Raw genomic sequence first — 57,671 nt, 5'->3', positions numbered from 1 at the left:
ATTAGCCAGTCGCTCAAATGTAGGAGTGATATAATGTACTTTCGCTAAATTATTCACTGCATTACGGGCACGCCAATACAACGATGCATAAAGGATTTCCGAACCATTCTTGATAGCCACTACTCCATCCTCTTCATCCGAAAACACATAATCAGGAGCTGACACGGACATGGGAAGTTTTTCCTCTGATGGTGTCTGTTTCATAATCAGTTCATATTCATCAGGAATGTGCAGATAACTTTGCAAAACACGTATATTGCCAGCATCTTTCAATTTCTTCGCTACCGCATAGAAGAACTGGTTATCTTCCAACATTTGTTGAGCAACACCCACTGTCCGTTGGTCCAAGGTAGCAGCGGCAGCCATTAACGGAGTGGCATCCCAGGCCGTTCCCCGATCCCCGTAAATCACATCTCCCGGATAATGATTTCCATCTCGCCACCCTACTACGGCTTCCGCACGGAAACACTTATACCCTTCCTCATCTATGGCAGGATAACGGAAATTATAACGGGCATTGGCTACACGAAGAAGTTGGTCTTTAATCTTCAAATCCCCCGAAAAAGGAACACCGGGTATCGCTGTTGCCCGATAAATATGTATCAACCAATCTACCACTTCTCCATAATAACCGACAAAACCAAGCTCTTTAGTCAGTGCCTTATCCGTCAATTGCCAATAATGATCCCCTAATGGTCTCTCCGGTCCGTCCGGTGTCTCTTTACCTAGCCACGGAGCCAATGCCAAAGATTCATACAGATAGCGTAATGTTTGGTATTCCGGCAATGCTTTTCGGGGATTCATCAACATTAATGCCCGATTACATTCATAAATTGCCATGTCAATAATCATACTCTGGTTCGTGTAGTGACGCCGATGAGTGGTTCCATAATCTAAAGAAGCTATCATCAGTTGTGACCAAATATCACGACGGGTAGCCCCATTGACAGAGACCTCCAAACTATCCTGCAATTCACTCCACAAACTCCGAATACTACGAGCCAACAGACAAGTAGTCATCCAGTCGCCATTGTACACACTAGGGTCCGAACTTATAATAGCCGGTTTCTCAAGATACTTTGTATAATAATGATCAATATTTCGGATCACAGCATCCACTACTTTCGGATTCTGAAAAGCAGGAGTCCATTTCACGGAATAAGCGTCCGCCAATAACCATACTTCCTGTTGTCCCAAAGGGGTATCTTTAGCAAGAATCTGATTAATACGGGCTGAAACCGTTTCCTTCAACTGATTCAGCACCTCTATCCCCGGAGCCGGACGAACAGGAGCTAGTGAGACCTCATCTTTTCCCTGTTTTTCATTCTTGTCCGGCAGGAAACAAGGTTGCACGTCCATATATACCTTATAAAATCCGATAGTAGGACCTTCCATTTTTTTTTGGTATTTCTCGAAAGTATTTCCGTAATCCCATGTATTTCCGTACGAACGCATTTCCAGATTTACTTCCTTTTTTCCGCGAGTATAGTTTAAAGGTAAGGGCACTGTATAATAATAGAAACGTCCCTGACAGGGTGCTCCTCCATTTCCACGATGCAGTAAATCATAATCTCCCAAATGGCGATAGCCCAATTGTTTTCCTTCAATAAATAACATCACCATGGCATTGTCACTTTCCGATCCCCAACAACGAACCGTAAAATAGTTCTGTTTTTCCGAATCGACTTTCATCTTGAAACGAAGGATCCCTCCTTGCCAATCCGGATTCGTTCCGGGCAGCATCCGACGGGCTGTTTCTCCCATTCCTCCTACATACTTCTCTGTCAGCGAATCTCTCAAATCATGTTTTTGCTCACTTGACTTATTGCCCAATATCAGTATGTCTTTGCCCATTGCCATCAACTGGCAAGCACACAAGAAACATAAATAGATATACTTTAATTTCATTATTTTTCTAGTATTAATTAATAGATAGTCATTGTCACTGTAATATACGAAGGTATTAAATATATTACTCAATTTTTTCTATATTTTTTATACCTTTGCCTCAAAATGCCTATGTCTATGAAACCAGTCAAATATATAATAGAGAACAAACATGATTTATTATGGGGACTTTCTATTAATACTGTCGGATATGAAACGATCAACAAAGGAGAGAAATATCCTACAGCAAATCATCAGACTGGATATTATTTCTCTCCTCGGAAAGGACGGATATTACAAGAATACCAGTTGGTTTATATATCTGAAGGCGAAGGAACCTTTAAAACACAAAGTATAGAAGCCACTACCATTAAGGCAGGAACAATGTTCCTTCTCTTTCCCGGAGAATGGCATACTTATTATCCAGATATAAATATCGGCTGGAAACAATATTGGATCGGATTTAAAGGGACCAACATAGACAATAGAGTACAGGTCTGAATCGTAACAATCAACTTAGTAAAAGTAAGTACCTGTCAGAAGAAATAAACAAAGCACGTGTACTGATGCGTGAAGGAATAGAAACCTCTCTTTCCATACAAGAGATAGCTGAACGCTTGGGAATCAGTTATTCAACTTTCCGTAAACAATTCAAAAATTACACAGGTTTATCTCCTGCACGCTATTTTCAAGATTTAAAACTACAACGAGCCAAAGAACTACTCCGTACCACTTCCCTATCTATTAAAGAAATAGCCTACTCGCTGAATTTTGAGTCACCCGATTACTTTTCTACCCAGTTCAAAAAGAAAATGGGTAAAAAACCAAGTGATTTCCGTGAATAGTGATGATCGCAAGTAATGATTACAAAAAACAGTAATCTCAAAAAACAAGGTTATCTAATCAAATAATAAAGTACTGTCCTGATTTCTACCCGTATCTTTGTCTGTATAACAAATTTAAAAATGTAAATACACATGGAAACAACAAAATCAACAGTTAAAGTTGGATTAATCGGAGTGGGGCTCAACACTTATTGGGAACAATTTGAAGGACTTCTCCCCCGTCTACTGGGATATCAAAAAGAGATCAAAGAAAAGATGCACAGACTTCATGCCGATGTAGTGGACGCTGGTATGGTAGATACACCTCAAAAAGCAATAGATGCCACTACTCTTATGCAAAATAATGGAATAGAAATTGCTTTTATTTTTATCTCGACTTATGCACTTTCATCTACAATCCTCCCGATAGCACAACGTATAAAAGTTCCGATTGTCCTATTAAATATACAACCGGTCTCTGCTATTGATTATCAACTCATTAATAGTATGGACGATCGTGGTAAAATGACTGGAGAATGGCTTGCCCACTGTCAGGCATGTTCTGCACCGGAGTTTGCTTGCGTGTTCAACCGTGCAGGCATTCATTATGATATTGTCACCGGATACTTACAAGAAGATATTGTATGGAAAGAAATCGAAGCTTGGATTGACGCCGCACGTGTTATTAAAGGGATGCGGGAGAACCGTATGGGAATTCTCGGACATTATTATTGTGGTATGTTGGATGTATATACAGATACCACCATGCAATCTACTATATTCGGCACTCATATTGAGCAAGTGGAGATGTGTGAATTGAAAGCCTATCGCGATGCGGTAACTGAAACGGAATTAAAAGATAAGTTACAGGAGTTCAATGATAAGTTCGATGTTGTAGCAGAGTGTGATACTTATGAATTAGAACGTGCCGCCCGTACCTCCATCGCTCTCGACAAGCTAATAGCAGCACACAACCTCGGTTCCATGGCATACTATTACGAAGGATATTCAGGAAATGAATATGAAAATATAGTGACTTCCATCATTGCAGGAAACACTTTACTTACCGGGAAGAATATTCCAATAGCCGGAGAATGTGAAGTTAAGAACGTGCAGGCCATGAAAATCATGTCTCTACTGGGAACTGGTGGCTCCTTCTCCGAACCGTATGCTATGGATTTCAATGATGATATAGTCATGTGGGGACATGACGGACCAGCACATTTTGCTATTGCCGAAGGCAAGGTGAAACTAGTTCCTCTCCCTATTTATCATGGAAAACCGGGAAAAGGACTTTCTATACAGATGACCGTTAAACATGGAGATGTCACCTTCTTGTCTGTTTGTGAGGGAAAAGATGGAGTTTTCTTACTCGTAGCAGAAGGGAAATCGGTAGAAGGTCCTACATTACAAATCGGAAATACAAACAGTCGTTATCGCTTTAATTGTGGAGCACGTGTTTTTATGAATAAATGGAGCAAAGCAGGACCTTCTCATCATTGCGCTATCGGAGTGGGGCATGTCGCAGATAAACTGGGAAAAGTTGCTTTTTTATTGAATATTCCTATGGTAAGAATATGCTAATATAAATAGTGACGCTATTTTATAGTGATAGCGTCACTATAAATAAAATACGAACTAACACTATCTATAAAGACCATATCCATTCTATACCAACTTTATAGATATCAACTACCGCACTAGTTATAATTTTACCTTTATCTGTGATCTCTGATAAACAACAGGTATTCTATGATTATTCACCTCCAACAAAGTTGGTTTCTTCTCACTTCTGAACGTTGCATGGATCTTCGGTTGCCCGTCTATCCAAAGGTTCAACTTTTTACCTTCTTCTTTCTGAATTACAAATAATTTGGAAAGAGAAGAAAAATAAGTCTCCTTATCGCGTCTCAATGCACTGCCATGACAGATAAAGAAATCTTTTGCGTCAGCAGATTTAGTACCTTCGGGATAAGAGACAGCAAACATATAAGCATCTGTCATCCAGCCGTCCGGCATAATCCATGAGTTGCTGTGCATTAGCCTGCCGTCTGCTAATTGATTAATATAAAGATCGGTCACTTTCCCTTTATGACGGATACGAAGCCCAATCCAATCTTGTCCTTCCCGCCGTTCCATTTGTGGCAAGTCTTTCTCATTGGGGGTCTCCTTTAATATAATAGCTGTCAGCCCTTTTATACGATTGACTTCTGCCGGCAAATGAAATGAATAATAGGTTTCAGTGCCTTTCAAGTCTTCAGTTGGTGCCTGTATTTCTTCCCAATATAAATCTTCCGGGTAGTCATGCACAAAATCGGATTTAGCCAGCAAACGAGGATATAACGGACGAATCACAACCGACGAGTTACCGTTCGTCACATTCACGTCAACTCCCGACTTTTTATATGTCCCGTTTGTATGCCATAACCATTCAAATTGCCCTATTTTATGTGTTTTCAAATCATCAATCATATAAATAACATTATCCATCCAAATGAAATGGCGGAAATTACGACTGAAATTATTAGATACAGGACCTGTTCCATTAGCCAGGACATACTTCACATTTCCCGCATCCAGAAGATGATGCAAATATCCTCTCAAAGTAGAACCGCTGTACTGCTGCTCACGAGGTTGTCCCTCTCCATTAAACAATACTACATTATGCGCTTGGCTTTGAAAGAAATAATTCCGATAAGCAGGATTAGGATACCAGCAGTTTCCCCCGTCTTTAATAATATCTACCCCTTTATGAAAGACAATAAATGAATTGGCATCTGCGTGAGAATGATTCCATGTATGACCGCTTTTTACAGCCAGCATCGTAGCATCCTTTTCCCACGAATCACGCATCGTAGCCCAACCAAAATCGGCAAATAATTGAGAAGTCGGCAGTTGAGGGACAGCGGGCGCCTTACTCAAATCAGGAGTGTAAAGGAAGCCCATGGGACGATTCAGGAAAAAGCCATCACGATGTTGTCCTTGTTCCACCTGGGCTATATACCACAATATTGTTGGATCTTTCACCCCCAATGCATACAATAACATCATGCTGGATTCTGCCGATACATTTTTATGGCTATCTCCAAAATTCAAACTATGCAGCATACCTGTACGCGGATAGCAGACTTGTGAGAAGTAACTCGGCAATTTTGCCAATTGAGGAATATCACCCGGATTCTGTCCGGGATGAGTATTTATCCAAGCGATCCTGAACAACAAAGCTTCCTGAATACCAAAGTTGGCGTAATTCAGACTTTCATACATTCCACCGGCCTCATCAAAACTCTTTGCTTTCTGTTGCAATACATCACCGGCAAAATCAAACCATTCAGGAAGTGATTCGTGAAGTTGCTCCACCCATTCTTTAACTTCAGGAAGTTCATTTTGAAGACTCAAAGCCAATATTCCACCCTGACAAACACAGGAGGTCCACCAATTATGTCCCATCGAATTCAATGAGTGAATACGGGTCGGTTCCAACAACCAGTCTCCCAATGCCGGTTCCACGGCTAACCGTTTCAATCCTTCGGCTATCTTTTTTCTTTCTGAAGAAGACATGACATTGTATGCAGCATCATACCCCACTGCGGAAAGAAAACTCTTATGAGCCATACCTAGTTGTGAACGCCATGCAGGAATACGTGCCATCATTTCCACATCTCCCCATGATTCGGCTTCCACAGCTTTCAGGAGGATTTCTTTGATTGCGTCTGCATACTCCTTATTATCAGTCATCAAATAAGCTAACGACAAATAGTCTAATCGATTAAAATCTTTCTTTTGCAAAGCTTCATCTGCTGTTTTCTTAATATCTCCCCATGCTTCCTGCAATTTAGGTTCATGCTGCATACGCTGTTTCACTTGCTGTATGCGTTGTGGAGTATACAGTAATGAAGGATGATTTATTTTTTGTGCTTGTATATATAATGAAGAAACACACAAAAAACAGATAACAGCAATAATAGTTTGTTTCATGGTACTTAGTCTATTCTATATATAATCAGTTACAATATTATTCTTTATTGAACGTTTTTCAAAAATTCTTCCAATGCTGCATTAAATTCTTCCGGGCGTTCCATATTCAGCATGTGTCCGCAATCGTCAATTACTTTCAGTTTTCCATTGGGAAGATATTGTAAAATGGGAGGTTCTTTTGAGAATCGGTTGCCGGAAGAATGACCTTCAACAATTAAAGCAGGTACATCGGGATGATTCTTTTTCAATTTCTCGATGGCATCCAAACCAGCTACCACCCGTACTTCTTTGTGTAAAGGTTGCCACGCATCCCACTCATCGATCATTTGCCATAGAGACTCACGCATTCGTTCCCGCTGACTTCCTCCTGACTTCATCAATCCTTCAAACCACTCTTTCTTCATCACATCTACCCCTTTCTCTTTCAAAGCAGCAATCTCCTTATCACGTACTCTTGCTTCTTCCGGAGTCATCGGTTCACTCGGACCTTTCGACTTTCTTATGTTCCCACTGGCTAAAAAAGCAGATAACATCCGATCCGGGAAATACGCCAACATATCGGCAGTAATAAAACCACCTAAAGAAAGTCCGACGATATGCGCTTTCTTGATGTGCAAAGAATCCATCAAAGTAACTAAATCTTCAGCATGTGTAAATTGATAGTCTTCCGTTTGTGAAGACGAAATACCATATCCTCTCAAATCATAGCGGATCACACGATATTTTTTTGCCAATACAGAAAATTGTTCATCCCACATACGATGATCCAAAGAATGACCATGTACAAAGATGACGGGGGCACCTGTGCCGGCTTCCTCATAGTAAAGAGAACCGTTGCCCACTTCAACGCGGCCTTGTTTCACAACCAACGGATGTCCCTTTACAATCTCTGAAACAGTTCTCGAAATTACAGGACTACCATAAAAAGATGAGAAACCATCTTCTTTACTGGAAGCACCGACTACATGAGCAATAAAGAAGCCATAAACATTCTCCCGTTTATTGATCCACGGGTAAGCGCCAGCCCATCCCGGTGAACTGATTTGATAGGCTTCCCCTGTCTTTTTATCGACCAGTTCACGCCACTCACCTAATCCGTAAATGCCATTATGGGACTGTCCCAATGCTCTTTCCGTATATTCTCCGGGAGAAACAACAGCATTTTTCACTTGATCCGCCTGCATCTCCTTCACAGTCTCGGTTGTCAGTATCTGCTTATCATGATATATTCCTTCGTGATAAATCATAGATAGGAAATGAATATAATCGTTCAAGGTAGTACACAGACCACCACCTAACATCGGGGCATGTCCGCCATCTGTATTTATCGGAGTAAAATGGGAATTTTTCATTTCTAATGGCTGTGCTAATAATTCCTGAAAAAGAGTTTCAAACTCTTTCCCCATTGCCACTTCCGCCATTCTTCCGGCAATCTGCATGGCAAGCCCTCCATATTGAAACCGGCTTCCCGGAGTAAAAACCGTATCTAACGGCAATATCTCAATAATGGCAGAATCCAGATGATTGTAATTATCTACGCGCGGTTCAGGAAGATAGGGACGCACTCCGGAAGTATGAGATAACAATTGTCGCAAAAGGATTTTACCTTTGGCATCTCCCTTAAATTCCGGCAACCACTTCTCCACTGGATCATCCCACCCCAAATCAGTACGGTCTACTACCGCTCCGATAACAGCAGCAGCCACCCATTTTCCGGCAGAGGCTACGTATACTTTTGTATCAAGAGTATAGCTACCATAGTTCTTCTGAAAAATGACAGAATCATTCTTTACTACACAGATAGAAGCACCTGGATAGTACTCTTTACTCACCCAGCCTTGAATAACAGAATCTAATGAAGAGAAGTTATAACGCCCCCCTTGTACGGATGATACATTGCAGGAACCTGCAATTAAACAGATACTTATAAAAATTACTATTAATAATCTTCCCTTCATTTTCGTTATCTATTAACTTCGTATTAAACACAAATTACACGAACTACACTGTTGTTTGATGCAGTTATATTTGATGCAATTATAATTATAAAACTGCGTAATTCGTGTAATTCGTTCTTAAAATCTTCTATTTCGACTGCAAATCCCAATATACCACATAACGCTGATGATGCAAATCATAAAGCGGACGAATCACATCTCCTTGTTCTGTTGTAAATTTCAGGTCTTTTCCTGTACGCTGCAAAGTACGTTCCGGATGTTTCATATCTACTTTCAATGAGATATGCAAATCGGCAGGTACATGGAAATTATAAGTATAATAATCATTATAAAGAGCTGGATTAGAGAAAGGTGCGGGAGCCTGCATACCTTCCGTACCCCGTTCTCCAGCAAGCACTAACGGGCCATACAATAAAGCTACCTTATTCGGATTATCGGGAGTGGCTTCCAATGCAATCTGCATCGGGTAAGTAGCCGAGATACGATCATTATCTTTCCAGTCACGGGTGATAGCGATGTAAGAACCCGGCTTTTGTCTTACTGCTACTTTTTTACCGTTCACAAGAACTTCCGCTTTTTTACTCCATGAAGGATATCTTAGATAAACAGTAGTGCGAACCGGTTTCTCGGCACGAATAGTAAACAGGGTCGTTTCCTCTTTCGGAAATTCCGTTTCCTGAAGAAGGGTTAATCCTTTTTCTTTCCAGGTGACTTGGGAAGGAATAAACAGATTTACATAGATTCCCTCGTTGTTGTGGTAGTAGATAGCTTCTCCGTATTTAGCATGATTTTCGAATCCGCTGCCGACACAACACCAGAAAGAGTTCTCTTTGGTACTATACAGTTTATGTGAGCCCGAAAGTAAGGGCAAGAAATAAGTGACCATTCCTGTTTCCGGATCTTGCTGTCCCAGGATATGATTATATAGTGCCCTTTCATAATAATCGGCAATAGATGAATCGCCCGTCCAACAGAAAAGATGACGACTAAGCTTCAACATATTATAAGTACAGCAAGTTTCTCCGGTATAGCCGGTCAAGTGTTTAGAAAATTTCTTCGGGTCGAAAAAATGCTCCTTATCACTACTGCATCCCGGAGCAAAAGTATGGTGGTCAATCATGGTATGCCAGAAGAATTCCGAGAGCTTTTTGCTGGTCTCATTCTCTGTCAACTCATAGTTACGCGCTTCGGCTATGACTTTCGGGATAAACGTATTCGTATGTTTTGTTCCCAAATCGTCCCGAAGTTCTTTCAACGGGTCAATTACATCATTATGGTAGAAATATTCGGCCAACCAACGGTAACGTTCATCTCCTGTGATAGCATACAAATTGTAGAATGATTCATTGACACCTCCAAACTCATTGCGTATCATGAGTTTGCGGGTTTCTTCACTAAGTGGTTTCAGTTTGTTATAAGCCCAGTCGCCCATTTTGGTCACTGTTTTCAAAGCCTGCTGATTATCCGCATACAGATATTGGTCTATCAGACCGGAATAAAGCTTATGCAAGGTGTACCAAGGTGCCCAAACACTCTTTCCCCGGATATTACGGTTTATCAGTTCTTCGGGAAAAGCACTTAAATATCCGCCTTTCAAAGCGTTCTGAACTTCGGTCAGCCCGTTGACAAGGCTATCCCCTTTCAGCTTGAAAATCTCACTTCCAGTAGCGGCATACATCAAAGCGTAAGCCGAAAGCAGATGTCCGGTAGTATGGCCGCGAAGCTCACAGTCCAAAGATTCCCAGCCACCGAGTTTTTTCACTGTCATATAACCACCTTCACGACCAGCAAAGACTCCGGCATTTGTCCGGAAACTATGCAACAGGCAACTTACCTCAATAGAGGTCATCCATGCGGAGTCCCGCAACATATTGTCACGAAAACGACTCGGTAATAAACGGACGTCCTTCAAATCAAAGCTTTGCACCCGCACAGGAGCCACTGTCTCTTTTTTCATTTTCCCCTGGTGCTGTCCAGGGTATACAGATTGAGCCGACGATATAGCCGATACTGCCAATAATGCGATTGCTACTAAAGATTTCTTATTCATAATCATTTTTAATATCCTTATTTATTATTGGATACGAATAAGTTCTGCCTAACACTCAATGCAAAAATACGAATTCCAACTTATAGTTCCATAATCTTTCATTTATCAATTGCCTATTGATAAATGAAAAAACTCCGCTCTACCGGTTCGGCAGTCTGTACTTCTCCTGCCAATCCATATTGCCATGCTACCACAGTCACTTTCAACGGGAACTTACTGCGTGGGGGAATTCGAGTAAATACCAACTTGTTTCCCTCTATTTCTGCCGGCCCTTCTTTCACGTAGTAATATACGAGTAGCCCGCAATCGGAAGTTGCATGTAAAGAGATAGTTTCCGTACCTTTCTTCACATCGTCAAGACCCGGGAAAAGAATATGCTGGCGTTTACCTTCCGTATTGCGATAGGGAATCCGGAAACTAAGTTCCTGAACTGTGCTTTTATAGTGCTTGTCACCATCATTGTTGGCTAGAAGGCAAATATCTCCCGTACGGCGCTGATTGTACATTCCCATACGGTAGAAACGGACAGTAAAGGTTGTATCGTTCACCTTCTGAACCGGGCCACAGATACGGGTTATTTCAGGAGAAATGAGCGAATGTTCGTCAGAAATTGCAGTATGCAAGCTATCCGTATATACAGCTTTCAGATGAAAAGTCAATCCGTCTTTTTCCGGCAGGAAGCGGGCGGCAACTTTCACATGGGATTTGGGATTATATGTGAGCAATTGCCCCTTTTGTACAAAACCTAAGTATTGTGGTTTCTTCCCTCTCTCCCAGCGATAGCGTTCTTCCGTCATTTCAGCCATTTCCTTATCGAAATACCAGAATGCGTCGTGCGAGTCTCCTTTATACTCTTTATAAGGAGCAGCTTTTGCACGTTTCTTCTGATTCGGATGCCACCTTTCGGCAAGCCAGCCATTCTGCGGATTCAGCTTCTTCAATTCCACAGGCTTATTTAAATCATACGTTGCGGGCATACGATATTCCAGTGCTTTCTTTAAGAACAACGCAATATAACCAGCGGTACGGTCGGCTATATCGAAATGCCCGCGCCCTGTGTCGCAAAGGAAAGAGACGCAACTTTTAGGATACATCATACGGAATGCCAAAGCCGGATTTACACGGTCTTCCCACCATTCGTATTCGCCTTCAATCATCAATCCAGGGATGCCGTCAATCGTACGTTTCCCCCACTCCATATTGTCACGACCATATCCGGTAAGGTTAGTGCGCGGCGCATCTCCATGCAAAGAGATAATGGCTAGTGTGCGGTCGGGATTCCAGACAGCGAAGTTCCACGGATAGGTAGCCATTGCCGAATGTCCTAAAGGGACAATAGGCGCATATTTCAATTCACTATAGCCACTGACATTCGCAAAATCCTCCATCATCTTTTCAAAGGCTTCCTGACATCCGGTAGTTATATCCCATCTTTGATCCCATCCAGGGGTAATCCATATCAGTGCTATACCCGTTTCTGATAATCTTTCACGAAATAGAGAATTTTCAAACAAAGTCTCCTCTGTCATATTATGATTGCCTATTATCACAGCTTTCACTTGAGTACAATCGGAAGGTATCCACAAGAATGCTTGCGGATGATCGTTCGTTTCGTTGGAAATAATACCTAGCAGCTGTACAGACCACTGCCATTCGGCTGCCATATTGCTGGGTAACAGAATAAAAGACATTATTCCAAATACCAAAAATCGAAGTAGTTTCATGTTTAATTCATTTATTATTGTTTTATATAATACGTAGCAGGAAGAAAGTATACTCAACCGAAAAATACAAAAAAACTATTATTATAGGAAGCCTTTCACTGACTATTCCATAAAAACGTTGTATCTTTATTCTCAATTTAAGAAAGGAGTGATATGGATTTACGTACAGCAAATGTAACAAGATATATTCTTCCCTTGCGGGAAGGAGGGTCATTGCCGGCTTTGGCTGAAGCGGATGATGAATTCAAATATGTCGTAAAATTCAGAGGAGCAGGACATGGGACTAAAGCCCTTATTGCCGAATTGATAGGGGGAGAAATAGCCCGTACACTGGGATTCAGAGTTCCGGAGATTATATTTTTGAATCTGGATGAGGCTTTCGGGCGGACGGAAGCGGACGAAGAAATACAGGATTTACTGCAATGGAGCCGTGGGTTGAACATGGGTCTGCATTTCCTGTCCGGTTCATTGACGTTCGACCCTGTTGCGCATAAGGTGGACGGTAAAACTGCTTCGCAAATTGTATGGCTGGATGCATTATTGACCAATGTAGACCGTACAATCAAGAATACGAATATGCTGATGTGGCATAAAGAATTGTGGTTAATCGATCATGGAGCTTCCCTTTATTTCCATCATTCGTGGACGAATTGGCAGAAACACGCACTTAGTCCGTTCGTACAAATAAAAGATCATGTACTATTGCCGTTTGCCGATCAGCTGGAAGAAGTAGACGCAACATTCAAACAACTACTTACCGATGACAAGATACGGGAGATAGTCAATGCCGTCCCTGACGACTGGCTGAACTGGACGGAAGGACAGGAAACTCCGCAAGACTTGAGAGATGTTTATATTCAATTTTTAGAAGAAAGGATCAAGCATTCCGAAATATTTGTAAATGAAGCGCAAAATGCAAGAAAGGCACTTATATGAATACGCAGTTATCCGTTTCGTTCCTAAAGTAGAACGTGAGGAATTTATTAATGTAGGTATTGTACTGTTTTCCAAACGGTGCAAATATCTCAAATCTCTTTATACAATAGATGAAAACAAATTGAAACTGTTCTCTTCCGAATTGGACATCAACTGTCTGATAGAAGGTCTGAAAGTCTTCGACAAGATTTGTCAGGGAAATAAAGAAGGAGGAGTTATTGCCAATATGGATATTCCGGACCGCTTCCGGTGGCTGACTGCGGTAAAAAGCTCCTGTATTCAAGTGTCCCGTCCTCATCCGGGATTCTCTACAGATTTAGATAATACTTTAGAAAGGTTGTTCAAGGAATTAGTTCTTTAATTTCTTGAATAACCTTTCCACTCAATGAATGAGTAGTGATATATTTACATCAATAGATGCCAACAAAGCAACAAGAGAATATTATTCATAATGATTCTTTTAATTGATTTAACTCCATATAGCATGAATATGGAGAACAAAATACTCCTCAAAAGACTATATATTAAAGACTAAATTCCAAAGATAGAGCTATCCGTAAAAATGGTAGTAAAACCTGTAATCTATATAAGAACAGATTAGTTTCTACAAACTAACTTTGCATACAGAGAATAAGGATCATGCAATCAGTGGAATATGACTTTAATTAAATATACTCGATTATGGAAAAAGTAAAGTTGAACAATGGCATTGAAATGCCTATTTTAGGTTATGGTGTTTATCAGGTTACACCTGAAGAATGTGAACGTTGTGTATCAGATGCAATCAGTGTGGGTTATCGTTCTATTGATACGGCACAAGCCTATCATAACGAAGAAGGTGTTGGAAATGCAATCAGCAAATGCGGCGTACCGCGTGGGGAACTGTTCATCACTACAAAAGTATGGATTTCAAATGCCGGTTACGAAAAGGCTAAAGCTTCTATTGATGAATCACTTCGTAAATTAAAGAGTGATTATATAGACTTACTGCTCATTCATCAGCCATTCGGTGATTATTATGGAACTTACCGGGCTATGGAAGAAGCATATAAGGCTGGTAAACTCCGTGCGATCGGTGTCAGCAACTTCTATCCAGACCGCTTTATAGACTTGGCTGAATTCTGTGAAATCACTCCTGCCATCAATCAGGTAGAGACACACGTTTTCAACCAACAGATAAAGTTGCAGGAAGTAATGAAAGAATATGGTACTAAAATTATGTCATGGGGACCGTTTGCTGAAGGACGAAACGACTTCTTCACCAATCCGACTCTCCAGAAAATCGGTAAAGAATATGGCAAATCAGTGGCACAGGTCGCACTGCGTTATCTGATTCAACGCGATATTATCGTGATTCCGAAATCGACTCATAAAGAACGTATGATTGAGAATTTCAATGTTTTCGATTTTTCGTTAACACCGGACGATATGGCGGCTATCGCTGCGCTTGACACAGCTAAAACGCTCTTTTTCTCCCACTATGATCCGGAGATGGTGAAGTGGTTGATTAATTATAGTAAATAAGAAAATGAAATCCCCTTTAATCCTTGTTATGACTTTCGACGAATGAAAGACAGGATTAAAGGGGATATTTCTTATTATTACACTTATCATAGTGTATTTATCAATAAACAGCTAATTTATTTTTCCAGTGGAGTGAAATGCAATGCGGCTCCGCCACTTGCTTTTAGCTTCAAAACAAGCTTATCTCCGGCTTTTATCTTCTTGTGAGTACTGCGTACTTTCGTTCGTGTATTCAGCTTGTCATCATCTTCGTACAGGTGAAGCATATACTTCTTATCCGGTTCCAGAAAATCCGTAGTCAATGTAATTGCGCGGGCTTCCGTATTCGTCATTGCTCCTACAAACCAGTCATTCCCCGAACGACGTGCTTGAACGATATATTCACCAATTTCTCCATCTAACACGCGGCTGTCATCCCATACACTCGGAATTGCTTTCCAAAATTCCAGTTCTTCTTCTCCCTGGTAGAATTCCGGTCTGTCATACCAAAACATAAATTGCAAAGGACTGTAATACACAGCTGCCATCGCCAACTGATGTGCTTTCGTATTCTTCACCCGATTATTGAAATAGCAAAGCGTATAGTCTCCTGCACCTGCCAGATAGCGGGTGAAAGGAAGAGTCGTATTGTGTGTGGCATCCGGCATTTCTTCATTTCCACGAATACCTTCCTGCGTCATCAGGTTAGGATAAGTACGGCTGAAACCTGTCGGACGATATTCGTCATGAATATCTACCATCAGACCATATTCTCCACATTTACGAACTGCATCATGCAGCCAGGTACTCCAACGCTGATTACCTATCTGTACAAAACCGAACTTGATACCTTTCAATCCCCATTTTTTATACAAAGGCAACAGAGTATCCAACTGCTGCACTAATGCACGCTGATTGACATACACCATAAGTCCGATTCCTTTCGATTCGGCATATTTACACAAATCGGGTATATCAAGGTCTTTATCAGGAGAAACAGTAGTAGCATCCGAACTCATTTTCATTTCCGGTCCGTACCATCCTGCATCCATGTGCACATACTGAATACCACGTTCTGCCGCAAAGTCAATGGCTGCTTTTACTCTATCTTGTTTCAAGTCGCCCGAACGGAATACTTTCCCGGGTTTGATCCAAGAAGTATCAGCCAGTTTGCAAGCCGGATTCAGATTCAAGACAATATCATTATTGTTAATTAAATCGACCGGACGTTCGCCAACCATGATTACACGCCACGGAGTACTGTAAGGAGATATAATATCGACACTACTATACAGGCTTGTCTCCAAAGTGGAAGGTTTCTCTGCCGATAAACGGAATTTACCACGAACATAATCCACCATTTCCGCTTCCAACAAAGCTACAGATAATCCATCAGGCAGTTTCAAGGTCAAAGGACGCTCACTCTCCTCTTTGCCCCATCCTTCCAACGGACGAAGTTCATAAGGTCCTTGCGCCCAACGTTCATAATACGCCATCGTTCCTTCAGGCATTGTGAAGCTAGTCTGCTCACCGACGATATGCAAGAAAAGCCCGTTTGTCATTTCCGGAAAATGATAGCGGAAAGCAACTCCTTCATTATAGGCGCGAACTATGATATTCATAAAGTAATTCTTACGCTTATCGTAACCACCGTCCTGATTGCCATTTCCTTCTCCCTTCTTGAGTTTCAAAGTCATCTCATTGTAGCAATCACGTACTTCCGCACGTTCGCCATATACAGGCTTCCATCTCTCGTCCGTTTTTTGATGTTCAGTCTCTGTCAACTTCAGATTCTCACACCAAAAATGACAAGTATCATTCGGTATACCTAACGCCGATTCAAATAACTGATTATCAATCAGAACACCCAGTTTACTTTCTTCAATCACCGGACGATTCTTATAAGTCAAGGTATAATACATTTGTGTATTATCCTCTCCCACCGCACGTTGATAAAAGGTAAAACGATAAGCTCCATCAGGAGACGTCAGTTCCTGACGGGTTTCTGTCATCACATCTTGCGCTTTTACCAATGCCGGTATCACCAACAACAAAAGCAAAATTCTTTTCTTCATTCTATTTACGTTCATGTTTATTCATCTTTCCTATTATATACGAACGAGGAAGAAATTATACTCAAATGTTTATTGCCTGAAAAGCTTATTCCATCTGCTCTCTATATAAAGTCGGTGTCATTCCTGTCACCCTTTTAAAAATGCGGTTAAAATGTACAGGCGATTCAAATCCGCAAGTAGCACTGATTTGAGATATATTCATCATACTACTATTCAATAGTTTACAAGCATATCCGATACGCATATCAAGTACATACTCTTTAAATGTCTTTCCTGTGTTTTCTTTAAAGTATCGGCAGAAAGCGGCAGGGTTCATCGCTGTATAAGAAGCAATTTCATCCAGACCTATAGACTCGGTATAATGTTTATTCAAATAGGCAATCACCTTTTCCATTCTTTCATTACGCATAATCGAAGGGGACGGAGTATAATGAGAAGTAGTCAGATATTTCTTATGATTACTGGTAGCCATCATCTGTAGAAGTGAAAGCAACAGGATGATTTGATCTGCTCCTTTGGCAGAAGGAATTTGTTCCAATAACTTGATGATTTTCCCCGAACGGGTAATTGTGAATTTAATTCCTCTGCAAGCATCCTCCAATAAATTCCTGATAGGAATAAACTGGGAGTATTGAGAAATAGAATAATGCATAAAGTCTTTCTCAAACTGAATATTCACTCCTTTTACTTTCAGTTCGGATTTTTCTTCATTATCAGATTCTTCCCCGTCGTCCGGTGGACTTTGCATACTATGAGGCAGTTCGGAACCGAAAAGAATCAAATCACCTTTTGAATAGGAGATAATGCTGTCACCCACCAGACAATCCCCCTCTCCCTTCTCCACATAAATAATTTCATACTCACTATGAAAATGCCACGGATACGTGAAACGTGGATATTCATAAAAGCGGGCACGGACGGGATTAGAAGTCGTAATAGTCAACTTCTCATTCATTATCTTCTTCATAAATCTCCTTTCTAAACTGCTTTTGCAAAGATAGGTAAATATCTTGCAAAAATACGCATCATAGCATGTATAAAAACCCGCTATTTTTGCATCCATTCATAAAAACATTTGATAGAAAACATGAACGAATTATTTAGTATTGCCGGTAAAGTTGCTGTTATTACCGGAGCAGGTGGTGTACTGGGCGGAAATATTGCCCAACACTTTGTACAGCAGGGAGCAAAAGTTGTAGCTATTGACATTCGTCAGGAACAACTGGACAATCGCGTAGCAGAACTGAAACAATATGGAGAAGATGTTATCGGTATCATCGGTAACGTACTGGATATTGACAGCCTTGAAAAGGTAGCGGAAGAAATCGTCGCCAAATGGGGACAGATTGATATTCTATTGAACATTGCCGGTGGAAATATGCCGGGAGCCACTCTCGAACCGGATCAGCACTTCTATGATATGGACATCTCTTGTTGGGAAAAAGTAACTAATCTGAATATGAACGGTACGGTTTATCCGTCTATGATATTCGGCAAGGTAATGGCAAAACAAAAGAAAGGATGCATCATCAATGTATCTTCTATGGCTGCTTACAGCGCTATCACCCGTGTGCCGGGTTACTCGGCTGCTAAAACGGCGGTAGCCAACTTCACCCAATGGCTGGCAAGCGAAATGGCACTGAAATATGGTGATGGCATTCGTGTAAATGCTATCGCTCCGGGATTCTTTATCGGCGACCAGAACCGTCGTGTACTTATCAACCCGGATGGTTCATTGACCGACAGAAGTAAAAAGGTATTAGCCAAAACTCCGATGAATCGTTTCGGTGACATCAAAGAATTGAATGGTGCCGTACAATTCCTGTGCAGTGAAGCCGCCAGTTTCGTAACCGGAGCTATGTTGCCTATCGATGGTGGTTTCAGCGCATTCAGCGGCGTTTAATTTTAATCTCTCATTTTTAATTTATTCAAACGCTATGATGGAAAAAACATGGAGATGGTTCGGCAAGAAAGATAAAATCACCTTGCCGATGCTCCGTCAGATAGGTGTTGAAGGAATCGTCACCGCATTACATGACGTACCGAACGGAGAAATTTGGACAGTAGAAGCAATCAACGATTTGAAGTCGTATATTGAATCGTATGGATTGCGTTGGTCGGTCGTAGAAAGCCTTCCGGTTTGTGAGGCCATCAAGTATGCAGGTACAGAACGTGAGCAGTTGATTGAAAACTATAAAGTAAGTCTTGCTAACCTGGGTAAATGCGGAGTAAAAACTGTCTGTTACAACTTCATGCCGGTAATCGACTGGATACGCACGGATTTACAGCACCCTTGGCCGGATGGTACCAGTTCGCTTTACTACGACCGTATTCGTTTCGCTTACTTCGACATCAAAATACTGGAACGTGAAGGAGCTGAAAAAGACTACACGGAAGAAGAGCTGCATAAAGTTGCCGAACTGGACAAAGTAATTACAGAGACCGAAAAGGATGATTTGATTGATACCATTATCGTCAAGACACAAGGATTTGTGAACGGCAATATCAAAGAAGGAGATAAAAATCCGGTTGCCATATTCAAACGTCTATTAGGTTTATATAAAGAAATAGATCGGGACGCTTTGCGAGCAAATATGTGTTACTTCCTTTCAGCAATTATGCCTGTATGCGATGAATATGGTATCAATATGTGTGTACACCCGGATGATCCTCCATTCCAGGTTCTCGGCCTACCCCGTATTGTCACCAATGAAGAAGATATAGCTTGGTTCCTGAATGCCGTAGACAATCCGCATAATGGTTTGACTTTCTGTGCAGGTTCCCTTAGCGCAGGCACACACAATGACACTCGTGAATTGGCGAAAAAGTTTGCAGGAAGAACCCATTTCGTTCATCTGCGCAGTACAGAGGCCATGCCGGGCGGAAACTTCATCGAAAGTTCTCATCTATCAGGAAGAGGACATCTGATTGATCTCATCCGCATTTTTGAAAATGAGAATCCGGGACTCCCTATGCGTGTGGATCACGGACGAATGATGCTGGGAGATGAAGATAAAGGTTACAATGCCGGTTATTCTTTCCATGGACGTATGCTGGCTTTAGCGCAGGTAGAAGGAATGATGGCTGTAGTGGATGATGAGAAACAGCGTAAAATAAAGTTTTAGCCTTATTTTTCATCAATATACTTTGAAATACAGGAAAGGAGCTTTACTTTTGTGAAGAAATAAAAAAGAAGAATATTATGAAAGCAAAAACTACAAGGCTCTGTCTACTATTTATTCTACTATGCTCCCTTCCTGTATTTTATTCATGCAGCGACGAAGCTGACGATTTTTACCTGTTTGAATACTGGGAAGTGATGCTCAATCCAGAACCTCCTATTAGTGAAGCCAGTTTGTCAATCACGGGAGGAACAAAGTTGGGAATTAAGGGTGGCGTAGCTCCTTATACAGCGGAAATAGCCGATGGGCAAATAGCAACAGCTTATGTAGACGAGAATAATGATATTCGGATCAGCTCTCTAAAACTGGGCAGCACGGCATTGATGGTAAAAGACGCTGATGGAAGAATCATAAAAATAGGGCTAAAGGTCGTTAACGGCAAACAATCTTTTTCAGTAAATTCAGTGGAAGCAAGAATCATAGGAATAGATGAAAGCCTGTTGAATGAACAACAAAAAGAAAAACTAGAAGCGGTAATAGAAAAGATAAAGGATGAAGCAGATATACAAGCTACAGGAGGAATAGCTTTCTCTTATGACCAAAAAAGTAGTGGTAAAGTGACAATTGTTACCGGTAAAGAAAATACTCCGGAAATAGAAGGAAGTTTCTCCCGCTCCACATCAGAGTCAGGCACTACATTCCAAATTACAATCAATGGTAAAGAGTATGACTGCAAATTTAAACTTCCCGAACGTCCCGATACTTCAAAGAGTATCACCACACGAGACCTTGGTCCAATTCCTTATTGGTTAGTGGAAGATGTGACTGAAGATTACAAATCAGATGTGACAGGCCTATTCGGAATAAACGCCACCTCCCTGAAAATAGAACGCATTTATATAGGTTCATTCACTCCTTTACGATAGGTTGTAAAACGCCAAATCTTTTCGCAAACACTACAATCTAATATGAAGTAATGATTTTCCTACGTAGAAACTAGAGTTTCCAGCTATAGACTGAAGTTTCTTAATACAAAATCTAACCGTCACAACAATAAAAAAGGGGATGCCGTTACATTGGGCGACTCCCCTGTTCTTAATATTTGCATGGATGAAAGCTTTCATCCGGAAAGATTCATTATTTGTTTTCCTGAGATACTTGGAAATCCGGTATACGTTTTACATTCGCCCCTTTCATCACACCTCTTTTGATAGCTTCATTCGTATCGGTGATTTCTTTCTTCACACGTTTATAGTATTCTTTTGTCAAGCCTTTCTCGATCGCTTCCGATTCTGTTACAGCCCACAAATACTGATAATCCATCAACATCAGATCTGGAGCAACAATTTTAAAGAAAATACTATCTCCCTCAAACTTCTCACGCAAATCACCTAAATAAATTGTATCTGCCGGATTCACTTCTTGAGTATTTGCGTTCCCTTTCGAACTACTACCTCCACAAGAAGCCAACAACAAACTTCCAACCAATGAAATAAAAACTAATACTTTCATATAATATCAATTAAAAATTAAAGATTAAAATTTAAAAGTCTGCGATACTATACCCATTAGACAGACTATAGAATATAGCAAATTGTTGCAAAAGTAATAAATTATATTACAGTCTGACTTTTTTCATCATTCTTTTTTCATGCTCTTCTACATACCGCTTAAGTTACATCCCAAACGTCTCTTTATAACCCGGATAATCACGCTTTAGTCTCGTACAAATTAATCCCACATAACCGGACAATAGATTCATTTTCTTCATTGTTTAGTAGGATTCAAGATTGTACAACCCTCTTATATTTGAATTTCCGATAAGCTTTATTCGAAAGTAGGCATCTTAAACCGGTATAAAAATCCTCCCATCATAGATGCGACACGATCAGGTCTGCCTTGTTTGATCCCGTCATAAGTATCTGTACGGATACCGACTTTAGGTTCGGCATACAGATACAAAGAAGATGCTACTCTTAATTTAAACTGTACACCGGCATCCAGTCCCGGCACCGCTTTGAATTCTCCTTTACGACGTACCAAACCAGCGGTAACTCCCACAAAAGGAACAACATCTATCACATGATCGGGACTATACCCTTTTGCGAGGGTAGCCAGGCTCATCATATAATCCATACCTAAACCGGCATAATGGAGATTCATTTTTGATGGTGTTTTTGCTTTGTACATAATCGTTCCGTTTACCCGCCATGCAGATAACGGAGTGTACCATTTACCAATACTCCCTTTAGCTTCTACCCCCATATTCTTAATCAGTTCTTTATTAGCTACTAACAGACTGCCTACGCCCAATGCTCCGGAGACGAAGTAACGTTTGTCATCCTTACTAAATTCACTACGATTGGCTACTTTTGAATAAGGAACAAAACGATAATGCAATCCGGCATTGATAGCCACCATTACATCTTTTTGCATAAAGCCCAAATTGCCTTCGATGAATTTATCTCCATACAGTCGAACCTGTGGCTCAATATACAGACCTAGAAAATCATTCACGTGCCATAGCCCCTGTATGCCTGCGTTAACACCCGGTTGGAATTGGTGATCTGATTTGGAAGTATAAGCAAGGTTGACACCCACCGAACCGATTAATTCAAAGATACGGTCGGGATTGTATCCGCTCATGGTGGAAGTCACATTCCACAGATAGTCAAGACCTCCACTGACACTGACATGTCTAAGCTTGCTGCCTTCCACATTGCCAGGAACTACATAATTGGTAAAAAAGCCTCCCGTACCTACCAGACGCAGACCGGAATAAGGACTAAACCATTTACCTATGGAAGCAGAGACTTGCGGTCCCCATGAACTAACTTTCTCAAGATTGGTTTTATTCAAGAACAGTTGCATACCGATTCCCGAAGTCATAAATACATTATCTCCTATATGGTTACTTGAAAATTGGTTCTTCGGACGGGCAGCACGATCAATGGTATGGTAAGTCAACCCAACATTCAATTCTCCAAGTTGATCGGTATTTCCACCGACTCCACAGCCGCCTGCATACCTCTTATGATAAACGTTGAGACGAGGTTCTACAAACAAATCAACAGAACGATTGAGACGGAAACTTCCTTGTACACCTACTCCTACACCCGGAGCGTACTTGGCTGTTTTTTCAACTCCTTTTGTTCCTGACAAATTCACACCGGCAATACCCATCAAAGTAAATAACCTGTCCTCGTCATATCCCCAAAGAATGTTATTGATATTCAACATATAGTCTGCATGTAAATCTACATGTTTGAAGTAGCCGCTCTCACTGCCGGAAGGAGTATCACAAAGCCCCACCGTCCCGGACAAACGTAAACCGGAAGAGCGACTGAACCATTTACCGATTCCGGCAGAGAACTGGGGTCCCAATCCCTTAACCGTATTCTTAATTCCCGGAACCTTCAACGTACTGATACCACCGGATAAAGAGATGAACATATGATTCAGGAACGAACTGTTATCGAAATCGTCAAAATGAACCTTAGTACCCATCGGAGCAGCAGGCATATAGGTGAGACCTACCAGAACCGAACCTCCCATCTTATAGTTTCTCCAACTTTCCGTATGCGCGAAACCGTCATTATACCATCCGATCCGCGGCTCTATAAATAAATCCAATGTAGGAGCAAGACGCACATTTCCCTGTAAACCGAAATGAGCACCGTAGTAAAGATCGCTCCCCCCTTTCAGCCCCGGATAATTACCGGCACGTTCACTATTATCATTGACCTTCGAATAACCAGCCTCTATCCCTGCGATACCCAACAATTCAAAACGCCGGTGTTCATCATAACCAAATGCAAGAGAAGACATATTCAACATATAATCCAAGCTACCTCCGCCTATCTTTATCTTAGAAGTATATATCTTTGACGGTAAATACCCCATATTCACACCCAACCGAAGGCCATGAACGGGAGTGATCCATTTTCCCATAAAAAGATGAGCCATCATTCCCGGTCCATCCTGACTGCTTCCGCTTGTCAACAAGCTATATGGCCCTATTCCGGCAGAGAAAAAAAGATGTTCATTGAATTTGTTGCTTTCAAATTTCTCATAGGCAGGTCTCTTTTGCAACATATACTTCAATGCACCGTAATCTTGTGCCTGCAAGGTGACAGCAAGCATCATGAATGATACCACCGCCACATATTTATTTTTGATTTTGAGGATATTCATCGTTTACTCTTTCGTTGTATTATCGTTCTTTATTTTTTGCTCTTCGGGCAACAAGTCAATAATGTCACCATCAACTCTCGCAGTCTCCAATAAGGAAGGATCAAGCTCCAAAGCTTTCTCAATACTCATAATAGCATCACCCACTTTCTCCATACGATTGGCAGCAATCGCTTTTATATAATATTCGCGGGCTGTCTTCACCTCCATTGCCGAGATTTTATCCCAGGCCTCCTGATTCTTCTTCATTGCCAGCAACATTACTATTTCGTTGAAAGGACTGGTAGCCGCCACTTTTTCAAAAGCATCATTATAATAGCCGGCCATTGCCTGAACAATAGCTAATAAGTCGCCAGATACAGTCTCTTCCGGAACTAAAGTCAATACGGAATCGGCTTTCGTATATTTTCCTTCGTGCAGCAAAGCTATGGCTTGGTTAGATAATAATTCGGAAGGTGCTGACTTGCTGACGAAAGGTTCAAGAATTCTCGAATCCGGTGCCTCTTTCTGTATAGTTGCTACCGCCAGTTCATTGGCTGCATACGTAAAGTTATCATAGATTTCAAGTGCTTCTCTGCAATATTTCTCTTTTTCATTCAGGTCCTTTGCAGTTGCAATCATACGGTAAAACTCAAACCGGGTCAGTTCGTGCGGATTCTTCTTATAGAGTTGTCTGATTTCCTCGTCCGTCAGAGAACGGAAAATGGAATATCCGTATGTGTATTGCACTTTTCTTAATTTGGGCAGATACATTTCGGCTATCTCTTTATAGAAAGGTTTCGTTTTCAACGCATGATTCAATCGGTACGGAGTAGCCTCATATTGTTTGATTAACTCTTCCACACTTTTGGCCAAATCTTGTTTTGAGTCTTTTTTCAGCAACTGCACCACTTCTTTCCAGGAAGCAACCGATGCATCAGATTTTACTTCCAAAAGTTTACGTGTTCCGGGATCTAATTGCGACAAGATACGTTCCAATGCTTTATCCGTACGTAACTTGGCCAGTTTTAAATTCGACTCATAAGAGCCGTCCGGTGAAGCAACGCCCGTTATATGGAAGCTCTTTAAAGAAGCATCCGGATTCGTTTCAATGCTACGCAATTCCTGATTCAAACGATTCAGCTCCACTTGATTCCGTGGATTTTTATCATCCAGATTGGCTTTACCTACAACGAATGTCAGATTCACTTCTCCTTTAGTGTCCCTCAACTGCATCACTGGTTTCGGAAGGTATTTCTCATCCGTCAGATTGAAAGCGGAAAATTTATATTCCAAGAAACGTAGCGGATTGACTGTTCCCCGTGCAATGGAGAAAGAATCACGATAAATTATATTCCGATAATTCTCCATGGCAAGATGCACATCCGCCCGGTAATCATGTTGCAGGTACTCTATATAAATCGAATCATGGTAAGCTATGATGTCTCCTTTGCGGGAAGAAGTTGTTTTTACCTGAATATATTCATGCAAAGGATCTTTTTCTATCTCATAATCGTACATCCGGCGTTGTGTTGTATTGTACGTGCCTCCGTCGAAAACCACAGGACGCATCAACAGTCGTCTCTTTAATGTCACATCATAAATGGAAGGTTGCAATACCAGGCGGCGATGCGAATTAAACATTTCCTTCGGCACCGGGACACGGGTTTTCAGATGGAAATAGTTTCCTTTGATTTCAATGTCCGTAGGTTCGGGAACCACTTTATCCTTTATCTTGGAAGTAATCGTTACTTCATCCAATTCGATCACAGCATCTCTCAATACGAGATTGAGAATCTGTTTTCCATCCACTTTCACCGTCTTATCCTCATAACCGACACACGTAAACTTCAATGAACCGTTTTTCTCAACCAATACACTGTATCGGCCATCTTCGTCGGACATTTCTATACGTTCATCATTTGCAGGATTCAATACATTCACATTCGGGACACTTTTGCCTTGCGGATTGGTGATGTGTCCCTGTACGCGGATACGTTGCGCAGATACACTCATGCAAGATACCAGCATCACCATGCCAAGTATTCCCATTAATCTATCACGTTTTAAATTGACTTTCATTCTTTTTTCGGCTAACTAATGTTCGTTCTATTCATCGGATAATATAAACAAAGGACACTCCCAGTTTAACAGGCGCAATAGTAGTCTTGCTATCATTGACTACTTCCGGTTTTGGAGTACCCTTATCATACTTAAACTGACGGTAACGCATCACACCTATTCCGGCTGTTGCCTCGATGTTCCAATGCTCTCCGAGAACCCATGCATATCCATAGGTCAAACCGGCAGCATATGCATCTCCTTTGTGATACACATCCTTTACCATCATATTAAAATTATTCACGAAAGCGGTGACGCCAAGAAAACGGCTCACCATCGGACGATTTAGCCAATAACGTACTTCCGGCTGAAAATGCGTGAAAGTCGTTTTAAAATTGTCTGTACTGATCGGATTCCCAGCTACTCCCATATTTAAGGAGACATGGCGACCCAAAATAAACTCCGCTTCGATATTCGGACTAGCTGTCAGCCATCCCAATGCATTTGTTTTGACAGCTACACGTTGCGCATGTACATGTACACCGCAAGATAATAACAGAAATGATAGCACAACCCCTAGCCTGCAACCATTCCGCATTACATACATCATAATTTATTTCCCACTAAATATTTCCCACTAATACTTACCCATAAAAAGGGCTTTCTGTCTGTTTCTCTTAAGCATCAGACAGAAAGCCGCAAATTTAGAAAAAATATGGCATTTAAAACGTTTGAATACGTTTTTTTATTGCTTTTTTTTCATTCAGAATCATTTTAATCAGACAGATAATAACGTAAGTTGCGATGTTATTCCTGATTTTATCTTCTTGCCATTAATAACCACTGTACAAGGAACAGAAGAAAGAATATGCCATTTTCCCTGTTTCTTTTCGAGTAACACATTGCCTGCCTGATCCGTATAGACCGTAACTCCGGGTGCAACAAGTTGTGTTCCGTTCCCCAGAAATAAAGTCCGGTTTCCTGCATATTCATTGCTGACAATTGCATAGTCTGCTTTTACTTTCATTCCTTGATAAGTGGCGGTCTGCGTAGCATCAGACAAGGAAAAGATATGGTCTGTACGCCCATTTTTGCTTTTCACACAGATACCGGCAAAGTCTTTCAAAACAGTTTCTTCCGCATCAAAATAAGATACAGACTGAATGGCAGACGGCTCTTTCTTCGTACTCGGCTCATAGACTGCGACAAAAGGACGAGTCCATGCTTCTCCATGCTGACGGGCCACGAAAGTCAATGTCGGTTGTTCTTTTATATTATATGGCATATTGGGTGTACGACTTAAACCTTCGGTCATCGGTGACAAGGCAGTGAAAACTTCACGATCCGGTTCTCCTTTCATCCAGAGATTCATAACTATATCATCCCCACCTTTATCTTTCATGTCAATGGTAAAGGTCGCTTTTACATCTTTATCGGTAGCCGCAACTTTCTTGTCATATAAATAAGAATAACCATACAGATGTGCTCCTGCAAAAGCGAGTTCTTCTGTCGGTTGAAGATTCAGATCTGTGCCATCAACTGCTGCCAATGTCATAGTCTGTCCGAGGTTATGATAGAAATAATCATGCATCTTATCTCCTCCCTGCTCTTTCCGGCTCCGGAATACATCTACATAATATCCTGTCTCGGGTCCGGTGGTAACAATGCTCATCATCCGGGTCTGATCCGCCCTGCTTTCCGGTTCACGAAAATAGACATTGCTATAAGTCACGGAAGTAAACTCCTTTCCCGGTTCCGCCGAAGCAGGAAAACAGGAAAGCAAGTCAAAAGAATGATTGCTTTTCATGACCGGATAGCTTGATATTCCATCTACACAAACTGTATTATGACTTGGAAATTGAGAATAATATTCGGCATAATCCAGACCGCTATACAAGGTCAATCCGATACCAGCATCCGGTCCAAGCACATATCCTTTTCCATAAAGTTCCATGGAAATGCCGTTGGCGTGCATGTGATTTCCTTCACTGGCATTCAGAGAAATCATCAGGCTATGACGCGGATGCATTCCGTTCCGCTGCACCAGCCATGACACATTGGGAGCATAGAATAAAGGAGAAACATAGTCCTCTATCTTCCCTGCTTTCACTTTCGGATTCAGACTTAACGGTTTATCTTCAAAGAAAGAATTGACAGATACACGCACATTATTCTTCTCCCCCTTTTCATTATCAATTTCGGGATTCAAGCATTTCAGCAAAGCAGTGAAGTAGTTCTCCTGTTCCGTCTTACCGTTTGCCTGCGCATTCTGTATCATGCGGATAAAGAAGTTCGTATTCAAATAGCTTGGATGTGTATCTCCAAAGCCACAAATCATCCGGTTGGGAAAAAGATATTGCGGAGTGGCTGCCACAGCTTTCGACAGTACAGGCATAGCCTTTACCAAATCATATTTCAAATTGTTATCAAACTGATTGGCAAAATTAGCATAATCATTGATTACCACACTGCTATATCCCGGACACTCTGCCCAGATACCTGTTTTTGAATCAAAACCATAATCGGCAAGACGAGTCAGACTCCATTGACGGATACTGGAACGGTTCAACACATAATCAATATAATATTCACGTCCTTTTCCATCTGCATACTCTTTATTATCTTCAAGCACCAGTCCCACATTCATGATATATCGTGCCTGCAATAAATCCCAGTTATTATGAGGGACTCCATTCGCTATGATGTTATCCGCCCATTTCTTGAATGCACCGGCATAGATATCCATCTTTTCCGGATAATTGGTCTTCAGGTAATTATAAAGAAAATCATACAAGGGAACAACGATATGCAGTGCGTCTTCGTGAATCACTTCAAAAGAAGTCAAACCTACCAATGTCTGTTGATGACCATGATTCAGATCAATAGGAACATTTCTGTAATAAATTCCGGTCATATACGTATCAAACACACCGGCAGCCAGTTTCGCGAATTTTTCCTCATCTGTCATCCAATAGAGGAAAGCTGCATCACAAGCTATTCCCAGAATTTCCCGGTTCAGACTTTCGATATTCCGTCCCGTTTTTGACGGATGTACACTTTCCAAAGGACGTTCCGGCAATGCATTATTGCAAAAAGTCACATTTCCGTTTTCATCGTCGTCATAAGGTACTACATCTGCCAGTTGGGGACGGCCATGAGTAGCAGCCGTTCCACGTGTTCCTGTATAACGGACAGTCGGATAAGGAGCTTTTTCACCTCCGGCATGATCGTAAGTCTCGCCTTTCACATATACCTCGGTTGCATGAGATTTCCAATACATGGCCAGACGGGATAACAACCATGCCGGTTGAACATCCGTCAAATTAGTATATACTTCGGTTCGCTCCTTCAATTTATTGAATACGTTTTTCGCCCATTTCTCTTTTTTAATCAACTCCCACGTTTCCTGCTTTCCATCCGGCGTGGTCAACACTCTCGGATGCTCTTGCGGCATTTTCTCCGGTAACGGAATTTCCTGTCCGGATACATTATTTAATAAGCAAAGAAGACAGAGTCCCAGTAAAATTTGTCTCATACGTTAAATTTCTTTTTTAGGTTTACTACCTATTAAATACGAAAATAGAGAATTATTTACCTAATTACCTTCATAAAGAGCTATTTTATTTGCTCAAAAACTGCATTTATTCGAACAAAGAGCTATATTTGCAAAAAACCGACTAACAATTCTGATACTTATGAAAATTTTATCTATCCATGATTTGGCAACAATCAGGAAGAGAGCAGAGCACAATCTTTCATTGCGCGAAGAAAGTAATGAAAAGGTGACTGAAAAGTGTTACGGACTGGCATCCGGCGCACAACATCTTCAGATTCTGATCTGCGGTGGTACAGGCTGTAAGGCATCTTCCAGCCAGGGCATTACAGATAATCTTCTAGAAGCCATCCAAAAGAACGAAATCACCGACAAAGTAGAAGTCATCACCGTAGGCTGTTTCGGCTTCTGTGAAAAAGGTCCTATCGTGAAAATTATCCCCGATAATACCTTTTACACCCAAGTCACTCCCGAAGATGCGGAAGAAATCATCAACGAGCATATCATCGGAGGACGAAGAATCGGACGGTTGCTGTATGTAGATCCTAAAACGGAACATACCGTCAGCGACTCCAAGCACATGGATTTCTACCGGAAACAACTCCGCATCGCATTGCGTAACTGCGGTTTTATCGATCCCGAAAATATTGAAGAGTATATCGCCCGTGAAGGATACTTTGCATTGGCCGATTGTCTGCTTAACAAACAGCCGACGGACGTTATTGATATTATCAAACGTTCGGGACTTCGCGGACGTGGCGGTGGCGGTTTCCCGACGGGGCTGAAATGGGAATTTGCCAACAAACAAGAGTCAGATGTCAAATACGTGGTTTGTAACGCTGATGAAGGAGATCCCGGTGCATTCATGGATCGTTCCATTATGGAGGGAGACCCACATTCGATTGTAGAAGCGATGTGTGTCTGCGGTTATTCCATCGGTTCCACCAAAGGACTGGTATATATCCGTGCGGAATATCCGCTAGCCATCAACCGACTGAAGACAGCGATCAATCAGGCACGCGAATACGGACTATTGGGGGAACATATCTTAGGGACAGATTTCAGTTTCGACATAGAAATACGTTACGGAGCCGGAGCTTTTGTCTGCGGAGAAGAAACTGCCCTTATTCATTCGATGGAAGGAAAACGGGGGGAACCGACTCTGAAACCTCCCTTCCCTGCCGAATCCGGTTATCTGGGAAAACCAACCAATGTGAATAATGTGGAAACACTTGCCAATATTCCCATTATCCTGACCAAAGGAGCCGACTGGTTTGCAACGATTGGCACAGAACGTTCCAAAGGAACCAAAGTGTTTGCTCTTGCAGGAAAGATTAATAATGTCGGGCTGATCGAAGTGCCGATGGGAACCACTCTTCGGGAAGTAATCTACGAAATCGGAGGAGGCATCAAAGGCGGAAAGAAATTCAAAGCTGTACAAACAGGAGGGCCGTCAGGCGGCTGTCTGACAGAAAAACATCTGGATACTCCCATTGACTTTGACAACCTTCTCTCCGCCGGTTCCATGATGGGGTCCGGAGGAATGATCGTAATGGACGAAGACGACTGCATGGTATCCGTAGCCCGCTTTTATCTGGATTTTACAGTGGAAGAGTCCTGCGGGAAATGCACACCTTGCCGCATTGGAAACAAACGTCTGCTGGAACTACTGAACAAAATTACGGAAGGAAGAGGCACAGAAAAAGACCTGGACACACTTGCCACTTTGGGACAAGTCATCAAAGATACTGCTCTCTGCGGACTGGGACAAACCTCTCCGAATCCTGTTTTATCCACATTGGATAACTTCTACGATGAATATATGGAACACGTGCGGGATAAGACTTGTCGCGCCAAGCAATGTAAATCACTATTAACGTATACCATCAGTCCAGAACGTTGCATTGGCTGTCATCTATGCGCCAAAAACTGTCCGGCGGATGCTATCAGCGGGCTAGTACGCAAACCACATGTCATTGCCCCCGATAAATGTATCAAGTGCGGCATGTGTATGGCACGCTGCAAATTCAACGCTATTCTTGTCTGCTAAAATTGATTACTATGGAAGATAAACAAATCACCCTTCAGATAGACGGTCATTTTATCACCGTTCCCGAGGGAAGTACCATCCTTGAAGCCGCCACGAAAATCGGCATCAACATACCGACCCTGTGTCACATCGACCTGAAAGGCACCTGCATAAAGAACAATCCTGCTTCCTGCCGCATCTGCGTGGTCGAGGTAATAGGACGCCGCAATCTGGCTCCTGCCTGCGCTACCCGTTGCACGGAAGGAATGGTAGTGAAAACCAGTACGCTACGTGTGATGAACGCACGCAAAGTGGTAGCCGAACTTATCCTGTCGGATCATCCCAACGACTGTCTCACCTGCCCCAAATGTGGCAATTGCGAACTTCAGACATTAGCGCTACGCTTTAATATCCGCGAAATGCCTTTCAATGGAGGCGAGCTCTCTCCCCGCAAACGGGAAATCACTGCTTCCATCGTCCGCAACATGGATAAATGTATTTTCTGCCGCCGCTGCGAAAGTGTCTGCAATGATGTTCAGACAGTCGGTGCGCTCAGTGCCATCCGTCGCGGATTCAACACGACGATAGCCCCTGCCTTTGATAAAATGATGACGGAAAGTGAATGTACTTATTGCGGACAATGCGTAGCTGTCTGTCCGGTAGGCGCACTGACCGAACGCGATTATACGAACCGTCTGCTCGATGACTTAGCCGACCCGGATAAAGTGGTGATTGTGCAAACAGCCCCTGCCGTACGTGCTGCCTTGGGTGAAGAATTTGGTTTTCCTCCCGGCACACTGGTAACCGGAAAAATGGTTTATGCCCTGCGTGAACTGGGATTCGACTACGTATTTGATACTGACTTTGCCGCCGACCTCACCATTATGGAAGAAGGATCGGAGATACTGAACCGTCTGACGCGCTATCTCAACGGAGATAAGTCCGTACGGTTACCTATCCTGACTTCCTGCTGTCCGGCATGGGTAAACTTCTTCGAACATCACTTCCCGGATATGCTGGACATTCCATCCACCGCCCGTTCACCGCAACAGATGTTCGGTTCTATCGCCAAATCTTATTGGGCAGAAAAAATGGGAATTCCCAGAGAAAAGCTGGTAGTCGTATCGATCATGCCCTGTCTGGCAAAGAAGTACGAGTGTGCCCGCGATGAATTTAAAGTGAACGGTATTCCTGACGTAGATTATTCTATTTCCACCCGCGAACTGGCACGACTGATTAAACGAGCCAATATCGGTTTCCCGCTGGTATTGGACAGCCCGTTTGACAATCCGATGGGTGAGTCGACCGGTGCCGGCGTTATCTTCGGTACGACAGGTGGTGTAATGGAAGCCGCCCTCCGTTCTGTTTATGAAATTTATACCGGAGAACCTCTGAAAAATGTGAATTTTGAACAAGTACGCGGACTTAGCGGTGTCCGGCGTGCTACCATCAACCTAAACGGATTTGAATTAAAAGTAGGCATCGCACACGGACTAGGCAACGCCCGCCATCTACTGGAAGATATACGGAACGGGCACAACGAATATCATGTAATCGAAATTATGGCTTGCCCCGGAGGCTGTATCGGAGGGGGCGGACAACCGTTGCATCACGGCAACTCGGAAATATTGTATGCACGCGCCAACGCCCTCTACCGCGAAGACGCCAACAAACCTTTGCGCAAATCACACGAAAATCCGTACATCAAGACCTTGTACGAAGAATATCTCGGCAAACCGCTGGGTGAAAAATCGGAAACGCTCCTGCATACACATTATTTCAACAAAGCGATTGATTAACTTTTAAACCAAAAGGATTATGTCAGAAATAAAATTAGCCTGCGATGTGGCAGAACAAGTCCGAACGATTTGCGACAAGCACGGAAACAACCCAGGCGAACTAATCAATATTTTGCACGAAGCGCAACACCTGCACGGCTACCTGCCCGAAGAGATGCAACGCATCATCGCTTCCAAACTAAGAATCCCCGTATCGAAAGTATACGGAGTGGTCACCTTCTATACCTTCTTCACCATGACCCCGAAAGGAAAACATCCCATCTCCGTCTGCATGGGTACGGCATGTTACGTGCGCGGCTCCGAGAAGTTGCTCGAAGAATTCAAACGCGTACTAGGCATCGAAGTCGGCGAAACTACACCGGATGGAAAATTCTCATTGGACTGCCTGCGCTGCGTAGGTGCCTGCGGACTGGCTCCGGTGGTAATGATTGGCGAGAAAGTGTACGGAAGATTGCAACCGATAGATGTGAAGAAGATTATCGAGGAGTTGGAATAAATGTCCGGAATAAAAAAGTGGCTGCCTTGATTTTTCAAAGCAGCCACTTTCAAACATTTTCTAAACAAAAAAACAAAAAAAGCGGAGAGAACGAGATTCGAACTCGTGATACCCTTTAGGGGTATACACGCTTTCCAGGCGTGCCTCTTCAACCACTCGAGCACCTCTCCTTATTTTCCAATAAAGAAACAGACAATGGAAATATATTTTCCACAAAAGAAATAGCAGCTTAAAAGCTGCTATCCTAGCGGAGAGACAGGGATTCGAACCCCGGGTACCTCGCAGTACAACGGTTTTCAAGACCGCCGCAATCGACCACTCTGCCACCTCTCCAAAACTTCCTTTTCAGAAGTGCTTTTCGTTAAAAGCGGTGCAAAGGTACGAATATATTTTAAACTTACAAGAGTTTTCACAAAAAAATCACGAATATCATTTCCAAAGAATAGCAATATCTAGGTATTTTATGTTGAAAAGCATAAAATGGAGCATATTTATGCTGATTATATGAAAAAACGTTGTAACTTTGTGCGCTCTAAAGAAAAGGATAACTACAACCTCTAATTTTATCATTTATGGAATTAAATAAGATCTTTAAAGACGGTCTCTGGAGCACAGAAATCAACGTAAGAGATTTCGTTAGTCACAACATCACTCCGTATTATGGAGATGCTTCTTTTCTCGAAGGACCTACCGAACGCACAAAAGCTGTATGGAATCGCTGCCTCGAAGCACTGGCAGAAGAAAGAGCCAATAACGGAGTACGCTCACTGGATAATGTCACCGTCTCAACCATCACTTCTCATAAAGCCGGATATATCGACAAAGAAAACGAACTGATCGTCGGTCTGCAAACAGATGAACTTCTGAAACGTGCAATCAAACCTTTCGGAGGTATCAACGTGGTGAGCAAAGCCTGCCACGAAAACGGTGTGGAAGTAGACGACCGCGTAAAAGATATCTTCACTCACTACCGCAAAACTCACAATGACGGAGTATTTGACGTATACACCGAAGAAATCCGTTCGTTCCGTTCTCTGGGATTCCTCACCGGACTTCCTGACAACTATGCCCGCGGACGTATCATCGGCGACTACCGCCGTATGGCTCTTTACGGTATCGACCGACTGATTGAAGCTAAAAAAGAAGATTTGCGTAACCTTACCGGTCCGATGACCGAAGCCCGCATCCGCCTGCGCGAAGAAGTGGCAGAGCAAATCAAGGCACTGAAGGACATGAAGGTAATGGGCGAATACTACGGACTCGACTTGAGCCGTCCTGCCTACACCGCACAAGAAGCAGTACAATGGGTGTACATGGCTTACCTTGCTGCCGTAAAAGAACAAGACGGTGCTGCCATGTCACTGGGTAACGTTTCTTCGTTCCTCGACATTTATATGGAATATGAATTGAGCAAAGGAACCATCACAGAATCTTTCGCACAGGAGCTGATCGACCAGTTTGTCATCAAACTGCGTATGGTGCGCCACCTGCGTATGCAATCTTACAACGATATCTTTGCCGGCGACCCGACATGGGTAACCGAATCTCTGGGCGGACGCCTCAACGACGGACGCACCAAGGTGACAAAGACTTCTTTCCGCTTCCTGCAAACACTCTACAACCTCGGCCCTTCACCGGAACCGAACCTGACTGTACTGTGGAGCCCGGAACTGCCGGAAGGATTCAAAGAATTCTGCGCAAAAGTATCCATCGACACTTCTTCCATCCAATATGAAAACGACGACCTGATGCGTGAAGTACGCCAGTCTGACGACTACGGAATCGCCTGCTGCGTATCTTATCAGGAAATCGGAAAACAAATCCAGTTCTTCGGCGCACGTTGCAACCTGGCAAAAGCCCTGTTGCTTGCCATCAACGGCGGACGTTGCGAAAACACCGGTACGGTAATGGTGAAAAACATCCCCGTACTGACAAGTGATGTCCTCAACTTCGAAGAAGTAATGAGCAACTACAAGAAGGTATTGACGGAAATCGCCCGTGTTTACAACGAAGCGATGAACATCATCCATTATATGCATGATAAGTATTACTACGAAAAAGCCCAAATGGCTCTTGTAGATACCAACCCACGCATCAATCTTGCTTACGGTGTAGCCGGACTTTCTATCGCCCTCGATTCACTGTCGGCCATCAAATATGCCAAAGTGACTGCACGCCGCAACGACATCGGTCTGACAGAAGGTTTCGATATTCAAGGTGAGTTCCCTTGCTTCGGTAATGACAACGACAAGGTAGACCACCTGGGTGTTGACCTGGTCTATTTCTTCAGCGAAGAATTGAAGAAACTTCCGGTTTACAAAAATGCCCGTCCTACTCTGTCTTTGCTCACCATCACTTCCAACGTGATGTATGGCAAGAAGACAGGTGCTACTCCCGACGGACGCGCCAAAGGTGTCGCTTTTGCTCCGGGAGCCAACCCGATGCACGGACGTGACAAGAACGGTGCTATCGCCTCTTTGAGCTCCGTAGCGAAATTACGTTACCGCGACTCACAAGACGGTATCAGCAACACCTTCTCTATCGTTCCGAAATCACTGGGAGCTACTGAAGAAGATCGCGTAGAAAATCTGGTGACAATGATGGATGGTTACTTCACCAAAGGCGCTCACCACCTGAACGTGAACGTACTGAACCGTGAAATGCTTTACGACGCCATGGAACATCCGGAAAAATATCCGCAACTCACCATCCGTGTTTCCGGTTATGCCGTAAACTTCGTGAAGTTGAGCCGCGAACATCAATTGGAGGTTATCAGCCGTAGCTTCCACGAACGTATGTAATCAGATCTACTCAATATGACGATAAACGTACATTCATACGAAAGTATGGGAACATTCGACGGGCCGGGCTTACGGCTCGTCGTTTTTCTTCAAGGATGCAATTTCCGCTGCCTGTATTGTGCCAACCCCGACACAATAGCCGGAAAAGGAGGTACACCTACCCCACCGGAAGAGATTGTCCGCATGGCTATGAGCCAACGTCCTTTTTTCGGGAAACGCGGAGGAGTCACTTTCTCCGGAGGAGAACCTACGTTTCAGGCCAAAGCACTGGTTCCTCTAGTGCGTGAACTGAAAGAAAAGGGAATACACGTGTGCATAGACAGCAACGGCGGTATCTGGAACGAAGAAGTAGAAGAACTTTTCAAACTGACGGATCTTGTATTGCTGGATATTAAAGAGTTCAATCCGGCACGCCATCAGGCACTGACCGGAAGAAGTAACGAACAAACCATCCGCACGGCAGCATGGCTGGAAGAAAACGAGAAACCTTTCTGGCTGCGTTATGTATTAGTGCCCGGATACAGCGATTTCGAGGAAGACATCCGCCAACTGGGAGAGACCTTGGGAAAATACAAGATGATTCAACGAGTGGAAATCCTGCCTTATCATACACTAGGCGTACATAAGTATGAAGCGATGGAGCAAGAATACAAGCTGAAAGATGTAAAAGAAAATACCCCCGAACAACTTGAAAAAGCTGCGGAGGTATTTAAAGAGTATTTCACTACTGTGGTGGTCAATTAACCACCACAGTAATAAATAGGATAAAAATCACCATGTCTCTGCTTTCGCCTCGAAACAGGGACACTCTTTGATCCGCTCCCAAGGGTCAACAATTCCATTATAATTAGTGTCAGGGCTCAAGTCCCGGTGACCGACCACCTTTGCATCCGGATAACGCTGCAACAACTCGCTTACCAGACGATGCATCGCCTCTTTCTGGCGGGAAGTACGTGTATCCGCTGCCTTTCCGTTCTCATCCAGCCCGCCTTCATAGCACACCCCTAAACTAATCGCATTAAAACCGCGTGCATGAGCACCCACCGTATCTTCATCCCTCATCGGCTCTATCTGTCCCGACTTGCGAACGTAATAATGATACCCCCAACACGAAAAGCCCCGAAAGCGATGGGCAGTGTCCACATCCTTCGCCGTGAAGTCGCGATCGACACGGGTAGCAGAGCAGTGAATCACAATCAGACTAATCTTTCTCATCGTCCTTTTCCCTTTCCGTCGTTTTCACATTACACACTTCCTTATGGGTAGCATTGAAGCGCACCTCTCTCACAATTCTGTTCCGCTTTCTTTTTCCGAAGAAAGGCACAAGGAACATGATTACATCCAAAATCTTAGTTACAATTTCTTTCATTTGATCTAATATTAAAGTTATCATGCTGCCGGATCCGGAGCTTCTCCGCTTCCACCACCGTCTGAACCGCCACCGGAACCTTTGTCATCGTCTTCTCCTTCATTGCCGCTACCGCCCGTTTGAGCCACCGCACGCGTCGTTACCTGCTGATAGCTAAGAATCTTCGTGATGTCCGCCAACGTCTTTCCGGGACGGAAAATAATATGGGCAGCCGTAATCAGCGAACTTGAAAACTCCTTGACCGACACAGCTCCTTCACTGTTCAACCCGATCTGCAAACTGCCCAAATCACCCAGCCGGACTATTCTTCCCGCTTTCAACGCACGCTTCGCCTCATAAAGAATACCCGAAATGGCGGCACGCACATCTGTCTCCGTACAGGTAGACCGACTGGTGATTCCCTCGCACAACTCTTCAAAATCCAACTCCCCCGAAGCCTGTGCCTGCGCGTAATACTTTGCCGACTCATCCTTTTTGGCAGGATTCTTGCGCGGCACTACTGAATAAGTTACTGTCATTGCCATAATAAAATAATTTTAAGATTTCACACATTTCGAACGCGTTCCCTATTTGTTAACGACATAAAGATAACACATTTTTCACCCTCCGGATTCCCCAACGAAGTCTCCTGATATTCTATGAATAATAATGACGTTATTCTTTTAATAAATCATTAATTTTCAGTAACTTTATAGCATAAACCAAACATCATTCATCATGTATTATCCGGATCAGCCGTTTCATATCCGCACTTATAAAAAGTCGGAACTAGCTCATCTTTACAACCCCAACGTATGCCTCAAAGTAGCCTTACAAATACTACGTCGTTGGATTGTCTACAACCTTCCGCTCCTGCAAGAACTCGAACAAGAAGGCTATCGTGCCCGCAACCGCCTTCTCTCTCCCCGGCAGGTGGCAACGATCATACGCTATTTGGGAGAACCCTAGGAACTTAATCGAAAAAACGAAAAGTTCCATTCTATTATTTTACAAACAAATTTCTTTGCAACCGCAAATTAAAAAGAACAAACCAACATGGATCATTTTACCATCTTTCAAGACTTTTACCGCGTCATAGCCGAAATGACAGAAGAAGAAATCGTATCGGCCATCAGCAACGGCACATACCGGGAAACAGTGGAGGACGTGCGCCGAATCTTCGCGGAACAAGGCGAGAAAGCAGCCAACGAAAAGAAAATAGAACTACCGGAAATCACCTTTTCAGCCAACTACCGGGGAGGACGTTCAAACGCAACTCTCGTCAAGTATCTGGGATACATCGTGGTAGACATCGACCATCAGACACAGGAAGTATTGGCACGCATCCTCGCACTGGCAAAAAAGTGTGCCCACACCCGCATCGCTTTCATCAGTCCCAAAGGAATGGGACTGAAAATCGTGGTACGTGTATGCCGGACGGACGGGACATTGCCCGAAACGATTCAGGAAATTGAAGATTTCCATCATGCCGCTTATCACAAAATCGCTTCCTTTTATGCCCAGCTCTGCGGAGTTGAGGTCGACACTTCCGGGCAGGATGTCAGCCGCACTTGCCTGTTCTCTTACGATCCGGATATTTATTTCAATCCCGATGCCACAGCTGTCATCGTGGAACAGCCACCGATGTTCTTCAAGTCTCAAAAGAAGAAAAGGGCATCCGGCAAAAAGAAAAAGACGACAGCACCAGACAACAATCCCCTCACCGAACAAGTGGCACTCAACTACCATTCCTCGCACGCTTCCTTAATGGTGACTCTGAACTATTATCACAATAAATCCGAAAAGTACGTCACCGGCAACCGGAACAACTACCTGCATTGCCTGGCTTGTATGTACAATCGCTACGGCGTCCCCCAGGAAGAGGCGGCAGCTTTTATCAAGAGCCAGTTCACCGATCTTCCCGCGGATGAAATGGACACACTGATCGGGAGTGCTTACGGACACAACGAGGAATTCGACACCCGCAAGCTGAATAGTACGCAGAAGCGAATGTTACAGATTGAGCAACATATCAAAGAAAATTATGATACACGCTACAACGAAGTGCTTCATATCATGGAATATCGCAGAAGGAAAACGGACACGGAGCAACCGGAACCCTTCCATATTCTCGACGAAATGATGGAAAACAGCATTTGGATGGAGATGAACGAACTAGGCTATTCGTGCACCGTCAAGACGATTCAGAATCTGATCTACTCCGACTTCAGCATCACCTACCATCCTATTCGCGAGTATTTAGACTCGCTGCCTGAATGGGACGGAACGGATTATATCAGTATCCTTGCCAACAGCGTGCATACTAGTCACCAGAAATTTTGGGTAGAATGTCTGGAACGTTATCTGGTGGGAATGTGCGCTGCCGCCACACAAGACGATGTGGTGAACCACACTGTTTTGTTGCTTTGCAGCGAAATACAGAACATCGGAAAGACTACGTTTATCAACAACCTGCTGCCGCCCGAATTGCGCGCCTATCTTTCTACCGGTCTTATCAACCCGAGCAACAAGGATGATCTGGCCAAAATAGCGCAAGCAATGCTTATCAATCTGGATGAGTTTGAAGGGATGAGCGGACGGGAACTGAATATCTTCAAGGATTTGGTCACCCGCAAAGTAATCAGCATCCGCCTGCCATACGCGCGGCGTTCGCAGAACTTTCCTCACACGGCTTCTTTTGCCGGCACATGCAATTACCAGGAAGTGCTTCACGACACCACAGGTAACCGCCGTTTTCTCTGCTTTCATGTCGACTCGATGGAGTTTATCAAAATAAACTACGCGCAGTTGTATGCACAAATCAAGTATCTGCTCAACAAGCCGGGGTATCAGTATTGGTTCACCCAGTCGGAAAACTCACGGATTGAAGAGAACAACGAGGATTTCATTTTCCACTCACCGGAAGAAGAACTGGTGTTGACACATATCCGCAAACCGGAACGTTTCGAAAAGGTGCATTATCTGACGGTCACTGAAATTGCGGAATTAATTCGCGAACGGACGGGGTATCAATATTCTCACGGAACCAAAGCCCAACTGGGAAAAGTGATGTCCAAACACGGCTTCGAATTTCATAAGGGAAAAAACGGGAGAAGATACACTGTATTCATTATTGATACGGAACAGGTGAAATCAAACAGACTATATGAATAAGATTTCATCTCCTTCGCACGCAAAAAGGTGAGGGTTGGTGAGGGTACTTTTGCAACTTTTCATTTTTATATTTCTTATTTCTATTCTTCTATTTTCTTCTAAAAAAAAAATACGAATGTTAGAAATTGACCCTCACCTACCCTCACCTTTTCCTTTTTCTTCCTCAAAAAAACGGTGGGAAATTTGAAAAAGACAGTTATCTTTTTCAAATTTCCCACCATGTTTTTTTAATCTGAATCGAAGTTATACTCCTAGCACAATACTAGCATCAATATTCAGCTTTTTACTTATTTCACGAGCCACTTTCAATGTCGGCTCACATTTTCCGGAAATGTAGTCACTAAGACGCGAAGGACTAACTCCTATCAGTTGTGACAGTGATTTCTGATTGAGCCCCATTTCGTACATACGAAGCTTCAGAACATCCACAAGCGAAGGTTCTCCCAAAGAAAAGTGTTCCTCTGAATAATCGGCAACAAGATTAGAAAGAAGTTCCAACTCGATGCTGTTAGGATCATTCAAAGGAGTATCATCCTTCACTAACGGAAGAAGATCCTCCACTCTCTTTACAGCCCATTCATACTGGGTTTGGTTTTCTATCTTTGTCATATTTTCAAATATTAGCACAATCTATTTTATCATATTCTTTATGAGTACCAATAAAGCGAATATATACAAACTTTACAGTGAACTTCACCACTACTACCAAGCGATAATTATTCCCTTTAACATTGAAAACATAATGCTGGTTACCTACACTGTCGGCACTATTAAAGGTCTTCTTTATATCAGCGAAACAAGCCCATTCACTTTTCTTTACTATAGTAACCCATTCTTGCAAAGCAACTTTTGAATCGGGATGCTCCTCTGCATATTCTCTTAACGCTTGTTCTGTAAATATTCTCATTAGTTACTCACTTATCATGCAACAAAAATAAGAATATAATTCCAATTTTCAAAATTATATTCCGATATTCGCAATTATGGATAAAAAAGATTCGCTTCTTATAAAGACATCGAAAATTCGATCCTACAACCTAACGCATTCATGATGCGATAGAAAGTAGAAACCTTAGGTTCTGTCTGACCACTTTCCACTCTTGAAATATAAGAACGATCGGAACCGATACGCCGGGCTAATTCTGCTTGAGTAATCTTAGCCTTTTTCCTTGCGTCTTCGATAATTTGCCCGGTGTAGAAAGCATACGCTTTTTCTTCTGCTTCCGCACGTTCGGGAGTACCTTCTGCTCCAAATTTCACATCAAGAACAGCGTCATAATCTACTATTTGATGATTGTTTATCTGCATAATATTCCTCCTTTATTTTTAATGCTTTACCTATTTCACTATCCGTATGTACGGATCTTACGTTTCTTTTCCATACTGAAAATATACGAATTGTTGTTCAACTATACAACAATCATCTTTTTATTTTATATTATTTTTCCTCAAATTCTCCAGCACGCTTTTTCTTCTCATAAGACACCAGCGTCTCTACACTAAGCGTTTTCCCATTCTTAGGGCTTATCACATCTACAACGCTTGCTAACGCACGAAAAGTCTGTTCGCAATTTGCTACTCCGTCATACGTCAACCTACCCAGATTGATGGCATCGAGCACAACAGAGACATATTGCTTCGGATTTCCCCGATACTCGATGATGACAGGCGTGAGATGCGACACCTCTCGAGTCAGTTGGCTAACGATTCTTTTTTTTGGTCGAGCAGATCCATTAATTTTTCACTATGCACATTGATTTGTGCGGTTACTTCACGAAGTTCATCTTTCAATGAACACAATAATTCATCATTCAATGAATTTTCCATAAAACTTTTTATTTAATTGATTATAAAAAAGCCATTCCAGAAAGATAAGCAATCATTACTTACTTCCCGGAATGGTGTCTAATACCTCGAAAACAAAGACTTATATTCTAACCTAATGTACTCACTTTAATCCACTTCTTTTGATTTTGCATTCCACACCAGCAAAGCAAACAACACCGAAAGCAAAGCAGCACCAATCCAAAACCAATTGATATACGTGAAGTCATAAACATCTACTCCATTCTGAACAGTCTTTTGCCCTTCTATCAGAATACCGCTCATCACGTCCTGCAATCCGGCTCCGATGTAGCTGGCAATACCTACTACTCCCAATGCAGCACCCGACGCATTACGGGGAGCAATATCCACTGCCATCAAACCACCCAGAAAACAGATCAAAACTCCGATACCTAAACCGAAAAGTACCATTGCCAACACGTCTATCCAAAAATGTACGCCCGGAACTAAAAGAAACAGACAGAGAGCAAATACATTCATCAATCCGAAAATTAACGCAGGAACATTGCGACGTCCACCAAATAACTTATCAGAAATAACACCGGAAAACATAGTACCGATTATGCCACAGACCGGACAAATAGAAATGATAAAACTGGCATCCAATGTGGAGTAACCCTTTTGGGCTTCCAAATAAAAAACACCCCAACTATTGATAGCGTAGCGGCTGATATACATAAAAGCACTCGAAAGAGCCAGTATCCAAATGGCAGGCATCAGTAATACCTGACGCTGTGCCTTATTAAAATCAGCCGTTTCTGTTTCACTCATTTCTTTTTTCTGTTTGGGAACATTCACCGAAGGGAATCCCATGCTTTCGGGAGTATCATGGAAGAACTTCCAGACAATCAACGCTCCTATCAATCCCACTATACCGGCTCCAAAGAAACCATACCGCCAACCCAACACGCTGACAATTGAGGCTATTATCAGAAAAGTCAACGCTTCGCCGATATTATGGCTCGCAGACCAAAAGCCATAGTATGAACCACGCTCTTTGTCCGTGAACCAACGGGAAAGCCCTACTACACAGGATGCTGCTCCCATAGACTGAAACCAGCCGCTAATCCCCCAAAGGATAGCGAACAGGATAAAAGAATTGGTAAAACCGAGACAAAGGTTAACCAAAGCGGTTACCAATAAACCGGTAGTCATAAAACGGTTGATATTGCTACGGTCGGCAAGGAAACCGTTCGTGAATTTCCCGATCGCATAGGTGAAGAACAATACGGAACCTATGATGCCTAACTCTGTTTCCGAAAAAATTCCTTCATCTACAATAGGTTTCTTTACAACATTCAGACTAAGACGGCACACATAATACATACCGTAACCAAAAGTCGCAGAAAGGAAGGTAGACCATTTCAGAAACTTCAAACGGCGGGCATCGGATGAAGACAAAGCTTCTCCGTTACAAGGTCTCGGTGAAGAGACCTTGTAAAAATTGATTAGTTGTTTCAACATGAAGGAAGTGCGTTTAGTCGTGAAGTTTCTTTTTACGTAGATACTCCAATAAAAGAGCCGGGCGATCTGTTTGAATCAATTTAGCTCCCTGATTAATAATCCAGCCCCAACTTTCATCCGGCTGATGAAGTTCTACTGCACGGTCGTCATCATGGCCGCCACATAGTTCAGGCCAAAGCGAATTTATAAAAAGATTAGAGCCTGTATTACGTACTTTCTTTATCAAATTAAGAATCTCCGGACTGTCATTATCAAAAACCAGTTCATAGGCAGCAGGTTTCATGTGTGTCTGATAACTATCAATGACAGCTTCCACCCCGTCTTTATGAAGTTGTACGACAGGCATGAAGATTACCTTATCCAATACATCACCGTTTTCAGCCCTTACTTGTTCATATGGAAGTCCGGCCTTAATGATGCATTGCTGAATTGTTCCAGTTTTCTCCAAAACAGTATATGCGTCTTTGAAGTAATCATAGCCTTTATCAATATTGACAAGGATCTTACCTTTACACAGTAACATTACTTCTTCCAATGTCGGTATCAAATGAGCAGTCTTATGCCCTGTACCACTTTTCAAACGGAATTGCCGTAGTTCTTCAAGAGTATAGTCGGCAGGATAGCCTTTTCCTGTAGTCGTGCGGTCAATCTTTTTATCATGCATCAGAATCAGATGTCCGTCTTTTGTTTTCTTTAAATCGATTTCGACCACATCTACTCCCATATCAATGCAGTTTTTAATGGCTTGCAACGAGTTTTCGGGAGCATTACGCCAATCGCCACGATGTGATACTACTAATACTGAATTACAATCCTCGTTCAAAAGGTTATTACGTATAGCCAATGCTTGTTCCTGTGCAGATAGTGACCATAGGGCCGACAAGCATATTATTGTAAATAGAAAATGTTTCATCATATTTATATCTCTAAATTATTTTACCGCCGAGCATTCCTCTTAGCATTTCCACTTCTCATAGACCAAGTCTGCTGTGCTCCCGTAGCATTGGTTTTCAGAGCAAAAATTTTACCAGGCTCCGTAGATTTCGTTAAATCAGCACACACATAAATGATTCCATTGCTATCTATTGCAGGAGAAGACCAAATATTGGTACCCAGCTTAATTTCTTTATAAACAGGCTTTCCTTCCGAATTAAGCACATAAAAAACACCTTCTCCATCTCCAAAATAGATATTCCCATGATTATCTACAGCCGGCACTGAACGTATTTTAGATTGTACTGTAAACTTCCATATCAAAGAACCGTCCTGTTGATCGCAGCAAAGCATTTCTCCATCGGAGTTTCCTACATACAAATGTCCTTCGGTACTTAAAGATATTCCGGAATTAGAGAATGCAGATGCAGAACTAGTTTGCCATTTTACTGTTCCGTCTTTGTTTACAGCCATAATAACTCCTCCATCATTGGTTTCGCCACATATATAAATTGTACCGTCATCTCCTATAGCAGGAACAGAAGAGCAGCTTTTTCCATACTCAGTGGCCCATTTCTTCGCCCCAGTATTCTTGTCAAAGGCATACAACTTGCCACTATTGGAACAGATATACACCACATCATTATCTATCACAGGAGTTGACAGGGTTTCTCCTTCACAATCAGCAGTCCATTTTTCAGTCATTTCAGGTGCAGCCTTAATGGCATATAATTTCTTGTTTGCTGAGAAATAAATGGTACCGTCCTGATCAATAGCCGGACTACTATATTTAGCATGAGCTCCTAAATCAAATGCACCTATTGGAGTAGATGAAGCAGAAGAAAATGCACATAAATTATTCTTATCATCTTTCTTTCTATATCCACCTATATATAGAGTGCCATTATCTGCTATTGCAGGTGACGAACGAACTACTTCGTTGTATGAATAACACCAAACTTCCTCTCCATCTTTTACAAACCAAATACTTCGTCCACCACGACCAGCATTTGCATCACATCCAACAAACACATTACCCTGATCATCTATAGCAGGAGATACATCCTGAAAGCCACAAGGAGTTTGGAATTCCCATAATATTTCAGGCTTTTCATTAGAAAGAGATTTTTCCTTCACTACTATTTTTTTATCAAACACATTTGCATTTTGTACGCCATTATTATCCCACACCGTCAAAACAACCAAAAATTCACCAGCCTCATTATAAACAGTGGACGGTTCTTTATCTTCTGATGAAGTTCCATTACCAAAATCCCATTGCCATTTTACGACTTCTCCATCTTCATCAAACGATAAATCTGTGAAATAAACACTTTGTCCTACTTCTATAGTAGCTACTTCAAGTTTAAATGCAGCTACCGGTTTCACATTCACACTATCTTTTTCTTGGCAAGATACCATCAACAATAATAGTATCGCCATTCCTATCAATTTATTTTTCATACTATCAGTTTCTATTTAATTTATCAAGATAAGTTTTCACCTCGACTGGAAAATCAGTCTGCACCACAGTACCTTTCAGCTTTACAAACTCGTCTATCTTACGATAGTTATCTTTAACAGGTGTTTCATCAGAATTGATATAAACATTCATAAAACCAGCAATTCCGTTATTATAGGCCTTATTCAGAATTTCATCTTTCCAAGTACGCGGATTGAATTGAACAATAGAAAGATTTTTCGCTAAATTCATATAACTGTCCAAATCTTCCATACTATAAATCACCGGAAACACGGTTACTTCTTTATCAATATTCAGCAGCTTGGCAGCATTTGGTATTTCATATACAGTAAACATTGACTGCGACAACATTCCACATTTTCTTACAATTTCATATACTGAACGATAATCTGAAATCTTCATATCGATATCTACATAAATTTTCCCCCGGGCACTCATTAAGGCCTCCGATAATAGAGGAACCCGCTCATCGGTCAGATTCCCGTCATGGTACATATAGTAAGAAGCAATTTCATCATAAGTCAAGTCGGACACTTTACCCGCCCCATTAGTCGTTTTATCGATAGTGGAATTGTGCATCAGTATCAATTTACCATCTTTTGTCTTTCTTACATCTATTTCTATATAATCTATCCCATTATGTATAGCTCTTTCGATCGCTTTAACTGAGTTTTCAGGGGCTTCTTTCCAGTATCCCCGATGAGCACATACCTGATAACGACCTTCTTTCAAGGAAGCGGAAATAGATGGACGCACAGCTTCTTCCACCTCTTTCGCAGTGACCTTTATAATGGTTTTATAAGTTTTCTTTTCGCCTGAGGCAAATGACACATAAGCGACTACAGTATAGTCATCCGGCAAATCATAGATATGTTTTGAAGTTTGTTCAACCGCCCCCTTACCATCACCAAAATCCCAACGTACAGAAGTAATATCGGTTACGTCTATATTTTCAATAGCAAAAGTGACTGTTTCATTATAACTTACCTCATTGGCCGAAACGCTAATACACACTTGTTTAGTCTCCAAATCATCACTTCCTGAACAGGCCTGCAATAAGATGAGCAACAATAAGAGTAAAGAATTACTTTTCTTCATATTCATAGATATTTATTTAAACCAATTTGGATTTTGCTCCAAGTTTATATTCAGTAATAAATCGCCCATCGGAATAGGATAAAGGTAATCGCGTTGTTCATCAAACTTCTTTTTATTATCCTTAAATCCAATCAAATAGCCTTTATCTCCTTCAGTCAATTGAATTACACCGCCTATCTTCACTTTTTGCGACGCATTACTTTGAGGTTCTTTTCCTTCTTCATACAACAACAAATCAACTTTTCCATCATTATCCAAGTCAAATTCTCCTAATGATGGAAAATAAATGCCTGTAAAATGAGGTTCTAACAATTTACCCGCTTTCCAACGTACCACATCATCCCATCGGAAACCTTCTAAAGCCAACTCAATACGACGTTCACGGCGTATTTCAAGTAATACTCCTTTATTTTCTCCTGCTATATTGGGATACATAGCAGCCATTGTTGCATCGGGAGACTGATTAGCATCATTCATATTCAAATTAGGCATTCCTACACGACTCCTGATCAACTTTATTGATTTATCAATATCATCTTGAATCAACAGCCCCAACTCGGCTTTTGCTTCGGCATAATTTAACAGAACTTCTGCATAACGAATGATAGCAACATCTTGATAAGAAGCTCCATCACCATCCTGTGATATATCCGATACAAATTTACTTACCTGATAACCAGTCATTGTAGCAGCAAAATCCGGCAACAGTATCGTGTTATCCCCAATACGTTTATATCCAACAGAACGAATCGTTTGAGCCAAACGCTTATCCCTATTTTGCATTTCTTCATAAAATCCCATCGTTTTATACCCTGCTTTAGACGTAAAGGGTTTTCCACTTGATTGCAATAAATAGGAATCTACAAAATCTTTTGTCAAACCAATGTCTTTTTGCGTACGTGAGGTCAAATAATAGTTTATATTGTGTATTTTATTAAGCAGCAACGAATATCTCCTTCCTAAAATAACTTCTTCCTCCCGTAAGTCATTAGAAGCAAACAAGTCACGATAATCCGTATCGGTATTACCCGTAGAGTATAATTTGTAACCCGATTCGTTGATCACTCTTTCAGCAGCTTTATATGCTTTTTCTAATAATTCATCAGCCCCATTTAAGTTCAAATTTGTATGATATTTACGAAAAGTCCCTTCATAAAGACAAACACGCGAAAGCAAAGATAGTGCAGTCCAACAGTTCACTTGGTCAGAAACACGCTTCTTTTCCAACTTATCTATAGCTATCTCCAAATCTTCTATAATCTTATTTACTACATACTCACGACTATCACGAGCTTTATAAAGCAGGTCTTTATCACCGGTCTGAATAACCGTTTCATACCATGGTACATCGCCAAAGCGTTTCACTTTATCAAAATAAAACCAAGCCCTGAAGAAACGAGCCACACCTTCATATTTATCACGAGCCAGCAAATCAGTACATTGCCCATAATGATCGAAGAAGAGATTTATCGCTCTTAAATTTCCCCAACTCCAGCCTCCACTACCTACGTCGGATGGAATAGTCCTGTCATCACTACGTTGTTCTACCGGAATATTGGTATACAAAACATTATCCGTACTCAAATCTTTCTCAATAATAGATTTTATTTCAGGCAAATGTTCATAAAATCCATTGGTATAAAGCTCTAAATCTCTAGCTGTTTTAAAAGAATTTTCCGGTGATACTTCTGATAAAGGGTATCGATCCATAAATGAATCATTGCACGAAGCTATTATACCTCCTACAACCAAAAGTCCAATCAGTTTTACTGTCACATATATCTTTTTCATAATATTGCATTTTAGAATTTAATATCAAAACCGAAAGCAAACGTTTTACTGAACGGATAAGAATTACCATCTCCTAATTGCTCCGGATCTACCGTCCGATCAGGATTATGTTTATACAAAGGAGAGAAAGTCAGAATATTCTCACCTGAAACATACATTCGAACACTCTTTAAAAACTTTATCTTTCGACAGATTTGTGTCGGTAATGTATATCCAATTGTTATATTCTTCAAACGTACATACGCTGCATTTTGCAAATACTTATCCGAATAAACAGATAACTGCGCTCCTTCATAAGCATTACCCTGATTGGAAGCATCTGCAGCCAAACGTGGGAAATAAGCATTCGGATTCTCCTGTGTCCAACTCATAGACTCTATACTTTTGGGATAGAAATTCTCGTATGGACGAACATACGGTCCCCAAAAATAACTATTCTCTTTACCGGGCCACCAGTCTTGCTTCATCACTCCTTGAAAGAAAGTTGAAAAATCAAAACCTGCATATGTCATGTTCAAATTTAAACCTAATGTATATCTCGGTGAGCTGTTACCGATAATACGCAAGTCACCATGATCATCCAAAGTTTTCTTTCCCGGAGAAATTTCATCGTCTTCATTCAAGTCTTTGAATTTTAAATCACCAGCAATAGGATGATTGATAAGATACTTATTACGAATACTAGAATTTACTTTCAGCTGGTCTGCATGTGTCAAATACTCATCATCTGTCTGGAAGAACCCTTCGATAGTATATCCCCAAATTTCACCTAATTCTTTACCAACATAAAATTCATCAATCAGCCCGCTGGGATTATCAAATTTAGTAATAACAGTGCGATTATCAGCTAAGCTGGCACTAATTCCATACTCAAAAGGTCTGCTAGCCAACATAAACTTATCCCGCCAATTTACAGATAGTTCAAAACCACGGGTACGTAAATCGGCTGCATTTTCTTCCGGCTCTGATGTCCCGAATACAGCAGGCAGCTCTTTTCCTTTAGTTAACATATCTCGCGTATTACGCTGATACCAGTCGAACGAAGTAGAAAGACGCCCATCAAAAAAGGATAAATCAACTCCCAAATTGAAAGTTTCAGAACTTTCCCATGTAAAATTAGTAGATATAGCACCTGGTGTATTCAAATAGTTCAAATAAGAACCATTCACAATGTAACCTCCCAACTTAGCTTTCATTTTAGCAATATAATCATATGGGCCTACGTTCTGATTACCAAGTGTACCATAAGAAGCACGTAACTTGAAGTTACTGACTGTTGAACGCAACCCTTTGAAAAAGTTTTCCTCGCTAACACGCCAAGCTACTGATCCGGAAGGGAAAATTCCTAAGCGCTTATCATGGGGAAATTTGGATGATAAGTCGAAGCGACCATTAAATTCAACCAAATATTTACCTTTATAATCATAATTCAACCGATAGAAAGCAGCCCGTATAGCCCACTCTTCTTGAGCTCCCAATAAATCAATATTTTCACCGGTAGCCAGCCCGAAAGAGCCCAAATCTTCGGAAAGAGGACTGCTTCGCTTTGCAGTGGTTCGCTCCCAATGTTTCCATTCCTGATTGAATCCCAACATTGCTTTTAAATTATGTCGTGCCTTAAAACTATGACTATAGGTAGCATAGGCATTAATGGCTTGATACATAGAATGCCAATGTCTCTCTTTGTATAATTCAGTATTTGTCTTATACAAAGTTATTCCTTCTCCATTCGGTTGATTAGTATGAGGTGTTGAAACAATAAGTTGACGCGAGAAAGGTCCTTCTTTTCTGAAACTATAATCAGCATTCAATTCCAATCCTTTAATCGGAGTAAACTGTAAAGAAACTGTATTCATCACATCATATTCCGAATCAGTCCCTTTACTTTTACCATAAATTAAATCAGCAAATGTTCCATCAGCAATATCACGTCCTGGAGCATAGGCGCTATTAATCATAATGCTACCATCGGGATTGTATGGTAAGAATAAGGGAGAAGCATGATAAGTATATTTACGCCAGTTTTCACTATTATTATTGCCATCCAAACTACGTGTATTAGTGGCAGGATAGTTATAATCACTAATAAAAAGATTCGTTGCATTGCTCAGGCGCAAGTTTGATAATATTTGAAAATCAACCTTACTACGCAAAGTGTAACTTTTCAACTTATCCGGATTAATACGGTAAATACCGTCACGACTATAATAACGACCGGACAAATAGAAGCGCATTTTATCAGTTCCACCTGATAAATTGATGTTATGCTCCATTGAGGGTTGATTCTTACGGAATATATAAGACCACCAATCCGTGTTACCATAGTGTACAAAACGTTCAACACCGTTGACTGTTTTAACAAGAACAGACGGTAATGAAGGGTCTTTCTTGCGGGCTTCCATATAAGCATAATCTTCTTCAGAATACCCCAAATAGGTACTGGTGTTGGAAAGCAAACTCAATTTATCACTCAAACGTGCCCATTCTAAACCGTCCGTAATAAAATTATCAGTATTAATCGTCGGATTACTCCAACCGAAGTGATTAGAATAATTCACTTGTACAGCTCCTTTCTCCGGATTTTTAGTAGAAATAAGCACTACACCAAAAGCTGCGCGCGCACCATAAATAGCTGCTGAAGAGGCATCTTTCAATACTGAAACAGAAGCGATATCCTTCGGATTTATATAGTTTAAATCACCCTCTACCCCATCAATCAAAATCAGAGGCGAACCTCCATTAATAGATCCAACGCCACGAATATCAAATGAGGCTTTTTTATTAATGGCGCCATCACTAAAAGAAACATTCAGATTAGGTATAAGACCTTGCAAAGTCTGACCAGTATTTCCACTGATACGATGTTCTATTTCTTTAGACGAAATCTGACCTACAGCACCTGACAAGTTGGCTCTCTTTGTTGTTCCATAGCCAACGACCACAACTTCATCAATCATCTCACTATCTTCATGCAAAGTAATCTTTGACAGTGCACGAATATCATTAACTCGGATATCAAGTGTTTTATACCCTACGTAAGAAATAACTAGAACGCCTTCAGCCGGGACTTCAATAGTATAATTACCAGTCATATCAGTAATTGTACCGATTGTTGTGCCTTTCAACATAACCGCCGCTCCAATGACAGGCTCTCCTGCAGCATCAACAACGACCCCAGTTACTACTTTTTTTACACTTTGCTTCAATGGTTGTTCTTTCTTAGAAATCACAATCATTTTATTCTGCAGTTTATAAGTTAATCCTTCATCAAGGATTTTATCCAAAACAGTATTTATCGAAGCATTTTTAAATGTTGCCGTAATTTTCTTGTTCTCATTTACCTCGTCTGTTTTATAAATAACAGATAGTCCGGTTTGTTTTTCCACTTCTTTCAATACCGTTTTCAAAGCTTCATTTTTAAATGTCTTACTCACTGTTTGACCATTTAAAATTACTGCAACAAAGCTCAATGAAACGAAAAGAAGTAACCGTAATAAGTTCTTTCGGTTGTTCATAGTTCTTCCTGATTTAATTTAATAATAGTTGTTACTAAATAGAAATTATTCTCTGATATATATATCCTTGTCTATACGTTCGATGGTTATCGGGATGATCTCCTGCAAAGCAGTCATCACCTCTCCTATCGTTTCTCTGTTTCGCAGAGAAATACGGAAAGTCTTATCGCCTATCGACTCCGATTCCAATCGAATATTCACATCATATTGCCGGGATAGTTTTGTGACTAGTTCTTTTAATGTAATATGATCAAATTCTATACGATTCTCCGCCCACGCTTTTGATTGTGAGGCATTTACTTGGGTACGGACAAATTTCCCGGTTTCTACATTCAATCTTATTGATTCACCAGGAGACATCATAACCGGAGTCCCCTTATAATTCAACTCGACCGAACCTTCGAGCAGAGTGGTGGAAATAAACGGATCGTCCGCATATGCGGATACATCGAACTTCGTTCCTTTTACGACTACGTCATATCCATGTGTCTGTACGATGAAAGTGGTTCCCTCCTTCTTTGTGACTTCAAAATATCCCTCACCGTTCAATTCGACTTTACGATTGGCCGTATTAAACTTGTTCGAATACTTCAGTGTGGAACCTGCATTAAGCCAAACGACTGTCCCATCAGAAAGAACGACTTTACTCTTCTCTCCATAAGGAGTTTCGCATACAAAATACGTCTCCGGCTTTAATGAGGAAGAAATCTGCCAAATACCTATGGTGCCTCCTATGGTCAGAATCACGATAGCCGCAACCGCAGCAACTTGCCGCCATACGGATGACCGGAATTTTGAAACAGTAAGCATCGGGATAATAGCTTCTTGAGTGCGAATCTTGCGCTGCAAAATTTCCCATTCTCCGATTGTTCCGGAATCTGAAATACCTGATGCAATCCACTCCTTTTCCCATTGTCTGAATGTCGCACGATTTTCTTCGCTTTGCCCGACATACTCAAACAGCAGTTTCTCGTCTTTGCGCAGGATTCTTCCTTCGAAATACTGAATAGCTAACTCACGAATGTTTTTCTTTTCTTCCATAATTTCACTTTCTATAAGATGTAACAACTATTATTTCTTTTACCCAACCACCGATAGAAATAAAAAAAACAGGAATTTTTCGGTTCCTGCTTTTTCGCCCTAATTTTCAATGGTTTATCTTTTCCATTTTATTTATTATTCATAATAACCCAGGCAATAATTATAATATAAATATCTACCGGATACTTGTCTTTGAAGTGTTTAGAGAAGCACTGCAATGCTTTGGCAATGTGTTTTTCAACTGCCGTGGTCGATATTTGAAGTTTGTCTGCTATTTCACGATTCTTCAGTCCTTTGAAACGGCTCATCAGGAATATCTCGCGGGAGCGTTCAGGCAATTGCCCAATGACAATGTTGATCTGTTCCTGCAACTCGTCATACAGCAGTTTATGTTCGGCATCTAATGCGAAATCGGAATAGTAGAGCCGTTCTTCTCCATCAACAGATGCAAGATATTCAATCTGATGTTTCTCAACAATCGAAAGATGCTTCAAGTAATTCAAGCATCCATTACGCACCATCGCAAAAAGCAAAGATGTGACCGATACTGCCGACAGCAATGCCCGCTTCTCCCAGAAACGCAAGAAGCACTCTTGAATAATATCACGAGCCGTTTCTTCATCTTCAACAAAACGAATAGCATAGCCACGCAAACGAGGATAGTAGGTCTTAAAAAGATATTCAAAAGCTTGATTATTTCCTTTTTTTATTTCATCCAATAAGAATTTCTCATCTGAAAATTCAATCATAGTGTCGCATTTTAAGAACAAAAGTATAACAAAGATGTAAAATATCGGATGACAATATTATTAATATTTTTCCACTTATCCGCATTTGGGGGAATCTTTTTGTTACGCAAGCAACAAATATATAAGGAGAAAGATGATATATATCAGATATATCCCGTTTTTAAAGTGTTCATTCATCATTATTTCGAAATAATGATTACCTTTGATGTGTATAACAGCTAAAGAACCGAATATGTATGACTTGATGCGTAAACTTCCTATTGGAATACAGACCTTTGAGGATATCCGAAGAAATAATTATCTATATGTGGATAAGACGGAATTGGTATGGCGAATCATCTCAACAGGAAAACCTTATTTCCTCAGTCGCCCCAGACGTTTCGGCAAGAGTCTGCTTCTTTCTACTTTTGAAGCCTATTTTCAAGGGCGCAAAGACCTCTTCGAGGGTTTGGCTATTGAAAAGCTGGAAACAAAATGGGAGCAGCATCCCGTTCTACATCTTGACTTAAACGCCCGGAAGTATGAGACGGCAGCAGACCTGACAGCAATGCTGAATCAGTATCTTGAAAAATGGGAAGCTGTCTACGGTGACGAGAAAAGAGATCGCAGTCCGGAAGAACGTTTCAGTTATGTCATAGAACAGGCTTTTTTACGAACAGGACACCAAGTGGTTGTGCTGGTCGATGAATATGATAAACCTCTTTTGCAAGCTATCAACAATTTGGAATTACTCGAAGAATATCGTCAGATGCTGAAAGCTTTCTATGGAGTTCTGAAAAGCACCGACCGTTATTTGCGATTTGTATTTCTTACCGGAGTAACCAAGTTTTCGCAAGTCAGTGTATTCAGCGATCTGAACCAGTTGAATGACATCAGTCTTGACTACTCTTATGCAACACTTTGCGGCATCACCCATGAGGAACTAACCAGTACTTTCGATCCTGAAATAGAAACCTTCGGTCGTAAAAATCATCTGTTGCCGGAAGAAGTAGTCACAGCAATGAAACGCAATTACGACGGCTATCATTTTCATCAGGATGGTGAAGGAGTATTTAATCCGTTCAGTGTGTTGAATGCTTTCAGTAAACTGGAGCTAGGCAGTTACTGGTTTCAAACTGGTACACCTACGTTTCTGGTTGAACTTCTGCAAAAAAGTGAATATGATTTACGTACATTATTAAATGGTATCGAAGCCCCTGTTTCTTCTTTTGCAGAGTATAGGGTGGATGCCAATAATCCAATTCCACTGATTTATCAAAGCGGATATTTGACGATTAAAGACTACGACAGGCGATTTAATAATTATCTATTGGATTTTCCTAATGATGAGGTACGCTATGGATTCATCAATTTCCTTATTCCGTTCTATACTCCAATGAAGAATAACGACCAAGGATTTTATATTGGAAAGTTTATTGATGAATTAGAGAAAGGTGATTACGACGCTTTCCTCACCCGTATGGAAGCCTTTTTCGCCGATATACCTTATGAATTGAATGATCAAACGGAACGGCATTATCAGGTTATTTTCTATTTGATTTTCAAACTGATGGGACAGTTTACGGAAGCAGAAGTCCGTAGTTCACGTGGTCGTGCCGATGCTGTGGTAAAAACACCTAAATACATTTATGTATTTGAATTTAAGCTGAATGGTACTGCCGAGGAAGCACTTAAACAAATTGAAGATAAAGGGTATTTAATTTCTTATAAAGCAGATCATAGAGAAATTGTAAAGGTAGGCGTTGAGTTTAGTGCCGAAAGCAGAAACTTAAGTCGCTGGCTGGTAGAAATGAATAATTAAATAAAAAACCATTCCGGGAAGAAAAGCAATGATTGTATAGCGTACTTCCCGGAATGGCAACTAATACCTCGAAAACAAATGTTTGTCATCCCATATAGGACAAGCATTGTCCATCTAACCTAATACATCTTTATAACTAATCTACTTCTTTTGATTTTGCATTCCACACCAGCAAAGCAAACAACACCGAAAGCAAAGCAGCACCAATCCAAAACCAATTGATATAAGTAAAGTCATAAACATCTACTCCATTCTGAACTGTTTTTTGCCCTTCTATCAGTATACCGCTCATCACGTCCTGCAATCCGGCTCCGATGTAGCTGGCAATACCTACTACTCCCAATGCAGCACCCGAAGCATTACGGGGAGCAATATCCACTGCCATCAAACCACCCAGAAAACAGATCAAAACTCCGATACCTAAACCGAAAAGTACCATTGCCAACACGTCTATCCAAAAATG

General features: G+C 41.6%; 45 protein-coding genes, 2 tRNA genes and 1 pseudogene (1 of these 48 only partly in view). 17 read left to right on the top strand and 31 right to left on the bottom strand.

What is annotated here, in order from left to right:
- Positions 1–1,908: the 5' portion of a hypothetical protein gene (locus I2I04_RS02515; protein WP_195654210.1), read on the bottom strand. The gene continues 381 nt to the left of window position 1, outside the view; 1,908 of the gene's 2,289 nt are visible here — the first part of the coding sequence; its start codon is at positions 1,906–1,908; its stop codon lies off the left edge, out of view.
- Positions 1,909–2,025: 117 nt separating this feature from the next.
- On the opposite strand from I2I04_RS02515, the gene I2I04_RS23460 reads away from it, so the two are divergent.
- The 3 genes from I2I04_RS23460 to I2I04_RS02505 all read left to right on the top strand — a co-directional run bounded on the left by I2I04_RS23460 (position 2,026) and on the right by I2I04_RS02505 (position 4,295).
- Positions 2,026–2,388, top strand: coding sequence for an AraC family ligand binding domain-containing protein (locus tag I2I04_RS23460; protein ID WP_317192936.1), 363 nt, complete (start codon positions 2,026–2,028; stop codon positions 2,386–2,388).
- A 65-nt stretch (positions 2,389–2,453) separates the two neighbouring features.
- Positions 2,454–2,732 carry an AraC family transcriptional regulator gene (locus tag I2I04_RS23455; protein WP_317192935.1) on the top strand — a complete coding sequence of 93 codons (279 nt, stop codon included), beginning with the start codon at positions 2,454–2,456 and terminating at the stop codon, positions 2,730–2,732.
- A gap of 132 nt (positions 2,733–2,864) precedes the next feature.
- Complete coding sequence (locus I2I04_RS02505; protein ID WP_195654209.1) at positions 2,865–4,295, top strand: L-fucose/L-arabinose isomerase family protein; 1,431 nt, start codon at positions 2,865–2,867, stop codon at positions 4,293–4,295.
- A gap of 120 nt (positions 4,296–4,415) precedes the next feature.
- Here the strand turns inward: I2I04_RS02505 and I2I04_RS02500 are convergent, their stop codons facing one another.
- The 4 genes from I2I04_RS02500 to I2I04_RS02485 all read right to left on the bottom strand — a co-directional run bounded on the left by I2I04_RS02500 (position 4,416) and on the right by I2I04_RS02485 (position 12,421).
- Positions 4,416–6,689, bottom strand: a complete 2,274-nt coding sequence (locus tag I2I04_RS02500) for a heparinase II/III family protein (RefSeq protein ID WP_195654208.1) — start codon at positions 6,687–6,689, stop codon at positions 4,416–4,418.
- Positions 6,690–6,733: 44 nt separating this feature from the next.
- Positions 6,734–8,647: an alpha/beta fold hydrolase gene (locus I2I04_RS02495; protein ID WP_195654207.1), complete on the bottom strand. Its 1,914-nt coding sequence runs from the start codon at positions 8,645–8,647 to the stop codon at positions 6,734–6,736.
- A 127-nt stretch (positions 8,648–8,774) separates the two neighbouring features.
- Entirely contained in the window at positions 8,775–10,697 is a 1,923-nt protein-coding gene (locus I2I04_RS02490; RefSeq protein ID WP_195654206.1) for a glycoside hydrolase family 127 protein, read from the bottom strand.
- Positions 10,698–10,810: 113 nt separating this feature from the next.
- Positions 10,811–12,421, bottom strand: coding sequence for a hypothetical protein (locus I2I04_RS02485; RefSeq protein ID WP_195654205.1), 1,611 nt, complete (start codon positions 12,419–12,421; stop codon positions 10,811–10,813).
- A gap of 153 nt (positions 12,422–12,574) precedes the next feature.
- Between I2I04_RS02485 and I2I04_RS02480 the strand changes: the two genes are divergently transcribed.
- The 3 genes from I2I04_RS02480 (at position 12,575) to I2I04_RS02470 (ending at position 14,881) form a co-directional block, all read left to right on the top strand.
- Complete coding sequence (locus I2I04_RS02480; protein ID WP_195654204.1) at positions 12,575–13,357, top strand: HipA family kinase; 783 nt, start codon at positions 12,575–12,577, stop codon at positions 13,355–13,357.
- Positions 13,335–13,718: a DUF3037 domain-containing protein gene (locus I2I04_RS02475; protein ID WP_004316036.1), complete on the top strand. Its 384-nt coding sequence runs from the start codon at positions 13,335–13,337 to the stop codon at positions 13,716–13,718. The genes I2I04_RS02480 and I2I04_RS02475 overlap by 23 nt, the downstream gene beginning before the upstream one ends.
- 320 nt (positions 13,719–14,038) lie before the next feature.
- Complete coding sequence (locus I2I04_RS02470; protein ID WP_195654203.1) at positions 14,039–14,881, top strand: aldo/keto reductase; 843 nt, start codon at positions 14,039–14,041, stop codon at positions 14,879–14,881.
- A 116-nt stretch (positions 14,882–14,997) separates the two neighbouring features.
- Here the strand turns inward: I2I04_RS02470 and I2I04_RS02465 are convergent, their stop codons facing one another.
- Both I2I04_RS02465 and I2I04_RS02460 read right to left on the bottom strand, forming a co-directional pair.
- Entirely contained in the window at positions 14,998–16,950 is a 1,953-nt protein-coding gene (locus I2I04_RS02465) for a glycoside hydrolase family 97 protein (RefSeq protein ID WP_195654202.1), read from the bottom strand.
- 70 nt (positions 16,951–17,020) lie between these two features.
- On the bottom strand, positions 17,021–17,902 hold the full coding sequence (locus I2I04_RS02460; RefSeq protein ID WP_195654201.1) for an AraC family transcriptional regulator: 882 nt from the start codon (positions 17,900–17,902) through the stop codon (positions 17,021–17,023).
- Between the two features lie 120 nt (positions 17,903–18,022).
- Between I2I04_RS02460 and I2I04_RS02455 the strand changes: the two genes are divergently transcribed.
- From I2I04_RS02455 to I2I04_RS02445, 3 genes are all read left to right on the top strand, one after another.
- The gene (locus I2I04_RS02455; protein WP_143257258.1) at positions 18,023–18,838 is read left to right on the top strand and encodes an SDR family oxidoreductase; all 816 of its coding nucleotides are present in this window, start codon (positions 18,023–18,025) and stop codon (positions 18,836–18,838) included.
- 34 nt (positions 18,839–18,872) lie between these two features.
- On the top strand, positions 18,873–20,060 hold the full coding sequence (gene uxuA, locus I2I04_RS02450; protein WP_143257257.1) for a mannonate dehydratase: 1,188 nt from the start codon (positions 18,873–18,875) through the stop codon (positions 20,058–20,060).
- A 77-nt stretch (positions 20,061–20,137) separates the two neighbouring features.
- Positions 20,138–20,983: a pilus assembly protein N-terminal domain-containing protein gene (locus I2I04_RS02445; protein WP_195654200.1), complete on the top strand. Its 846-nt coding sequence runs from the start codon at positions 20,138–20,140 to the stop codon at positions 20,981–20,983.
- Positions 20,984–21,194: 211 nt separating this feature from the next.
- Here I2I04_RS02445 and I2I04_RS02440 read toward each other — a convergent pair whose 3' ends face one another.
- From I2I04_RS02440 to I2I04_RS02420, 5 genes are all read right to left on the bottom strand, one after another.
- Positions 21,195–21,569 carry a hypothetical protein gene (locus I2I04_RS02440; RefSeq protein WP_143257255.1) on the bottom strand — a complete coding sequence of 125 codons (375 nt, stop codon included), beginning with the start codon at positions 21,567–21,569 and terminating at the stop codon, positions 21,195–21,197.
- Between the two features lie 315 nt (positions 21,570–21,884).
- The gene (locus I2I04_RS02435; RefSeq protein ID WP_195654199.1) at positions 21,885–24,251 is read right to left on the bottom strand and encodes a hypothetical protein; all 2,367 of its coding nucleotides are present in this window, start codon (positions 24,249–24,251) and stop codon (positions 21,885–21,887) included.
- A 3-nt stretch (positions 24,252–24,254) separates the two neighbouring features.
- On the bottom strand, positions 24,255–26,309 hold the full coding sequence (locus I2I04_RS02430; protein ID WP_195654198.1) for a carboxypeptidase-like regulatory domain-containing protein: 2,055 nt from the start codon (positions 26,307–26,309) through the stop codon (positions 24,255–24,257).
- A 31-nt stretch (positions 26,310–26,340) separates the two neighbouring features.
- Complete coding sequence (locus tag I2I04_RS02425; protein WP_195654314.1) at positions 26,341–26,886, bottom strand: DUF3575 domain-containing protein; 546 nt, start codon at positions 26,884–26,886, stop codon at positions 26,341–26,343.
- A 180-nt stretch (positions 26,887–27,066) separates the two neighbouring features.
- Positions 27,067–29,823, bottom strand: a complete 2,757-nt coding sequence (locus I2I04_RS02420; RefSeq protein WP_195654197.1) for a heparinase II/III family protein — start codon at positions 29,821–29,823, stop codon at positions 27,067–27,069.
- Positions 29,824–29,983: 160 nt separating this feature from the next.
- On the opposite strand from I2I04_RS02420, the gene nuoF reads away from it, so the two are divergent.
- From nuoF to nuoE, 3 genes are read left to right on the top strand one after another with little or no spacing between them, the layout of a single operon-like run.
- A complete protein-coding gene (gene nuoF / locus I2I04_RS02415; protein ID WP_195654196.1) occupies positions 29,984–31,891 on the top strand; it encodes an NADH-quinone oxidoreductase subunit NuoF in 1,908 nt (635 codons plus the stop codon).
- Between the two features lie 11 nt (positions 31,892–31,902).
- Positions 31,903–33,669 carry an NADH-dependent [FeFe] hydrogenase, group A6 gene (locus tag I2I04_RS02410; protein WP_143257251.1) on the top strand — a complete coding sequence of 589 codons (1,767 nt, stop codon included), beginning with the start codon at positions 31,903–31,905 and terminating at the stop codon, positions 33,667–33,669.
- 19 nt (positions 33,670–33,688) lie between these two features.
- A complete protein-coding gene (nuoE, locus tag I2I04_RS02405) occupies positions 33,689–34,165 on the top strand; it encodes an NADH-quinone oxidoreductase subunit NuoE (protein WP_143257250.1) in 477 nt (158 codons plus the stop codon).
- Between the two features lie 82 nt (positions 34,166–34,247).
- On the opposite strand, the gene I2I04_RS02400 is transcribed toward nuoE, so the two are convergent.
- Positions 34,248–34,335 (bottom strand) — tRNA-Ser (locus tag I2I04_RS02400).
- Between the two features lie 78 nt (positions 34,336–34,413).
- Positions 34,414–34,498, bottom strand: a tRNA-Ser gene (locus tag I2I04_RS02395).
- Between the two features lie 239 nt (positions 34,499–34,737).
- Here I2I04_RS02395 and pflB point away from each other — a divergent pair.
- Together pflB and pflA are read left to right on the top strand one after the other, a co-directional pair.
- On the top strand, positions 34,738–36,966 hold the full coding sequence (gene pflB / locus I2I04_RS02390; protein ID WP_004305839.1) for a formate C-acetyltransferase: 2,229 nt from the start codon (positions 34,738–34,740) through the stop codon (positions 36,964–36,966).
- A 15-nt stretch (positions 36,967–36,981) separates the two neighbouring features.
- Positions 36,982–37,710: a pyruvate formate-lyase-activating protein gene (pflA, locus tag I2I04_RS02385; RefSeq protein ID WP_004305838.1), complete on the top strand. Its 729-nt coding sequence runs from the start codon at positions 36,982–36,984 to the stop codon at positions 37,708–37,710.
- 27 nt (positions 37,711–37,737) lie between these two features.
- Here the strand turns inward: pflA and I2I04_RS02380 are convergent, their stop codons facing one another.
- The 3 genes from I2I04_RS02380 to I2I04_RS02370 are packed head-to-tail and all read right to left on the bottom strand — an operon-like array spanning position 37,738 to position 38,859.
- Positions 37,738–38,181 carry an N-acetylmuramoyl-L-alanine amidase gene (locus I2I04_RS02380; protein ID WP_004305837.1) on the bottom strand — a complete coding sequence of 148 codons (444 nt, stop codon included), beginning with the start codon at positions 38,179–38,181 and terminating at the stop codon, positions 37,738–37,740.
- On the bottom strand, positions 38,168–38,359 hold the full coding sequence (locus I2I04_RS02375) for a hypothetical protein (protein WP_004302306.1): 192 nt from the start codon (positions 38,357–38,359) through the stop codon (positions 38,168–38,170). Before I2I04_RS02375 ends, I2I04_RS02380 begins: the two co-directional genes overlap by 14 nt.
- Complete coding sequence (locus I2I04_RS02370) at positions 38,356–38,859, bottom strand: HU family DNA-binding protein (protein WP_004305836.1); 504 nt, start codon at positions 38,857–38,859, stop codon at positions 38,356–38,358. Before I2I04_RS02370 ends, I2I04_RS02375 begins: the two co-directional genes overlap by 4 nt.
- A gap of 193 nt (positions 38,860–39,052) precedes the next feature.
- On the opposite strand from I2I04_RS02370, the gene I2I04_RS02365 reads away from it, so the two are divergent.
- Entirely contained in the window at positions 39,053–39,283 is a 231-nt protein-coding gene (locus I2I04_RS02365) for a DUF4248 domain-containing protein (protein ID WP_004305834.1), read from the top strand.
- Between the two features lie 87 nt (positions 39,284–39,370).
- Complete coding sequence (locus I2I04_RS02360; protein ID WP_195654195.1) at positions 39,371–41,488, top strand: BT4734/BF3469 family protein; 2,118 nt, start codon at positions 39,371–39,373, stop codon at positions 41,486–41,488.
- A 243-nt stretch (positions 41,489–41,731) separates the two neighbouring features.
- Here the strand turns inward: I2I04_RS02360 and I2I04_RS02355 are convergent, their stop codons facing one another.
- The 13 genes from I2I04_RS02355 to I2I04_RS02300 all read right to left on the bottom strand — a co-directional run bounded on the left by I2I04_RS02355 (position 41,732) and on the right by I2I04_RS02300 (position 55,407).
- A complete protein-coding gene (locus tag I2I04_RS02355) occupies positions 41,732–42,097 on the bottom strand; it encodes a type II toxin-antitoxin system HigA family antitoxin (RefSeq protein ID WP_004305829.1) in 366 nt (121 codons plus the stop codon).
- Positions 42,098–42,101: 4 nt separating this feature from the next.
- Positions 42,102–42,395, bottom strand: a complete 294-nt coding sequence (locus tag I2I04_RS02350) for a type II toxin-antitoxin system HigB family toxin (RefSeq protein ID WP_004302298.1) — start codon at positions 42,393–42,395, stop codon at positions 42,102–42,104.
- 98 nt (positions 42,396–42,493) lie between these two features.
- Positions 42,494–42,796, bottom strand: coding sequence for a helix-turn-helix domain-containing protein (locus I2I04_RS02345; protein WP_195654194.1), 303 nt, complete (start codon positions 42,794–42,796; stop codon positions 42,494–42,496).
- Positions 42,797–42,926: 130 nt separating this feature from the next.
- Positions 42,927–43,172, bottom strand: a complete 246-nt coding sequence (locus I2I04_RS02340; protein ID WP_004315521.1) for a hypothetical protein — start codon at positions 43,170–43,172, stop codon at positions 42,927–42,929.
- An 8-nt stretch (positions 43,173–43,180) separates the two neighbouring features.
- The gene (locus I2I04_RS23380; protein ID WP_255553034.1) at positions 43,181–43,315 is read right to left on the bottom strand and encodes a hypothetical protein; all 135 of its coding nucleotides are present in this window, start codon (positions 43,313–43,315) and stop codon (positions 43,181–43,183) included.
- A gap of 126 nt (positions 43,316–43,441) precedes the next feature.
- On the bottom strand, positions 43,442–44,797 hold the full coding sequence (locus I2I04_RS02335) for an MFS transporter (RefSeq protein WP_195654193.1): 1,356 nt from the start codon (positions 44,795–44,797) through the stop codon (positions 43,442–43,444).
- 13 nt (positions 44,798–44,810) lie between these two features.
- Positions 44,811–45,713 (bottom strand): glycerophosphodiester phosphodiesterase family protein, encoded by a 903-nt coding sequence (locus tag I2I04_RS02330; protein ID WP_195654192.1) that lies wholly within the window; start codon positions 45,711–45,713, stop codon positions 44,811–44,813.
- Positions 45,714–45,733: 20 nt separating this feature from the next.
- Positions 45,734–47,194: a PQQ-binding-like beta-propeller repeat protein gene (locus tag I2I04_RS02325; protein WP_195654191.1), complete on the bottom strand. Its 1,461-nt coding sequence runs from the start codon at positions 47,192–47,194 to the stop codon at positions 45,734–45,736.
- A 4-nt stretch (positions 47,195–47,198) separates the two neighbouring features.
- Positions 47,199–48,311, bottom strand: a complete 1,113-nt coding sequence (locus I2I04_RS02320; protein ID WP_195654190.1) for a glycerophosphodiester phosphodiesterase family protein — start codon at positions 48,309–48,311, stop codon at positions 47,199–47,201.
- A 12-nt stretch (positions 48,312–48,323) separates the two neighbouring features.
- Positions 48,324–50,102, bottom strand: a complete 1,779-nt coding sequence (locus tag I2I04_RS02315; protein ID WP_229126905.1) for a RagB/SusD family nutrient uptake outer membrane protein — start codon at positions 50,100–50,102, stop codon at positions 48,324–48,326.
- 11 nt (positions 50,103–50,113) lie between these two features.
- Positions 50,114–53,536 (bottom strand): TonB-dependent receptor, encoded by a 3,423-nt coding sequence (locus I2I04_RS02310; protein WP_195654189.1) that lies wholly within the window; start codon positions 53,534–53,536, stop codon positions 50,114–50,116.
- A 126-nt stretch (positions 53,537–53,662) separates the two neighbouring features.
- Positions 53,663–54,658, bottom strand: a complete 996-nt coding sequence (locus tag I2I04_RS02305; RefSeq protein ID WP_143257243.1) for a FecR family protein — start codon at positions 54,656–54,658, stop codon at positions 53,663–53,665.
- 128 nt (positions 54,659–54,786) lie between these two features.
- Positions 54,787–55,407: an RNA polymerase sigma-70 factor gene (locus tag I2I04_RS02300; protein WP_004315628.1), complete on the bottom strand. Its 621-nt coding sequence runs from the start codon at positions 55,405–55,407 to the stop codon at positions 54,787–54,789.
- Between the two features lie 232 nt (positions 55,408–55,639).
- Here I2I04_RS02300 and I2I04_RS02295 point away from each other — a divergent pair, with 232 nt between their 5' ends.
- On the top strand, positions 55,640–57,208 hold the full coding sequence (locus I2I04_RS02295; RefSeq protein WP_195654312.1) for an ATP-binding protein: 1,569 nt from the start codon (positions 55,640–55,642) through the stop codon (positions 57,206–57,208).
- A 136-nt stretch (positions 57,209–57,344) separates the two neighbouring features.
- Here I2I04_RS02295 and I2I04_RS02290 read toward each other — a convergent pair.
- A pseudogene (locus I2I04_RS02290) lies at positions 57,345–57,671 on the bottom strand (MFS transporter); the annotation flags it as partial.

The sequence above is a fragment of the Bacteroides sp. 1001136B_160425_E2 genome, assembly GCF_015559655.1.
Taxonomy (GTDB): Bacteria; Bacteroidota; Bacteroidia; order Bacteroidales; family Bacteroidaceae; genus Bacteroides; species Bacteroides luhongzhouii.
The sequence above is the reverse complement of the archived record's forward strand: the minus strand, read 5'-3'. Positions and strand labels throughout refer to the sequence as shown.

What these genes read in the sequence shown, in the direction of transcription:
- I2I04_RS02345 (WP_195654194.1), bottom strand. Translation starts at nt 42,796, where the DNA reads ATGCAGATAAACAATCATCAAATAGTAGATTATGACGCTGTTCTTGAT.
- I2I04_RS02485 (WP_195654205.1), bottom strand. Translation starts at nt 12,421, where the DNA reads ATGAAACTACTTCGATTTTTGGTATTTGGAATAATGTCTTTTATTCTG.
- I2I04_RS02380 (WP_004305837.1), bottom strand. Translation starts at nt 38,181, where the DNA reads ATGAGAAAGATTAGTCTGATTGTGATTCACTGCTCTGCTACCCGTGTC.
- I2I04_RS02375 (WP_004302306.1), bottom strand. Translation starts at nt 38,359, where the DNA reads ATGATAACTTTAATATTAGATCAAATGAAAGAAATTGTAACTAAGATT.
- I2I04_RS02365 (WP_004305834.1), top strand. Translation starts at nt 39,053, where the DNA reads ATGTATTATCCGGATCAGCCGTTTCATATCCGCACTTATAAAAAGTCG.
- I2I04_RS02445 (WP_195654200.1), top strand. Translation starts at nt 20,138, where the DNA reads ATGAAAGCAAAAACTACAAGGCTCTGTCTACTATTTATTCTACTATGC.
- I2I04_RS02420 (WP_195654197.1), bottom strand. Translation starts at nt 29,823, where the DNA reads ATGAGACAAATTTTACTGGGACTCTGTCTTCTTTGCTTATTAAATAAT.
- I2I04_RS02370 (WP_004305836.1), bottom strand. Translation starts at nt 38,859, where the DNA reads ATGGCAATGACAGTAACTTATTCAGTAGTGCCGCGCAAGAATCCTGCC.
- I2I04_RS23455 (WP_317192935.1), top strand. Translation starts at nt 2,454, where the DNA reads ATGCGTGAAGGAATAGAAACCTCTCTTTCCATACAAGAGATAGCTGAA.
- I2I04_RS02330 (WP_195654192.1), bottom strand. Translation starts at nt 45,713, where the DNA reads ATGATGAAACATTTTCTATTTACAATAATATGCTTGTCGGCCCTATGG.
- I2I04_RS02325 (WP_195654191.1), bottom strand. Translation starts at nt 47,194, where the DNA reads ATGAAAAATAAATTGATAGGAATGGCGATACTATTATTGTTGATGGTA.
- I2I04_RS02360 (WP_195654195.1), top strand. Translation starts at nt 39,371, where the DNA reads ATGGATCATTTTACCATCTTTCAAGACTTTTACCGCGTCATAGCCGAA.
- I2I04_RS02465 (WP_195654202.1), bottom strand. Translation starts at nt 16,950, where the DNA reads ATGAACGTAAATAGAATGAAGAAAAGAATTTTGCTTTTGTTGTTGGTG.
- uxuA (WP_143257257.1), top strand. Translation starts at nt 18,873, where the DNA reads ATGATGGAAAAAACATGGAGATGGTTCGGCAAGAAAGATAAAATCACC.
- I2I04_RS02460 (WP_195654201.1), bottom strand. Translation starts at nt 17,902, where the DNA reads ATGAAGAAGATAATGAATGAGAAGTTGACTATTACGACTTCTAATCCC.
- pflB (WP_004305839.1), top strand. Translation starts at nt 34,738, where the DNA reads ATGGAATTAAATAAGATCTTTAAAGACGGTCTCTGGAGCACAGAAATC.
- I2I04_RS02430 (WP_195654198.1), bottom strand. Translation starts at nt 26,309, where the DNA reads ATGAAAGTCAATTTAAAACGTGATAGATTAATGGGAATACTTGGCATG.
- I2I04_RS23460 (WP_317192936.1), top strand. Translation starts at nt 2,026, where the DNA reads ATGAAACCAGTCAAATATATAATAGAGAACAAACATGATTTATTATGG.
- I2I04_RS02350 (WP_004302298.1), bottom strand. Translation starts at nt 42,395, where the DNA reads ATGAGAATATTTACAGAACAAGCGTTAAGAGAATATGCAGAGGAGCAT.
- I2I04_RS02315 (WP_229126905.1), bottom strand. Translation starts at nt 50,102, where the DNA reads ATGAAAAAGATATATGTGACAGTAAAACTGATTGGACTTTTGGTTGTA.
- I2I04_RS02500 (WP_195654208.1), bottom strand. Translation starts at nt 6,689, where the DNA reads ATGAAACAAACTATTATTGCTGTTATCTGTTTTTTGTGTGTTTCTTCA.
- I2I04_RS02300 (WP_004315628.1), bottom strand. Translation starts at nt 55,407, where the DNA reads ATGATTGAATTTTCAGATGAGAAATTCTTATTGGATGAAATAAAAAAA.
- I2I04_RS02410 (WP_143257251.1), top strand. Translation starts at nt 31,903, where the DNA reads ATGGAAGATAAACAAATCACCCTTCAGATAGACGGTCATTTTATCACC.
- I2I04_RS02305 (WP_143257243.1), bottom strand. Translation starts at nt 54,658, where the DNA reads ATGGAAGAAAAGAAAAACATTCGTGAGTTAGCTATTCAGTATTTCGAA.
- pflA (WP_004305838.1), top strand. Translation starts at nt 36,982, where the DNA reads ATGACGATAAACGTACATTCATACGAAAGTATGGGAACATTCGACGGG.
- I2I04_RS02480 (WP_195654204.1), top strand. Translation starts at nt 12,575, where the DNA reads ATGGATTTACGTACAGCAAATGTAACAAGATATATTCTTCCCTTGCGG.
- I2I04_RS02505 (WP_195654209.1), top strand. Translation starts at nt 2,865, where the DNA reads ATGGAAACAACAAAATCAACAGTTAAAGTTGGATTAATCGGAGTGGGG.
- I2I04_RS02355 (WP_004305829.1), bottom strand. Translation starts at nt 42,097, where the DNA reads ATGACAAAGATAGAAAACCAAACCCAGTATGAATGGGCTGTAAAGAGA.
- I2I04_RS02320 (WP_195654190.1), bottom strand. Translation starts at nt 48,311, where the DNA reads ATGAAGAAAAGTAATTCTTTACTCTTATTGTTGCTCATCTTATTGCAG.
- I2I04_RS02335 (WP_195654193.1), bottom strand. Translation starts at nt 44,797, where the DNA reads ATGTTGAAACAACTAATCAATTTTTACAAGGTCTCTTCACCGAGACCT.
- I2I04_RS02455 (WP_143257258.1), top strand. Translation starts at nt 18,023, where the DNA reads ATGAACGAATTATTTAGTATTGCCGGTAAAGTTGCTGTTATTACCGGA.
- nuoF (WP_195654196.1), top strand. Translation starts at nt 29,984, where the DNA reads ATGAAAATTTTATCTATCCATGATTTGGCAACAATCAGGAAGAGAGCA.
- I2I04_RS02435 (WP_195654199.1), bottom strand. Translation starts at nt 24,251, where the DNA reads ATGAATATCCTCAAAATCAAAAATAAATATGTGGCGGTGGTATCATTC.
- I2I04_RS02295 (WP_195654312.1), top strand. Translation starts at nt 55,640, where the DNA reads ATGTATGACTTGATGCGTAAACTTCCTATTGGAATACAGACCTTTGAG.
- I2I04_RS02475 (WP_004316036.1), top strand. Translation starts at nt 13,335, where the DNA reads ATGCAAGAAAGGCACTTATATGAATACGCAGTTATCCGTTTCGTTCCT.
- I2I04_RS02490 (WP_195654206.1), bottom strand. Translation starts at nt 10,697, where the DNA reads ATGAATAAGAAATCTTTAGTAGCAATCGCATTATTGGCAGTATCGGCT.
- I2I04_RS02440 (WP_143257255.1), bottom strand. Translation starts at nt 21,569, where the DNA reads ATGAAAGTATTAGTTTTTATTTCATTGGTTGGAAGTTTGTTGTTGGCT.
- I2I04_RS02425 (WP_195654314.1), bottom strand. Translation starts at nt 26,886, where the DNA reads ATGCGGAATGGTTGCAGGCTAGGGGTTGTGCTATCATTTCTGTTATTA.
- I2I04_RS23380 (WP_255553034.1), bottom strand. Translation starts at nt 43,315, where the DNA reads ATGGAAAATTCATTGAATGATGAATTATTGTGTTCATTGAAAGATGAA.
- I2I04_RS02470 (WP_195654203.1), top strand. Translation starts at nt 14,039, where the DNA reads ATGGAAAAAGTAAAGTTGAACAATGGCATTGAAATGCCTATTTTAGGT.
- nuoE (WP_143257250.1), top strand. Translation starts at nt 33,689, where the DNA reads ATGTCAGAAATAAAATTAGCCTGCGATGTGGCAGAACAAGTCCGAACG.
- I2I04_RS02495 (WP_195654207.1), bottom strand. Translation starts at nt 8,647, where the DNA reads ATGAAGGGAAGATTATTAATAGTAATTTTTATAAGTATCTGTTTAATT.